This is a genomic window from Labrenzia sp. ATLA3 (assembly GCF_057180185.1).
In genome coordinates this window covers 1-57,671 of sequence record NZ_JBXUKV010000014.1, presented here as the reverse complement: position 1 = coordinate 57,671, position 57,671 = coordinate 1, and the positions used below count along the sequence as shown (strand labels likewise).

Annotated in this window: 47 protein-coding genes and 1 other RNA gene; 35 read left to right on the top strand and 13 right to left on the bottom strand. The window is 60.1% G+C overall.

Annotated features, from left to right (window positions below):
• Nucleotides 1-295 precede the first annotated feature (295 nt).
• From AC2A6O_RS28305 to recN, 19 genes are all read left to right on the top strand, one after another.
• The gene (locus AC2A6O_RS28305; protein ID WP_148586028.1) at nucleotides 296-763 is read left to right on the top strand and encodes a division/cell wall cluster transcriptional repressor MraZ; all 468 of its coding nucleotides are present in this window, start codon (nucleotides 296-298) and stop codon (nucleotides 761-763) included.
• Nucleotides 763-1,800 (top strand): 16S rRNA (cytosine(1402)-N(4))-methyltransferase RsmH, encoded by a 1,038-nt coding sequence (rsmH, locus tag AC2A6O_RS28300; protein ID WP_498932095.1) that lies wholly within the window; start codon nucleotides 763-765, stop codon nucleotides 1,798-1,800. The genes AC2A6O_RS28305 and rsmH overlap by 1 nt, the downstream gene beginning before the upstream one ends.
• Nucleotides 1,801-1,802: 2 nt before the next feature.
• A complete protein-coding gene (ftsL, locus tag AC2A6O_RS28295) occupies nucleotides 1,803-2,156 on the top strand; it encodes a cell division protein FtsL (protein WP_148586030.1) in 354 nt (117 codons plus the stop codon).
• A gap of 10 nt (nucleotides 2,157-2,166) precedes the next feature.
• On the top strand, nucleotides 2,167-3,879 hold the full coding sequence (locus tag AC2A6O_RS28290) for a peptidoglycan D,D-transpeptidase FtsI family protein (protein WP_148586031.1): 1,713 nt from the start codon (nucleotides 2,167-2,169) through the stop codon (nucleotides 3,877-3,879).
• A gap of 101 nt (nucleotides 3,880-3,980) precedes the next feature.
• Nucleotides 3,981-5,450, top strand: coding sequence for a UDP-N-acetylmuramoyl-L-alanyl-D-glutamate--2,6-diaminopimelate ligase (locus AC2A6O_RS28285; protein WP_498932059.1), 1,470 nt, complete (start codon nucleotides 3,981-3,983; stop codon nucleotides 5,448-5,450).
• The gene (locus AC2A6O_RS28280; RefSeq protein WP_498932058.1) at nucleotides 5,447-6,877 is read left to right on the top strand and encodes a UDP-N-acetylmuramoylalanyl-D-glutamyl-2,6-diaminopimelate--D-alanyl-D-alanine ligase; all 1,431 of its coding nucleotides are present in this window, start codon (nucleotides 5,447-5,449) and stop codon (nucleotides 6,875-6,877) included. The genes AC2A6O_RS28285 and AC2A6O_RS28280 overlap by 4 nt, the downstream gene beginning before the upstream one ends.
• A gap of 10 nt (nucleotides 6,878-6,887) precedes the next feature.
• The gene (gene mraY, locus AC2A6O_RS28275; RefSeq protein WP_148586034.1) at nucleotides 6,888-7,973 is read left to right on the top strand and encodes a phospho-N-acetylmuramoyl-pentapeptide-transferase; all 1,086 of its coding nucleotides are present in this window, start codon (nucleotides 6,888-6,890) and stop codon (nucleotides 7,971-7,973) included.
• A gap of 4 nt (nucleotides 7,974-7,977) precedes the next feature.
• Entirely contained in the window at nucleotides 7,978-9,378 is a 1,401-nt protein-coding gene (gene murD, locus AC2A6O_RS28270; RefSeq protein ID WP_498932057.1) for a UDP-N-acetylmuramoyl-L-alanine--D-glutamate ligase, read from the top strand.
• Between the two features lies 1 nt (nucleotide 9,379).
• On the top strand, nucleotides 9,380-10,537 hold the full coding sequence (locus AC2A6O_RS28265; RefSeq protein ID WP_148586036.1) for an FtsW/RodA/SpoVE family cell cycle protein: 1,158 nt from the start codon (nucleotides 9,380-9,382) through the stop codon (nucleotides 10,535-10,537).
• A 17-nt stretch (nucleotides 10,538-10,554) separates the two neighbouring features.
• Nucleotides 10,555-11,661 carry an undecaprenyldiphospho-muramoylpentapeptide beta-N-acetylglucosaminyltransferase gene (murG, locus tag AC2A6O_RS28260; protein ID WP_498932056.1) on the top strand — a complete coding sequence of 369 codons (1,107 nt, stop codon included), beginning with the start codon at nucleotides 10,555-10,557 and terminating at the stop codon, nucleotides 11,659-11,661.
• Nucleotides 11,658-13,058, top strand: coding sequence for a UDP-N-acetylmuramate--L-alanine ligase (gene murC, locus AC2A6O_RS28255; RefSeq protein WP_498932055.1), 1,401 nt, complete (start codon nucleotides 11,658-11,660; stop codon nucleotides 13,056-13,058). Before murG ends, murC begins: the two co-directional genes overlap by 4 nt.
• A 12-nt stretch (nucleotides 13,059-13,070) precedes the next feature.
• Nucleotides 13,071-14,042 carry a UDP-N-acetylmuramate dehydrogenase gene (murB, locus tag AC2A6O_RS28250; RefSeq protein ID WP_498932054.1) on the top strand — a complete coding sequence of 324 codons (972 nt, stop codon included), beginning with the start codon at nucleotides 13,071-13,073 and terminating at the stop codon, nucleotides 14,040-14,042.
• The gene (locus tag AC2A6O_RS28245) at nucleotides 14,042-14,968 is read left to right on the top strand and encodes a D-alanine--D-alanine ligase (protein ID WP_148586040.1); all 927 of its coding nucleotides are present in this window, start codon (nucleotides 14,042-14,044) and stop codon (nucleotides 14,966-14,968) included. Before murB ends, AC2A6O_RS28245 begins: the two co-directional genes overlap by 1 nt.
• Nucleotides 14,956-15,870 carry a cell division protein FtsQ/DivIB gene (locus AC2A6O_RS28240; protein ID WP_205514184.1) on the top strand — a complete coding sequence of 305 codons (915 nt, stop codon included), beginning with the start codon at nucleotides 14,956-14,958 and terminating at the stop codon, nucleotides 15,868-15,870. Before AC2A6O_RS28245 ends, AC2A6O_RS28240 begins: the two co-directional genes overlap by 13 nt.
• Nucleotides 15,867-17,189 carry a cell division protein FtsA gene (gene ftsA / locus AC2A6O_RS28235; RefSeq protein WP_148586041.1) on the top strand — a complete coding sequence of 441 codons (1,323 nt, stop codon included), beginning with the start codon at nucleotides 15,867-15,869 and terminating at the stop codon, nucleotides 17,187-17,189. Before AC2A6O_RS28240 ends, ftsA begins: the two co-directional genes overlap by 4 nt.
• Nucleotides 17,190-17,304: 115 nt before the next feature.
• Nucleotides 17,305-19,104 carry a cell division protein FtsZ gene (gene ftsZ, locus AC2A6O_RS28230; protein ID WP_148587274.1) on the top strand — a complete coding sequence of 600 codons (1,800 nt, stop codon included), beginning with the start codon at nucleotides 17,305-17,307 and terminating at the stop codon, nucleotides 19,102-19,104.
• A gap of 256 nt (nucleotides 19,105-19,360) precedes the next feature.
• Nucleotides 19,361-20,305 (top strand): UDP-3-O-acyl-N-acetylglucosamine deacetylase, encoded by a 945-nt coding sequence (gene lpxC / locus AC2A6O_RS28225; RefSeq protein WP_148586042.1) that lies wholly within the window; start codon nucleotides 19,361-19,363, stop codon nucleotides 20,303-20,305.
• A 264-nt stretch (nucleotides 20,306-20,569) separates the two neighbouring features.
• Nucleotides 20,570-21,382, top strand: a complete 813-nt coding sequence (locus tag AC2A6O_RS28220) for an outer membrane protein assembly factor BamD (RefSeq protein ID WP_148587275.1) — start codon at nucleotides 20,570-20,572, stop codon at nucleotides 21,380-21,382.
• Nucleotides 21,383-21,504: 122 nt separating this feature from the next.
• The gene (gene recN / locus AC2A6O_RS28215; protein WP_498932053.1) at nucleotides 21,505-23,172 is read left to right on the top strand and encodes a DNA repair protein RecN; all 1,668 of its coding nucleotides are present in this window, start codon (nucleotides 21,505-21,507) and stop codon (nucleotides 23,170-23,172) included.
• Nucleotides 23,173-23,262: 90 nt separating this feature from the next.
• On the opposite strand, the gene AC2A6O_RS28210 is transcribed toward recN, so the two are convergent.
• Nucleotides 23,263-23,496, bottom strand: a complete 234-nt coding sequence (locus tag AC2A6O_RS28210; RefSeq protein ID WP_148586044.1) for a hypothetical protein — start codon at nucleotides 23,494-23,496, stop codon at nucleotides 23,263-23,265.
• Nucleotides 23,497-23,644: 148 nt separating this feature from the next.
• Between AC2A6O_RS28210 and ligA the strand changes: the two genes are divergently transcribed.
• Both ligA and AC2A6O_RS28200 read left to right on the top strand, forming a co-directional pair.
• Entirely contained in the window at nucleotides 23,645-25,798 is a 2,154-nt protein-coding gene (gene ligA, locus AC2A6O_RS28205; protein WP_498932052.1) for an NAD-dependent DNA ligase LigA, read from the top strand.
• 422 nt (nucleotides 25,799-26,220) lie between these two features.
• Nucleotides 26,221-28,659 carry an ATP-dependent helicase gene (locus tag AC2A6O_RS28200; RefSeq protein WP_148586047.1) on the top strand — a complete coding sequence of 813 codons (2,439 nt, stop codon included), beginning with the start codon at nucleotides 26,221-26,223 and terminating at the stop codon, nucleotides 28,657-28,659.
• 93 nt (nucleotides 28,660-28,752) lie between these two features.
• Here the strand turns inward: AC2A6O_RS28200 and AC2A6O_RS28195 are convergent, their stop codons facing one another.
• Nucleotides 28,753-29,319, bottom strand: coding sequence for a tetratricopeptide repeat protein (locus tag AC2A6O_RS28195; protein ID WP_498932051.1), 567 nt, complete (start codon nucleotides 29,317-29,319; stop codon nucleotides 28,753-28,755).
• Nucleotides 29,320-29,458: 139 nt separating this feature from the next.
• Here AC2A6O_RS28195 and AC2A6O_RS28190 point away from each other — a divergent pair, with 139 nt between their 5' ends.
• The gene (locus tag AC2A6O_RS28190; RefSeq protein WP_498932050.1) at nucleotides 29,459-30,349 is read left to right on the top strand and encodes a 50S ribosomal protein L11 methyltransferase; all 891 of its coding nucleotides are present in this window, start codon (nucleotides 29,459-29,461) and stop codon (nucleotides 30,347-30,349) included.
• Between the two features lie 196 nt (nucleotides 30,350-30,545).
• On the opposite strand, the gene AC2A6O_RS28185 is transcribed toward AC2A6O_RS28190, so the two are convergent.
• Nucleotides 30,546-30,749: a hypothetical protein gene (locus AC2A6O_RS28185; RefSeq protein WP_286192717.1), complete on the bottom strand. Its 204-nt coding sequence runs from the start codon at nucleotides 30,747-30,749 to the stop codon at nucleotides 30,546-30,548.
• 248 nt (nucleotides 30,750-30,997) lie between these two features.
• Between AC2A6O_RS28185 and AC2A6O_RS28180 the strand changes: the two genes are divergently transcribed.
• The gene (locus AC2A6O_RS28180; RefSeq protein WP_498932049.1) at nucleotides 30,998-32,812 is read left to right on the top strand and encodes an aminopeptidase P family protein; all 1,815 of its coding nucleotides are present in this window, start codon (nucleotides 30,998-31,000) and stop codon (nucleotides 32,810-32,812) included.
• Nucleotides 32,813-32,881: 69 nt separating this feature from the next.
• Nucleotides 32,882-33,916: a phytanoyl-CoA dioxygenase family protein gene (locus AC2A6O_RS28175; RefSeq protein WP_498932048.1), complete on the top strand. Its 1,035-nt coding sequence runs from the start codon at nucleotides 32,882-32,884 to the stop codon at nucleotides 33,914-33,916.
• A gap of 41 nt (nucleotides 33,917-33,957) precedes the next feature.
• Here the strand turns inward: AC2A6O_RS28175 and AC2A6O_RS28170 are convergent, their stop codons facing one another.
• Nucleotides 33,958-35,610, bottom strand: coding sequence for a chloride channel protein (locus AC2A6O_RS28170; RefSeq protein WP_148586053.1), 1,653 nt, complete (start codon nucleotides 35,608-35,610; stop codon nucleotides 33,958-33,960).
• A gap of 260 nt (nucleotides 35,611-35,870) precedes the next feature.
• Between AC2A6O_RS28170 and AC2A6O_RS28165 the strand changes: the two genes are divergently transcribed.
• Entirely contained in the window at nucleotides 35,871-37,685 is a 1,815-nt protein-coding gene (locus AC2A6O_RS28165; RefSeq protein ID WP_498932047.1) for a chloride channel protein, read from the top strand.
• Between the two features lie 73 nt (nucleotides 37,686-37,758).
• On the opposite strand, the gene AC2A6O_RS28160 is transcribed toward AC2A6O_RS28165, so the two are convergent.
• Nucleotides 37,759-38,298, bottom strand: coding sequence for a thioesterase family protein (locus AC2A6O_RS28160; RefSeq protein ID WP_498932046.1), 540 nt, complete (start codon nucleotides 38,296-38,298; stop codon nucleotides 37,759-37,761).
• 82 nt (nucleotides 38,299-38,380) lie between these two features.
• Between AC2A6O_RS28160 and AC2A6O_RS28155 the strand changes: the two genes are divergently transcribed.
• Together AC2A6O_RS28155 and AC2A6O_RS28150 are read left to right on the top strand one after the other, a co-directional pair.
• Nucleotides 38,381-39,805, top strand: a complete 1,425-nt coding sequence (locus AC2A6O_RS28155; protein ID WP_498932045.1) for an FAD-binding oxidoreductase — start codon at nucleotides 38,381-38,383, stop codon at nucleotides 39,803-39,805.
• Nucleotides 39,806-39,986: 181 nt separating this feature from the next.
• Entirely contained in the window at nucleotides 39,987-43,829 is a 3,843-nt protein-coding gene (locus AC2A6O_RS28150) for an AsmA family protein (protein ID WP_498932044.1), read from the top strand.
• A 333-nt stretch (nucleotides 43,830-44,162) separates the two neighbouring features.
• Here AC2A6O_RS28150 and AC2A6O_RS28145 read toward each other — a convergent pair whose 3' ends face one another.
• From AC2A6O_RS28145 to ssrA, 4 genes are all read right to left on the bottom strand, one after another.
• Entirely contained in the window at nucleotides 44,163-44,396 is a 234-nt protein-coding gene (locus tag AC2A6O_RS28145) for a ribbon-helix-helix domain-containing protein (RefSeq protein ID WP_498932043.1), read from the bottom strand.
• Between the two features lie 6 nt (nucleotides 44,397-44,402).
• Nucleotides 44,403-44,666, bottom strand: a complete 264-nt coding sequence (locus AC2A6O_RS28140) for a DUF4169 family protein (RefSeq protein WP_498932042.1) — start codon at nucleotides 44,664-44,666, stop codon at nucleotides 44,403-44,405.
• A 17-nt stretch (nucleotides 44,667-44,683) separates the two neighbouring features.
• Nucleotides 44,684-45,259 carry an SspB family protein gene (locus AC2A6O_RS28135; protein WP_148586060.1) on the bottom strand — a complete coding sequence of 192 codons (576 nt, stop codon included), beginning with the start codon at nucleotides 45,257-45,259 and terminating at the stop codon, nucleotides 44,684-44,686.
• A 174-nt stretch (nucleotides 45,260-45,433) separates the two neighbouring features.
• Nucleotides 45,434-45,803, bottom strand: a transfer-messenger RNA (tmRNA) gene (gene ssrA / locus AC2A6O_RS28130).
• A gap of 155 nt (nucleotides 45,804-45,958) precedes the next feature.
• Between ssrA and AC2A6O_RS28125 the strand changes: the two genes are divergently transcribed.
• On the top strand, nucleotides 45,959-46,753 hold the full coding sequence (locus tag AC2A6O_RS28125) for a thymidylate synthase (protein ID WP_498932041.1): 795 nt from the start codon (nucleotides 45,959-45,961) through the stop codon (nucleotides 46,751-46,753).
• Nucleotides 46,754-46,766: 13 nt separating this feature from the next.
• On the opposite strand, the gene AC2A6O_RS28120 is transcribed toward AC2A6O_RS28125, so the two are convergent.
• Entirely contained in the window at nucleotides 46,767-48,152 is a 1,386-nt protein-coding gene (locus AC2A6O_RS28120; protein ID WP_498932040.1) for a multicopper oxidase family protein, read from the bottom strand.
• 159 nt (nucleotides 48,153-48,311) lie between these two features.
• On the opposite strand from AC2A6O_RS28120, the gene AC2A6O_RS28115 reads away from it, so the two are divergent.
• Nucleotides 48,312-49,382: a serine hydrolase domain-containing protein gene (locus AC2A6O_RS28115; protein WP_498932039.1), complete on the top strand. Its 1,071-nt coding sequence runs from the start codon at nucleotides 48,312-48,314 to the stop codon at nucleotides 49,380-49,382.
• Between the two features lie 221 nt (nucleotides 49,383-49,603).
• Here the strand turns inward: AC2A6O_RS28115 and AC2A6O_RS28110 are convergent, their stop codons facing one another.
• The 3 genes from AC2A6O_RS28110 to AC2A6O_RS28100 all read right to left on the bottom strand — a co-directional run bounded on the left by AC2A6O_RS28110 (nucleotide 49,604) and on the right by AC2A6O_RS28100 (nucleotide 52,119).
• On the bottom strand, nucleotides 49,604-50,956 hold the full coding sequence (locus AC2A6O_RS28110; protein ID WP_498932038.1) for a GH1 family beta-glucosidase: 1,353 nt from the start codon (nucleotides 50,954-50,956) through the stop codon (nucleotides 49,604-49,606).
• A gap of 108 nt (nucleotides 50,957-51,064) precedes the next feature.
• Entirely contained in the window at nucleotides 51,065-51,748 is a 684-nt protein-coding gene (locus AC2A6O_RS28105) for a TIGR02453 family protein (RefSeq protein WP_498932037.1), read from the bottom strand.
• Nucleotides 51,745-52,119 (bottom strand): TfoX/Sxy family protein, encoded by a 375-nt coding sequence (locus tag AC2A6O_RS28100; RefSeq protein WP_498932036.1) that lies wholly within the window; start codon nucleotides 52,117-52,119, stop codon nucleotides 51,745-51,747. The genes AC2A6O_RS28105 and AC2A6O_RS28100 overlap by 4 nt, the downstream gene beginning before the upstream one ends.
• 151 nt (nucleotides 52,120-52,270) lie before the next feature.
• On the opposite strand from AC2A6O_RS28100, the gene AC2A6O_RS28095 reads away from it, so the two are divergent.
• The 6 genes from AC2A6O_RS28095 to AC2A6O_RS28070 all read left to right on the top strand — a co-directional run bounded on the left by AC2A6O_RS28095 (nucleotide 52,271) and on the right by AC2A6O_RS28070 (nucleotide 57,441).
• Entirely contained in the window at nucleotides 52,271-52,789 is a 519-nt protein-coding gene (locus tag AC2A6O_RS28095) for a dihydrofolate reductase (RefSeq protein WP_148587276.1), read from the top strand.
• 20 nt (nucleotides 52,790-52,809) lie between these two features.
• Complete coding sequence (locus AC2A6O_RS28090) at nucleotides 52,810-53,283, top strand: GNAT family N-acetyltransferase (RefSeq protein WP_498932035.1); 474 nt, start codon at nucleotides 52,810-52,812, stop codon at nucleotides 53,281-53,283.
• A 231-nt stretch (nucleotides 53,284-53,514) separates the two neighbouring features.
• Nucleotides 53,515-54,702, top strand: a complete 1,188-nt coding sequence (gene hflK / locus AC2A6O_RS28085; protein ID WP_148586068.1) for an FtsH protease activity modulator HflK — start codon at nucleotides 53,515-53,517, stop codon at nucleotides 54,700-54,702.
• A 2-nt stretch (nucleotides 54,703-54,704) separates the two neighbouring features.
• A complete protein-coding gene (gene hflC, locus AC2A6O_RS28080; protein WP_148586069.1) occupies nucleotides 54,705-55,640 on the top strand; it encodes a protease modulator HflC in 936 nt (311 codons plus the stop codon).
• Nucleotides 55,637-55,822: a DUF2065 domain-containing protein gene (locus AC2A6O_RS28075; protein ID WP_148586070.1), complete on the top strand. Its 186-nt coding sequence runs from the start codon at nucleotides 55,637-55,639 to the stop codon at nucleotides 55,820-55,822. Before hflC ends, AC2A6O_RS28075 begins: the two co-directional genes overlap by 4 nt.
• 131 nt (nucleotides 55,823-55,953) lie before the next feature.
• The gene (locus AC2A6O_RS28070) at nucleotides 55,954-57,441 is read left to right on the top strand and encodes a DegQ family serine endoprotease (RefSeq protein ID WP_209001256.1); all 1,488 of its coding nucleotides are present in this window, start codon (nucleotides 55,954-55,956) and stop codon (nucleotides 57,439-57,441) included.
• The last annotated feature ends 230 nt before the right edge of the window (nucleotides 57,442-57,671 follow it).

The window sequence follows — 57,671 nt, the reverse complement described above, 5'->3', positions numbered from 1 at the left end:
TTGTGTCAAGGCTTCATTAAGCATGTTTGCCTTAAGGTCATTCGACGGGGTCGTGTGCGATCAAATCGAGCCGGAATCCATGAGATTCCATTGACCGCCCATCAAATCCCATGGTATCCCATAGAAACCCAGAATGGGGAGCGCGGGCCCATGTCGCTAGGGTCTTGGACATCGGTTTAACGGCTCGGAAGGTGCTGTTTTGCAAATTGCATGTCCGGGCAGGTTGCCGGCCTTCCTCATAACTCACGGGTGAATTTTGGATTTGAGCGGGTGGGGACCCGTTTCGAGGGGATGAATGGCCGGCTTTGTTTCTCACTTTACCAACCGGCTGGATGCCAAGGGTCGCGTGTCGATCCCGGCGCCCTTCCGTGCGGTATTGGTGAGAGATGGTTTTGAAGGTCTTTATTGCATTGCTTCTTCACATTGCGCGGCTGTTGATGCGGGCGGAAACGAATTGCTCGATCAAATCAACAAGAGCTCGGACGGCTTTGCAAAGCTCTCTCCCGATCACGATGCACTGGCTATTGCCTTGTTCGGCGCCAGTGAAAACCTGCGGATCGACGGGGATGGCCGTATGACCATTTCCGACACAATTCGCGAGCACACCGGAATTACTGATCAGGTCACCTTTGTCGGCATGAACTACAAGTTCCAGATCTGGGAGCCTGAAAAGTTTCGCGAGTTTCGCGCAGAGGCCCAACGGCGTGCGCTCGCGATGCTGTCGGAGCAACGCTCCGCATCCTCTCAGGGAGAGCCGGCATGATGGCGCTTGGCGACAGAGACGTTGCGTCTGACGCTGGCGGACCCGAGCGCCACGTGCCGGTTCTCCTGACAGAGGTTCTGGAGTGGCTCAAGCCGCAGCCGGATGAAGTGATTGTGGATGGCACCTTTGGTGCCGGTGGGTATTCCCGCGCCATCCTGGAGCGTGGTGCCCGTGTGGTCGGTGTTGACCGGGATCCGGACGCGATTGCGGGCGGGCAGGAGCTTGTACGGGCTTCTGAGGGCCGGCTGATGCTTGTGCCGGGCCAGTTCGCCGACCTGGAAACGCATGCGCGCTCTTGCGGGTTCGATGGTGTCGACGGTGTGGTTCTGGACCTCGGCGTTTCCTCCATGCAACTCGATGAGGCCGAGCGCGGATTTTCATTTTTGCGCGACGGGCCGCTGGACATGCGCATGGAGCAGGCCGGGCCATCGGCGGCTGATGTCGTCAACGAGCTGCCGGTGAAGGATCTGATCCGCGTCATCGGTCTGCTGGGCGAGGAAAAGCGGGCAACGACTGTTGCCCATGCCATCGACAAGGCCCGCAAGGAGAAGCCTTTCACCCGGACGCTGGAGCTGGCGAACCTGATTGAAAAGGTGCTCGGCCGGTCGCCGAAGAAGGCGCAGATCCACCCGGCGACGCGAACCTTTCAGGCGCTGCGGATCTATGTGAACGGCGAACTGCATCAGGCTGCCGAAGCGCTGGGCGCGGCTGAGCGGATCCTGAAACCGGGCGGCCGCCTGGTGCTGGTGAGTTTCCATTCTCTGGAGGACCGCATCGTCAAGCGGTTCTTTCAGGATCGGACACGGACCCGAGGTGGCGGGTCACGGCATATGCCGGAAGAGGACGTTCCTCCGGCGACATTCGAATTGTTGACGCGCAAGGCGGTGGAAGCTGCCAGCACGGAAACGGACATTAATCCGCGGGCAAGATCCGCGAAACTTCGGGCCGGGCGGCGGACCGAAGCTGAGGCGCGAGAGCTGGACATCCATCAGGCGGGTGTTCCGCGTCTTGCAGCCTTTCATGGTCTAGGGGGCTGAAAATGGTTCGAACGCTGAACATCGTGTTCATACTGGCGGTCGTGATCGGTGCGGCGACCGTCTATGACATGAAGCTCGCAGCAACGAAGTCTGCGGAGCGGGTTGCCGAGCTCAAGCGGCAAATCGATGAGGAGCGCGACTCCATTCGCCATCTGAAGGCCGAGTGGAGCCTGCTGAACAAGCCGGACCGTCTGCAGTCCCTGGTCGAGCGCTACAATGATTATCTTCTTCTTGAGCCGCTTGATGTGAAGCAGATCGTGACGACGGAAGACCTTCCGGCTCGTCCCGTCATGCTGGAGCCTATCGGTGGCAGTCAGATGGGCGGCTATGCCGGCTCTTCTGCTGTGATCCGTTGAGGGGGCGGTCATGACGATGGTTAGCGAACCGGCAAGCTTCCTTCAGGTGCGGCGGGCTCATCCGCGGGCCGCTCGGGACTCAGTTTCCGCCAGCGCGGTCAAATCCCGTGTCTATGTGGCGATGCTCGCCTTTGCCTGCGTCTATGTTGCGATCGCGGGCCGGCTGGTGATGCTGGCGCAAATGGAAGAAGCGCCCTCACATGCGTGGATCTCAGCGCAGGATTCCGTCTCCGCATCCCGTCCGGATCTGGTCGACAGGAACGGCGAAATCCTGGCGACGGACATCAAGACGGCTTCGCTTTATGCCGAACCGCGCCGCATCATGGATGTGGATGAAGCGGTTGAAGGGCTGACCCGCATCCTGCCCGATCTGAACGAAGGGCTCGTGCGCCGCCGCCTGGAAAGCGGCGCCGGCTTTGTGTGGCTGAAACGGGAAATGACGCCGCAGCAGGCGGAAAGGGTTCATAATCTCGGCTTGCCGGGTATCGGTTTCCTGTCGGAAAACCAGCGCTTCTACCCGGGTGGTCCGACCGCAGGGCATATCGTGGGCTCCGTCAACGTCGACAACCAGGGCCTCGCGGGCATCGAGAAATACATCGATGACTCCTGGCTGCGAGATCTTCAGTCCCTGGGCTTCACATCAGACCGTACGATGGAGCCGGTCAAGCTGTCCGTCGATCTTCGCGTTCAGCATGTCGTGCGTGACGAGCTGGTAAAGGCGATGGAACGCTACAAGGCGATTGCCGCTGCCGGCATCGTGCTGGATGTAAAGACCGGCGAAGTGGTCGCCATGTCCTCCTTGCCCGACTACGACCCGAACGACCGCTCCCAGGCCCTGGAAAAGGATCGCCTCAACCGGGCGACCGGCGGTGTCTTTGAAATGGGGTCGGTGTTCAAGACCTTCACCACCGCAATGGCGCTGGATTCGGGGGCCGTTTCGATCAACGACAGCTTCGATGCGACGCGCCCGATCAGGGCCGGTGGGCGGACGATTTCGGATTTCCACGGGAAACACCGCATCCTGTCGGTGCCGGAAATCTTCATCTATTCGTCCAACATCGGTACTGCCAAAATGATGCTGGCAACCGGCATCGCGCGCCAGCAGGAATTCCTGAAGCGCCTGCACCTGACCGAACGTCTGAAGACGGAGCTGCCCGAAAACGCAGCGCCTCTGCTGCCGCCGAAATGGAACGAGCTGGCAGCGATGACCATTTCCTTCGGTCACGGTATTTCCGTTACGCCGATGCAGACCGCGGTTGCCGCAGCCGCATTGGTCAATGGTGGCACACTGCTGCCGCCAACCTTCCTGCCGCGCAGCCCGGAAGACGTGCAAAAGCTTGGAAAGAAAGTCGTTTCTCCGGAAACAAGCCGGATAATGCGGTATCTCTTCAGGCTGAACGTGCTCTCCGGTTCCGGCCGACGGGCCGATGTCCCGGGGTACACGGTCGGGGGTAAGACCGGCACCGCAGAGAAGATCGAGAACGGCCGGTATGTGAGCAACAAGCGGCGCAATTCTTTCCTGTCGGCCTTCCCGATGGACGACCCACGCTATGTGGTTCTTGTCGTGGTCGACGAACCGAAACCGGAACGCAAAGGCATCGGTGCAACGGCAGGTCTCAATGCCGCGCCGATGGTCGGGGCAATTATTCGCCGCGCCGCTCCGATGCTTGGTGTCATGCCGCGTTTCAGCAAAGGGGATGAACCAATCGAGATTTCCTATTAAGGAGACGAGTCGAACTTTGAAAACCGGCGGGGTCGCAGCCGAAATCCGGTTTTCTGGAAAAGTTCATTGAAGACGACGCACCAACCGGATGATCGGGTGAAATGGATCTTGAGTATTTAGCTGCCGGGCTGACCTTGCCCGAGGCGGCAGGGGCTCGCAAAATTACGGGGCTGACGGCTGATAGCCGCAAAGTTCAGCCGGGCTTTTTGTTCGCCGCCTTCAAAGGGGTTTCCGTCGACGGGACAAAGTTCGCCCCGGACGCAGCAGCGGCCGGGGCAATTGCCATTCTGTGCGCAGAAGAGACGGCCGCAGATGTGCGTGCGCAGGTGCCGGATACGGTCGCTGTTGTCAGCGCTGCTGAACCCCGTCAGGTCTTTGCAAAAATGGCGTCCCGCTTCTACGGAGCGCAGCCTGACACGATCGTTGCTGTCACTGGCACCGCGGGCAAGACCTCCGTCGCCCATTTCGCCCGGCAAATCTTCCAGGCCGCCGGCCACCCGTCTGCAAGCCTCGGCACCTTGGGGGTGATCAAGCCGGACGGTGAAAGCTACGGCGGGCTGACGACACCGGACCCGGTGGTCTTGCACAAAAAGCTGGCCGAACTGGAAGACGAAGGCGTCAATCACGCGGCACTGGAGGCCTCGTCTCACGGTCTCGACCAGTACCGTCTGGATGGTGTGCGTCTGACAGCTGCCGCGTTCACCAATCTCGGCCGCGATCACATGGATTATCACCCCACGATCGAGCACTACCTCAATGCCAAGCTCCGGCTGTTTGCCGAGTTGCTGCCGGCAGGTGGGACCGTGGTTCTCGATCCGGGTGAGAAATATGCGGACCGTGTCATGGCTGTCGCGCAGGAGCGTGGTCTGCCGATCTTTACCGTTGGGGAAACAGGCCGGAACCTGACCCTGACCGGCTTGAGGCCGGTGGGGGCAGGGCAGGAGCTGACAATCCAGAGCGTGCGCGGCGAATACAAGGTGACGCTGCCCCTGATTGGCCGGTTCCAGGTGTCCAACGCTCTCATCGCTGCCGGTCTTGCCATTGCCGCTGGCATCGACACGGGAACTGCCTTGCGGGCACTTGAAAACCTCAAGGGCGCTCCGGGCCGGCTTGAACTTGCCGGCAGAACGCCGGCCGGCGGACTGGTTTTTGTCGACTACGCCCACAAGCCGGATGCTCTCGATAATGCCCTCGCGGCCCTGAAACCCTTCGCAGGTGGCAAGCTGTCCGTGGTGATCGGCGCCGGTGGCGACAGGGATCCCGGAAAGCGCGAATTGATGGGCGAGGTTGCTGCCCGGCGGGCCGATCTGGTCATTGTCACTGACGACAACCCGCGTTCGGAAGATCCGGCCACCATTCGCAAGGCGGTCATGGGCGGCGCCCCCGGGGCCATCGAGATCGGTGACCGATATGAAGCGATCGCTGAAGGGGTTCGCCGCCTAAAGGATGGCGATATCCTGTGTGTGGCCGGAAAAGGTCACGAAACGGGCCAGATTGTTGGCGACACAGTGATTCCCTTTTCCGATCATGAAGCCGTATTGCGCGCTATCAGCCTTGAAGGAAACAAATGAGCGACCCGCTTTGGACCCTCGATGCTTTTGTTGAAGCTGCCGGTGGCCGCCTTCAGGGTGATGCAGGCGCTGAAATTACCGGAATATCCATCGATAGCCGGACACTGGAGCCGGGCGATGCCTTTGTCGCGATCGCGGGCGACCGTCTGGACGGACATGACTATGTCGCCGCTGCACTGGAAGCCGGTACATCGGTGGCCGTGGTCGCCGAGGATCGCCTGTCGAAGCTGCCGGAAGACGGTCGTTATGTCGTGGTGGACGACCCGCTGGAAGCCATGCGAAAGCTTGGTGTTGCCGCACGGGCCCGCAGCAAGGCCCGTATCGTCGCGGTCACCGGTTCGGTCGGTAAGACCGGCACGAAAGAAGCGCTGCGTCTGACGCTCGCAGAGACCGGCAAGGTTCATGCGTCGGTTGCCTCGTTCAACAATCATTGGGGCGTGCCGCTGACATTGGCGCGCATGCCGGCCGATGCGGAGTTCGGTGTCTTCGAGATCGGCATGAACCACGCCGGCGAAATCTCGCCTCTGGTGAAGATGGTTCGTCCACATGTGGCGATCATCACAACGGTTCACCCGGTGCATCTTGAGTTTTTCGACAGCGTCGAACAGATCGCCAAGGCCAAGGCGGAAATTTTCGATGGGCTGGAACCGGATGGTGTTGCCATCCTGAACAAGGACAATCTGCAGTTCGACCTGCTGAAATTCCTGGCGGTCACTGCCGGGGTTTCCAGAATTCAGACCTTCGGTGAAGATCGCTCCGCGGACAGCCATCTTCAGAAAGCCGTCTCTTATCCCGCCGGGTCGAGTGTCGACGCAAGCATTCTCGGGCAGGAAATCACCTACAAGATCGGTGCCTCTGGCAAGCATCACGTCAAGAACAGCCTGGCGGTTCTGACCGCGGTGGTGGATCTGGGAGCGGATCTTGCGAAGGCAGGCCTTGCCCTTGATGCCATGCGCGCGCCAAAGGGGCGCGGTGAGGTGACCCGGCTGCCAATGCAGAAGGGCGAGTTCAATCTCATCGACGAAAGCTACAACGCCAATCCCGCGTCCATGAAGGCTGCGCTTGCGGTTCTGGGCGAAGCGCCGGTAACACGGCCGGGCCGCCGCATCGCCGTGATCGGCGACATGCGCGAACTGGGTAGCGATTCCGATCGTTTGCACGCCGAGCTGCTCCAGCCGATCACGGATGCCGATATCGACGCGGTCTACTGCGCCGGCCCGCACATGCATGAGCTGTGGAAGCTGTTGCCGCACGATCTGCGCGGACATTACTGCGAAGAAGCAAAAGATCTGGAAGATGTGCTTTTGAGCGAAGTCCGGCCGGGTGATGTTGTTATGATCAAGGGATCTCTTGGAACCCGGATGGGCCCGCTTGTCGAGGCTTTGAAAAAAGAATATCCGCCTGCGGACGATACCGCAGCAGCGTAAGGGGCATTGGATGTTTTATTTCTTGGGGCTATTCGCTGATCAGATTTCAGCGCTGAACGTGTTCCGATACATCACTTTCCGGACCGGCGGCGCAATCATGACAGCGCTGTTTTTCGTATTCCTGTTCGGGCCAAAAATCATTTCAAGTCTCAGGATACGTCAAGGCCATGGTCAGCCCATCCGTGCGGATGGCCCCGAAAGCCACCTCCTGAACAAAAAGGGCACGCCCACCATGGGGGGGCTGATGATCCTGTCGGGTGCCTTGGTTGCTGCGCTCCTGTGGTCGGACCTGACCAATCCGTATGTCTGGGTGGTCATCGGCGTGACCCTCGGTTTCGGCAGTATCGGCTTTTACGATGATTATCTGAAGGTCACCAAATCCTCCCACTCGGGATTTGGCGGCAAGGCTCGTCTGGGTCTGGAATTCCTGATTGCGGGAGGCGCGGCCTTTGCTGTCACACTTCTGGATACGTCCGAATATTCTGAAGCGATCACCTTTCCCTTCATCAAGGATCTGACGCTCAATCTCGGGCTTTTCTTCATCCCCTTCGCGGCCTTCGTGATGGTGGGTGCAGGCAATGCGGTCAACCTGACCGACGGCCTCGACGGCCTTGCTATCGTTCCGGTGATGATTGCCTGTGCCTCATTCGGCCTGATTGCCTACCTTTCCGGTAACGCGGTTTTTGCCAGCTATCTGCAGATCCACCATGTTGCCGGTACCGGCGAACTTGCGGTCATTTGCGGCGCCGTGATCGGAGCCGGTCTCGGCTTCCTGTGGTTCAACGCTCCCCCAGCCGCGATCTTCATGGGCGACACCGGTTCGCTGGCGCTCGGCGGCATGATTGGCGCCATCGCTGTTGCCACCAAACACGAGATTGTTCTTGCCATCATCGGCGGCCTGTTCGTGCTGGAGGCGGTGTCCGTTATCGTGCAGGTGTTCTCCTACAAGCTGACCGGCAAGCGGGTTTTCCGCATGGCGCCGATCCATCATCATTTCGAGCTCCAGGGCTGGACGGAAAGCCAGGTTGTGATCCGTTTCTGGATCATCTCCGTCGTGCTTGCCCTCATCGGCCTCGCGACCTTGAAGCTGAGGTGAGCGCATGATCCCCGTCACCACATTCGACGGCAGAAAGGTTGCCCTCTTCGGCCTCGGCGGGTCCGGGATTGCAACGGCGCGCGCGCTGAAGGCGGGGGGCGCCGATGTGGTCAGTTTCGACGACAACGAAGCGCGGGTCGAACAGGCTGCCGCGGAAGGGCTTGCAACGAAGAACCTTCGGGATCTCGACTGGTCGGACGTTGCCGCGCTGGTTCTTGCCCCCGGCGTGCCGTTGACCCACCCGGTGCCGCACTGGTCCGTGGAACTGGCGCGCGATGCGGGTGTCGAGATTATCGGTGATGTCGAACTCTTCTGCCGCGAACGGCGCAAGCAATGCCCGGCAGCACCGTTGATTGCGATCACGGGCACCAACGGCAAGTCGACGACCACAGCGCTGATCGCCCACCTGCTAACGACCCTCGGCCGCGATGTGCAGCTTGGCGGCAATATCGGCACCCCGGTTCTGGAACTGGAGCCTCCGCAGCCAGGCCGCCACTATGTGGTCGAGTGCTCGTCCTACCAGATCGATCTGGCGCCCACCCTGGATGCGACGGTCGGCATTCACATGAACCTGTCTCCGGATCATCTCGACCGGCATGGGTCCATGGAACATTACGCTGCGATCAAGGAACGGCTGGTTGCCGGTGCCAAGGTGGCCGTGGTGGGTGTGGATGACCGCTTGTCCTCTGCAATTGCCGACCGGATGGAGCTTGCGCGCAAGCCGGTTTGCCGCATCGCCGGGGAAAAAGAACTCAGCAATGGCATCTATGCCCGGCACGGGCGCCTGATGGAGGCCCATGACGGCAGTCAGGTCGAAGTGGCGCTGCTCGGCGGGATCGACAGCCTCAGGGGCGACCATAACGGGCAGAATGCGGCGGCTGCATTCGCGGCGTTGCGGGCACTGGAAATTCCTGCGCCGCAGATCGCAGATGCGCTGAAGACATTTCCCGGTCTTCATCACCGGATGGAAGTGGTGTCGAAGAACGGCCGGATTCTGTTCATCAACGATTCCAAGGCCACCAACGCGGATGCGGCGGCAAGGGCACTGGCGAGTTTCGACAGGATCTACTGGATCGCCGGTGGTCGGGCCAAGTCTGGCGGCATCTCCTCGCTGGACGAATATTTTCCGAAGGTCGCCAAAACCTTCCTGATCGGCGAGGCCGCCCAGGACTTTGCCAAAACGCTGGACGGGCGCGTTCCCTTTAAAATCAGCGGAACGCTGAGCCAGGCTGTGCAGGATGCGGCTGCCGAGGCGGCGGAAGATGGCGCAGAGGAAATCGCCATACTTTTGTCGCCAGCATGTGCAAGTTTTGATCAATTCCCGAATTTTGAATTGCGGGGCGCTGCTTTTGTAGATGCGGTGCGTGCCTTGCCAAATTCCGGCAACACCCAGGAGGTCGCCTGATATGGTTTCGCGCGCTGATCGCAGCCGATTTGCGGAATGGCTCTGGACAGTGGATCACTATCTGTTAGCCGCCTTCAGCTTGCTGATGGTTGGCGGAGTGGTCCTGTCTTTTGCCGCCAGTCCTCCGGTTGCCGAGCGCATCGGTGTCGAAACCTTCTATTTCGTCAAACGTCAGGCCATGTTCCTGATCCCGGCCTTTATGATCATGCTTGCGGGGTCGCTGATGACGCCGCGCATGGTGCGGCGGGCAGCGCTCATCCTCTTCATCGTTTCGCTGGCGATGATGGTCGCCACCCTGTTCCTGGGGTTCGAAGCCAAGGGGGCACGGCGCTGGATCTATATTGCCGGTTTTTCGATACAGCCGTCTGAATTCCTGAAGCCGGCCTTCGTTGTCCTGATTGCCTTCCTGCTGTCGGAAAGCGGCCGTCGGCGCGAGGTGCCGGGGGTGCTCTTCGCCTTTGTGCTGTTTGCTGTTTGCGCCGCTCTCCTGATCGCCCAACCAGATTTCGGGCAGACCATGCTGCTCGGTCTTGTGTGGGCCGGGCTGTTCTTTCTGAACGGAATTTCCTGGCTCATCATCATGGCACTCGGCGCCATAGGGGTCGCAGGCCTTTTGGCGGCCTATGCCTTCCTGCCGCACGTGACCAACCGTGTCGACCGGTTCCTGGACCCAAGCTCCGGTGACACCTTCCAGGTGGACACGGCCAAGGATTCCTTCCTCGCCGGTGGCTGGCTCGGCCGGGGGCCGGGCGAGGGGACCGTGAAGCGGATCCTGCCCGACAGCCATACCGACTTCATCTTCGCGGTGGTCGGCGAGGAATTCGGTGTCATCGCCTGTCTGCTGCTGGTGTCCGTCTTTGCCTTCATCGTGCTGCGGGGCTTGCGCCATGCCAGCCGCGACCAGGATGCCTTCAGCCGTCTTGCAACGGCGGGCCTTACGGTGCTGTTCGGCTTGCAGGCCACGATCAATCTGGCCGTGAACCTCCATCTTATTCCGTCGAAGGGGATGACCCTGCCATTTGTTTCCTACGGCGGCTCGTCGCTGCTGTCGTCCGCCATGACAGCCGGTGCCATTCTGGCGCTCACGCGCAGGCGGCCGCAGCCGTCGCGCGGTGACGTCGTCACGGTAAGCCGGCTTTCTCCGTCATCCCTGATGTAAGGCCAAAAGCCGAACTTATGAGCAAAACTGTTTTACTGACGGCCGGCGGAACAGGCGGCCACCTCTTTCCCGCACAGGCGCTTGCCAGCGAGCTGATCCGGCGCGGCTGGACGGTGGAGCTTGCAACGGACGAACGGGCCGACAAATACGGCACGGCCTTTCCGGCTCGCAACGTTCACATCATCGCCTCTGAGACCATTCGTGGTCGCAATCCCTTTTTGCTGGCCAAGACCGGGGTGAAACTTTTTCTGGGTACGCTGCAGGCGCGCAAGGTGATCAAGGCCTTGAAGCCGGATGTCGTGGCCGGTTTTGGCGGCTATCCGACGTTCCCTCCAATGTTTGCTGCCCGGCTCACCGGTACACCTTCCGTTCTGCATGAAGCGAATGGCGTCATGGGGCGCGCCAACCGCCTGTTGGCGAAGGGCGTTACCGCGATTGCCACGAGCGTCCCGATTGAAGACCTCCCGGTGGACTTCAAGGCCAAGCTGACTGAAACGGGCAACCCCGTGCGAGACGCGGTGCTGGATGCAGCGGAACTGCCCTATACGGCGCCGCTTGCAGGCGGTGAATTCAAGTTGCTGGTTTTCGGTGGCTCCCAGGGCGCCCGCTTCTTTTCCGATCTTCTGCCGCCGGCGGTGGAACACCTGCCTGCGGACATGCGCGCGCGTTTGCGTATCGTGCAGCAATGCCGTCCGGAAGATATGGAACGTGTGCAGGCCGTTTACGACAGCCTGGGCGTTCAAACCGAGTGCGCGCCTTTCTTCCAGGACATGCCCCAGCGGATTGCCCAGGCGCATCTGGTGATTTGCCGCTCTGGTGCATCCTCTGTCAGTGAGCTCAGCGTGCTTGGCCGCCCATCCATTCTGGTGCCGTTGCCCGGTGCGATCGACCAGGACCAGGCTGCCAATGCCAAGGTGCTTGAAAAAGCAGGTGGCGCCTGGCCGATCCGTCAGGTCGACCTGGTACCGGAGCGGCTGGCCCAGGAACTCATCCGTTTCATGAAAGCACCCGAAATGCTGGGCGACGCGGCGCAAAAGGCGCGCAGTGTTGCCAGGCCAGACGCGGTGAAAAGACTTGCCGACCTTGTCGAGCAAGTTGCAGCGAACCAAGGAGAACGGCCATGAAGATGCCGCAGGACATCGGACCGGTTCATTTTGTCGGTATCGGCGGTATCGGCATGAGCGGCATTGCCGAAGTGCTGAAAACCGTCGGCTACACCGTGCAGGGCTCGGACATGGCGGAAAACGCCAATGTTCAGCGCCTGCGTGACAACGGCATCAAGGTAACCGTTGGCCATGCCGCAGAAAACCTGGGCGATGCCGAGGTTCTGGTCGTGTCTTCTGCCATCAAGAAGGACAACCCGGAACTGATGGCGGCGCGTGAAAAGCTGATCCCGGTTGTGCGGCGGGCGGAAATGCTGGCCGAGTTGATGCGCTTCAAGCAGGCGATTGCCGTTGGCGGCACGCACGGCAAGACCACGACCACATCGATGGTCGCTGCCCTGCTGGATGCCGGCGGGGTGGACCCGACCGTCATCAATGGCGGCATCATCAACGCCTATGGCACCAATGCCCGCATGGGCGAGGGTGACTGGATGGTGGTTGAAGCGGACGAAAGCGACGGCACCTTTGTCAAGCTGCCTGCGGACGTCGCCATCGTCACCAACATAGACCCCGAGCACCTGGACCATTACGGCGATTTTGCCGGGGTGCGCGCCGCCTTCCGGCAATTCGTTGAAAATGTGCCGTTCTATGGCTTTGCGGTCATGTGTCTCGATCATCCCGAAGTCCAGACGATGATCGGGACCATTGAGGACCGCCGGGTTGTGACCTATGGCGCCAATCCGCAGGCCGACGTTCGCTACACGGATGTCTCGATGGATGGCGGCAAGTCGATCTTTTCCGTCACGCTTCGCGACCGCCGAAGCGGGGAGGTGATCGAGTTGAAGGATCTGGTGCTGCCGATGCCTGGACTTCACAACGTCTCGAATGCAACGGCCGCCATCGCGGTTGCCTCGCAACTGGGCGTTGGCGCGGAAGATCTCAGGAAAGGGATCGCATCCTTTGGCGGTGTTAAGCGGCGCTTCACGCACACCGGCACGGTCGATGGTGTTCAGATATTCGATGATTACGGCCACCATCCGGTTGAAATCAAGGCGGTGCTCCATGCCGCACGAGAGTCGACCAACGGCAAGGTGATCGCGGTCATGCAGCCGCACCGTTACTCACGCCTGCACAGCCTGTTCGATGATTTTTCCAACTGCTTCAACGATGCCGATGCGGTGATCATCGCTCCGGTCTATGCGGCTGGCGAACAACCGATCAAGGGTGCCGCGCATACGGATCTCGTCTCGGGCATGAAAACCCGCGGCCACAGAAACGTTCGGGCAATCGAAGGGCCGGAAGAACTGCCGGCCTTGATCAAGGAACTGGCCGAACCCGGGGACTTCGTGGTCTGCCTTGGCGCCGGCAATATCACCCAGTGGGCCTACGCGCTGCCGAAGCAGTTGGAAGAGCTTTAAGGAGGTCGTCTCATGGCGTTTCCCGATCTGCTGGAGCAGCATCCGGAGCTTGCAGAAGGTATCCGGGGCAAGCTGACAGCCAATCAGGCACTGTCCGCAGTCACGTGGTTCCGCACTGGCGGCCCGGCGCAGTTGATGTTCCAGCCAGCGGATGAAGACGACCTTGCCGCGTTCCTCAAGAAGCTGCCCAGGGATATTCCGGTGCTGCCGGTGGGGCTCGGGTCCAATCTTCTGATCCGTGATGGCGGGCTTGGGGGTGTTGTCATCCGCTTGAGCGCAAAGGGTTTCGGGAGCGTTGAGGATATCGGCGGCAACAGACTGAAGGCAGGGGCCGCTGTTCCGGACAAGCGTCTGGCAGAAGCCGCGGCCAAAGCCGGTCTTGGCGGCTTTTCCTTCTATACCGGCATTCCGGGCGGCCTTGGGGGCGCGCTGCGCATGAATGCGGGCGCTCATGGCACGGAAACCCGCGAGCGCATGGTCGAGCTGACGGCCATTGACCGGGACGGAAATCGCCACGTTCTGACCAATGCGGACATGGGCTATGCCTATCGCCATTCGGATGCCTCGAAGGACCTGATTTTCACCTCCGCCGTGTTTGAGGGCGTGCCACAGGACGAGGCCTCGATCCGGCAGGAAATGGCCGACGTTGTCGCTCATCGCGAACGGGCGCAGCCAATCCGTGAAAAGACCGGAGGATCCACCTTCAAGAACCCGCCGGGGACTTCCGCTTGGAAGGAGGTGGATGCGGCCGGGTGCCGTGGCTTGACCGTCGGCGGGGCGCAAATGTCCGAAATGCATTGCAACTTCATGATCAACACAGGCACGGCCAGCGGACACGATCTTGAGCTTCTGGGCGAAACCGTTCGCTCTCGCGTCCTGGCGCACAGCGGCATCCGGCTGGAATGGGAAATCAAACGCCTGGGAGAGTTCGGTGCCGAAGGGGCTGTTGAACCGTTTCTGGGTCAGGAAGGGGAGGCCGCCTGATGGCCAGCAAACACGTTGCCGTTCTGATGGGGGGCTGGGTTAACGAACGGCCTGTCAGCCTCGCAAGCGGCACGGGCTGTGCGGACGCGCTGGAGGAAGCTGGCTATCGGGTGACCCGGGTCGATGTCGACCGCAACATCTCCGCTGTTCTCTCAAATCTGAAGCCTGATGTGGCCTTCAACGCTCTGCATGGACCCTTCGGGGAGGATGGTTGCGTTCAGGGAATTTTAGAAGTTCTTAACATCCCGTACACACATTCCGGTGTGCTCGCTTCCAGCCTCGCAATGAACAAGGTGACGGCAAAAGCGGTGATGAATGCAGCCGGAATTCCGGTCACCGAGCACCTTGTCGTGAACCGCCGGGAGATCACTCGGGAGCACCCGATGAAGCCGCCCTACGTGTTGAAACCCATCAACGAGGGATCGAGCTTCGGAGTGCTGATTGTCAAGGAAGATCAAGAGTTTCCACCCCAGGAACTGGGTCGTGAAGACTGGCCCTACCCCGATGTGCTGATGTGCGAAAAGTTCATTGGGGGACGGGAGCTGACCTGTGCTGTCATGGACGACACGGCTCTGGGCGTCATCGACATAGTGCCGTTAGGTCACGGTTTCTACGATTACGACGCAAAATATGCACAAGGTGGTTCAAAACACATTCTTCCTGCAAAAATTTCACCGATTGTTTACCAAACCATAGAGACACTAGCAGTTAAGGCACATCAGGCTTTGGGTTGTCGCGGTGTTTCCCGCGCCGACTTCCGATTCGATGAAAAGGAAGACGGGTCCGGAGAGCTGATTTGCCTGGAAGTAAACACGCAGCCAGGCATGACGCCGACTTCTCTTGTGCCCGAAATGGCGGCCCACAAGGGGATGAGTTTCAAGGACCTGGTCAGTTGGATGGTTGAGGACGCAAGTTGCTGTCGATAAGGCGCAAACATTACCGGGACACGATGACCCCGCTGGAAGCCGAGCTGGCTCCGCGTGGGCGCGGTGTGTCGCGTTTGCACCGTCAGCCGGTGTGGCGTTCGGCCGGGCGCCTTGCGGATCTGCCGCGTTGGACCGGTTCTGCTGCTGCACTGACTTTCTTAACCTTAACAATTGGTTATGGAATAGTCATAGGGGGACACGGCCGGCTTGTTTCCGACAGTCTCCTGTCCGCTGCGGGTTTCGGGATCGAAGCCGTCAAGCTGTCCGGTCAGCGCGAAATCAACGAGTTCCAGATCCTGGAAGCCCTGGAAATTCACGAGGGCTCTTCGCTTGCCCTGTTCGACGCCAACGGCGCCCGCGAACGTCTCAACGAAATGCCCTGGGTGAAGAGCGCTTCGGTGATGAAGCTCTACCCGAGCACGCTGCAGATCAACATCGAGGAGCGGGTGCCCTATGCGCTGTGGCAGCGCGGCGACCTTGTCTCCATCGTAAACGAATCAGGTGACGTGATTACTGACGATGTGGATGGGCGCTATGCCAATCTGCTGCTCGTCGTGAATCACGGCGCTCAGCGCCGGGCGTCCGAGATCAACAAGGCGCTGGAAAAGGTTCCGTCCCTGCGCCCACGCGTGCGCGCGGCCTTCCTGATCAGTGATCGCCGCTGGGATTTGCAGCTTGAGAACGGGATTTCGATCCGCTTGCCCCAAGACAATATCGACGCCGCATTGGCAGATCTGGTGAAAATGGATGAAGAAAGCGGGCTTTTGTCCCGGGATGTCGTTGCAATCGACATGCGTCTTGCTGACCGCGTGACCGTGCGCCTGTCCGACGAGGCTGCAGAGCAGCGCAAGGTCATGACTGGCGGCAAGGGCCGTTCAGGCAAGAAGGAGCGTGACACATGAGCCGCTCCAGCAACAATCTCTACCTGCCGAAGATGCGTCCGCTGCCAACCCGCCGCGCTGTTATCATGTCGGTTCTCGACGTAGGCTCCACGAAGATTTGCTGCCTGATCGCCAAACTGGTGCCGCAGGAAGAAAAAGCGATCCTGTCCAGCCGCTCCCACAAGGTGGAAGTGCTGGGCTATGGCTACCAGCGTTCGCGCGGTATCAAGTCCGGCGTTGTCGTCGACATGGATGCGGCCGAACAGGCCATCCGCCTGGCCGTCGACAGTGCCGAACGCATGGCCGGGGTGACGGTGGAGTCGCTGATCTCCAACATCAGCTGCGGCCGCCTGCAGAGCGAGATCTACAGCGCCAACGTTCCGCTGGCCGGTGACAGCGTGTCGGAAGCCGACATCCAGCGGGTGCTTTCCGCCGGGTCGAGCCATTCCGTCACCGACGGCCGGGCCGTGACCCACGCGCTCCCGATTTCCTATTCGCTGGACGGCAGCCGCGGTATCCGCGATCCGCGCGGCATGATGGGCCACAAGCTGGGCGTCGACATGCAGGTGGTAACGGCGGAAGTCCCGCCGGTGCGCAATCTGGAACTGTGTATCAACCGCGGCCACCTTCATGTGGAAACCATGGTTGCGACGCCGTTTGCCAGTGGTCTGTCCACCATCGTCGATGATGAAGCCGAGCTTGGCGTCGCCTGCATCGATATGGGCGGCGGCACGACCACTCTGTCGGTCTTTGTCGACGGTCACATGGTGCACCTCGATGCGATTGCCGTTGGCGGCAATCACGTGACCACCGATATCGCGCGCGCCTTCGCAACCCGTCTGCAGGATGCGGAGCGCCTGAAAACCCTTTATGGCTCGCCGCTGGCGTCCAGTTCGGATGACCGTGATCTGCTCACGGTGCCGCCGCTGGAAAGCGACAGCGACCTGCCCAACCAGATCCCACGCTCGGCGTTGACCCGGGTTATCCGGCCGCGCGTGGAAGAAATCCTTGAACTCGTGAGAGATCGGCTGACGGCGTCCGGCTTTGCCGGGCGTGTCGGTAAGCAGATCGTTCTGACCGGGGGCGCAAGTCAGCTCACGGGTCTTGGAGAAGTTGCGCGTCACATCCTGGGGCGCAACGTCCGTCTTGGCCGGCCTCTAGGCGTCGCCGGTCTTCCCGAGGCTGCCAAAGGTCCGGCATTTGCCGCCGCTGTTGGCCTCTTGATTTATCCGCAGGTCGCTCAGATCGAACAGTTCGAACACAAGAACAGACGATCAGGGTGGGGCGGGCAATCTGGTTACCTGGCCCGTGTGGGCCAATGGATCAGGGAAAGCTTCTGACGACATGAGCCAAGAAGACGACATCCAGGAATTTGAGCTGCCAGCAATGGCAGAGGAGATTAGGGAAGAAGAGGCTACTCCCGTACCGGGGGCGCCAGTGGGTCGCGAGGATAATATGACCATCAACCTGAAGATGCCCGACATTCAGGAGCTGAAGCCGCGTATTACGGTCTTCGGCGTAGGCGGCGCGGGCGGAAACGCCGTCAATAACATGATCACTGCAGGCCTCCAGGGTTGCGACTTCGTCGTTGCCAACACGGATGCCCAGGCACTGGCCATGAACCATTCAGACAGGCTCGTCCAGATGGGCGTGGCCGTGACTGAAGGTCTTGGTGCAGGCTCCCAGCCGGAAGTCGGCTGCGCGGCTGCCGAGGAAGTGATCGACGAAATCAACGATCACCTGTCCGGATCGCACATGGTGTTCATCACCGCCGGCATGGGCGGCGGAACCGGCACCGGCGCTGCACCCGTTATTGCACGGGCGGCACGCGAGCAGGGTATACTGACGGTAGGTGTGGTGACCAAACCGTTCCAGTTCGAAGGCGCACGCCGTATGCGGATCGCCGATTCCGGTATCGAGGAACTGCAGCGGAGCGTCGATACACTGATCGTCATTCCGAACCAGAACCTGTTCCGGATTGCCAACGCCCAGACCACTTTCGCCGACGCATTCGCGATGGCCGACCAGGTGCTCTATTCGGGTGTTGCCTGCATCACCGACCTGATGGTGAAGGAAGGTCTCATCAACCTCGACTTCGCCGACGTTCGTTCCGTGATGCGCGGCATGGGCAAGGCGATGATGGGTACAGGCGAAGCCAGCGGCGAAAAGCGCGCGCAGCAGGCGGCTGAAGCTGCCATTGCCAACCCGCTCCTCGACGAGTCTTCGATGAAAGGCGCCAGAGGCCTGCTCATCTCCATCACCGGCGGCAATGACCTGACGCTGTTCGAGGTGGATGAAGCAGCTACACGTATCCGTGAGGAAGTCGACGCCGACGCCAACATCATCCTGGGCGCGACCTTTGACGAAACGCTGGATGGTCTCATCCGCGTGTCTGTCGTTGCAACCGGCATTGACAAGGAGGAAGGCCTTGCGGCTAACACGTTTCCCGGAACAGCAGCTCAGCCAGTAAAGGCAGAAGCTCCGGCAATGAGCCGGACGCCGGAAATCAACACCGCACGCCAGGCCGCAGCCGCTGAAAAGGCTCACGCCGAAGATGCTGCTGCCAAGGCCGTTGCCAACCTGGAACGCGAGCTGGCCATTCCGGACCCGCAGCCTGTTTCCGTTGCCAGCGACCCGGCAGTGGAAATCAAGAAGGTGCAGCCTACGGCTGGATCGCTTGCGGCCAAGCCGCAGATGCTCGACATTGAAGAAGAAACCCGGGCACCTGTTGCAGAAGACACGCCGGTCAGCCAGCCTTACATTCCGCCGGTTGCCGCCGAGCACAATCCGACTCCGCGTATGCCGCGGGTCGAGGATTTCCCGCCGATCGCTCAGCGTGAAATCCAGGCAAGGCAGCAGACGGCACAAGTAGCTCAGCCTCAGCAGCCGGCCGCACAGCAGCAGCAGCCTGCAGCTCAGCAGCGCCCGCAGCAGCCTGCTCCGGCACCGAGCTATGAAGAACATGGCGAAGACGACCGCCGCCCGATGGGGCTGCTGCGCCGTCTCGCAAGCGGCCTTGGCCGTCATCACGAAGAAGATCAGGAGCATGACATGGCCGCCGCACCGGCCCCACGTCCGGCTCCGCAGATGCAGCCGGCCCAGCAGGCCGCTCCGCGTGCACCGCAGCAACGTCCCGCAGCCCATGGCGCTGCAGGCCAGCTCGACAACACCGGACGGGCTACGCCGAAGCCGGTGAGCGCGACTGAAGACGAGCAGTTGGAAATTCCGGCGTTTCTCCGCCGCCAGGCCAACTGATTCGACACTCGATCATCTTCCCTGATCGTTACAGCCCGGAGTTCACACTCCGGGCTGTTTCCGTTACGGAACAAATTTCCTTTTTAATTCAGTGCGTTGCTGGCCTGTGAATCGTTACAAACCGTAATAAAGCTTTATTTCGCCCAAATGGGGTTCGGGACTATGTTCCCAGCCAACGCGGGATCGTTAAAAGTCCGTGACTCGCCATGAGTAAACGAAGGGCTTGTTTCCGCTGCAAACCGGAAGGGCTGGGTTTATGACCGCATATGTTGACCGACAGACGACGCTAGACGATCAGGTGACCCTGACCGGAATCGGCGTTCATTCGGGCAAACCAGCGTCGATCACTCTTGTCCCCGCCGAAGCTGGCGTGGGGATTGTGTTCACCCGCACCGACCAGGAAAATTCAGTCGAAGTTCCGGCTCTCTGGAACAAGGTGTCCGCAACGGCGCTTTGCACCGTCCTTGGCGATCCGTCCACTGAAGGTGTGGCAACCGTCGAACATCTGATGGCTGCGTTGGTCGGCATGGGCGTCGACAACCTGATCGTGGAGATCGACGGACCGGAAATGCCTGTCATGGATGGCAGCAGCGTTGCATTTGTCGAGGCTATCGAGCAGATCGGCCTCAAGCGCCTGGATCGGGGGCGCCGGTACCTCAAGGTGAAGAAGACCGTTCGTGTCAACAATGGCACGGCATGGTGTGAGCTTCATCCTTACAACGGCACCAAATTCGACATCACCATCGACTTCGATACGCCGCTGATCGGCCGTCAGCAGTTTGAATCCGAAATCACGCCGGATGTGTTCCGTGACGAACTGTGCCGGGCGCGTACTTTCGGTTACGTGAAGGATGTGGAGCAGCTTTGGAAGATGGGCTTTGCCCTCGGCTCGTCACTGGAAAATTCCGTGGCCATTTCCGAGGACAAGGTGCTCAATCCGGAGGGCACCCGCTGGCCGGACGAGTTTGCGCGTCACAAGGCACTCGACGCTGTTGGCGATCTGGCTCTGGCCGGTCTGCCGATCCTGGGCCTGTACCGCTCCTACAAGGGCGGTCACAAGATGAACCACGCGATCCTGGTCAAGCTTTTCGAAGATCCGAGCTCCTTCGAAATCGTCGAGTCACCTGCGTTCCGCAAGGTCGGTCAGGTCGACAAGGGCGGCATCGCAGCTGCGGCGGCTTTCGGCCCGGACGTTTCCTGACGCACTTTTGATCGGCCGCTTCCTGGGAGCGGCCGTTTTTATTTCGGCGGAATTCGGAAGCTAATTGCACCGGTTGCCATAAAATTGCTCAAAAAAACCGTCAGATGGCCGATGAGGACGTGACGGGGACCGGTGATTTCCGCTAAACACTCCTGTCGATAAATTTGCAAGGCTCTACGACATGGGCCTTAGGGGCTTTAAAGGCCCGGGAGTATAGGCGTGAACGGAATGGACACTGGTTCTGAAGTGAGCAGAGCCAAACACATGAAGACCTTCCTGAGACTGGCCGTTCTGGCTGTGCCGCTTGCGCTTGCCGCTTGCGGTGGCAAGGACGATCTCGATGAGCTTGCACTCAACGATACGCCGCCGGAAGTTCTGTTCAACGAAGGCCTGTCCCTGCGCGCGCAAGGCAAACTGCGCGATTCGACCCAGAAGTTCGAAGAGCTCGACAAGCTTTATCCCTACTCGGAATATTCCAAGAAATCGCTGGTGAACCTGGCGTTCCTGAACTATTCGCGCGGCAAATACACGGAAACCGTGACTGCGGCGAAGCGGTTCGTGACGCTTTACCCGGGCGATGAGGATTCAGCCTACATGCTGTATCTGGCCGGTCAGGCCTATTTCCGCCAGATGCCCGATATTACCCGCGACCAGGCCGTGACCCGCAAGGCCGCCGGTGCCTTCAACGAGCTTATCCAGCGTTTCCCGGATTCGGAATATGTGCCGGATGCCGAGAGCAAACTGCGGATCGTGCACGACCAGCTTGGCGGCAAGGAAATGCAGATTGGCCGCTTCTATCTGAAGAAGCGCAACTACATTGCGGCCATCAACCGCTTCAAGACGGTGGTGGTCGATTATCAGACGACGCGCCACGTGGAAGAAGCACTGTTCCGCCTGACCGAAGCCTACTACGCGCTCGGTGTTGTCAACGAAGCGCAGACGGCTGCCGCCGTGCTTGGGCACAACTATCCTGACAGTCAGTGGTACAAGGATGCCTATTCGCTGTTGAACAAGGGCGGATATGAGCCTTCGGAAGACAGTGGTAGCTGGATCAGCCGCGCCTTCAAGAGCGTCTGACGCCCAGATCAATCCCAAATTGGCTTCAGCCTCGCAAATGAGGTTGAAAAGGCCCAAACAGGCTCTTTCAAGACGCTTCGGTCCTCCTATATGGTGGGCCGAACTTTAAGGAGCACCCCTGCATGCTGGTCGCGCTGTCTATCCGTGACATCGTTCTGATCGACCGTCTTGACCTTGAATTTGCCACTGGAATGTCGGTTCTCACCGGCGAGACCGGTGCCGGCAAATCCATCCTCCTCGATTCCCTGTCGCTGGCACTCGGCGCACGCGGCGATGCCGATCTTGTGCGCCACGGTGAGGCGCAGGGGCAGGTGACGGCCGTTTTCGATGTTGCGGCGGACCATCCCGTGCGAACTTTCCTGCGGGAAAATGACGTCGATGACGACGGTGACATCATCCTGCGCCGCATTCAGACATCAGACGGGCGCACAAGGGCTTTCGTCAACGATCAGCCGGTCAGTGCCGGGTTGTTGCGGCAGGCGGGCGCGCTGCTGGTGGAAATTCACGGGCAGCATGACGACCGTGCCCTGGTCGACCCTGAAAGTCACCGTGCCCTCATTGATGTCTTTGGCGGTCTGACCGCAGAGGCCGAAGCCGTTGCACAGGCCTTTGCGACCTATCGCGCCGCTGACAAGGCGGTGAGTGATCATGAGAAACGGATTGAAGCCGCGCGGAACGAAGCCGACTTCCTGCGCGCTGCCGTCGACGAACTGTCGGCCCTCAAGCCGGAAGCCGGCGAAGAGGACCAACTGGCTGCGCGGCGCACAGACATGATGGCGGTCGAGAAGATCGCGGGCGATCTCAACGAGGCATTCGAAACCCTGAACGGCACGGCGTCACCGATCCCGGAACTTGCCAGCCTGCTGAGGCGGCTGGAACGCAAGGCCGATCAGGTGCCCAATCTGCTCGGGCTGCCTGTCCGCACGCTTTCCGAAGCCCTGGATCTTCTGGAAGAAACGCGCGGCGGGCTGGAAACCGCGCTTCGCGAGACGGAATTCGACCCCCGCGAGCTGGAAGCGGTTGAAGAACGTCTGTTTGCGCTTCGCGCCGCCTCGCGCAAGTACTCCGTGCCGGTTGATGAGCTGTCCGGTCTGTGTGCCCGGATGAGTGGGGATCTGGCGGATCTCGATGCCGGTGAGGACAAGCTGGCAGCGCTGGTGAGTGCTGCGGTCAAGGCCCGGACGGAATACGACAAGAAAGCCGCAAACCTTTCGGAAAAGCGCCGCAAGTCGGCCAAGGCATTGGAAAAGGCGGTTGAGACCGAGCTGCCCGACCTGAAGCTGGAACGGGCAAAATTCATTGTAGAACTGGAAAGCAATCCGGAAAGCCGCAGTCGTTCGGGCATCGATCAACTGGAATTTCATGTTCAGACCAACCCGGGCACCAAGCCGGGGCCGATGATGAAGGTGGCGTCAGGCGGGGAACTTTCCCGCTTCCTGCTGGCGCTCAAGGTCTCGCTGGCCGACAAGGGCTCGGCCCCGACGCTGGTATTCGATGAAATCGACACAGGGGTTGGAGGAGCGGTTGCGGAGGCCATCGGCCTGCGGCTTGCGCGCCTTGCCGGCAGTGTTCAGGTTCTCACTGTCACGCATGCGCCGCAGGTGGCAGCCCGTGCCGCAGGGCATTTCCTGATCGCCAAGGAAGCGACCAGGAAGGATCGGGTCGCAACGCGCGTCCAGCGGATCGATGAAGATCACCGCAGCGAGGAAATCGCGCGCATGCTGGCCGGTAGCGTCATCACCGAAGAAGCGCGGGCGGCGGCACGCCGCCTTCTAGCCGCCGCCGAATAAGCGCATCGGATCGGGGGGCTGCCGACCAAAAAAGAGGGCAGGAGCTTTCGCTCCCACCCAGTGGTGCTTTTGAGCTGATAAGTGCCGGTCTTACGGCTCTTTCACCAGCGGTGCTTGTTTCATGTCCGGCAGCTTGATCTCGCTTTTGCCAATGTTCGGCACATTCAACTCGATGCTCAGTTCATCGTCGTTCGTGAAAAAGCCATTGGCGTAAAGCAGGCCGGCGGCAATCAGTGCAACAACAAGAGCTCCGGCCATGAACCATCCTGCGCTGTTGCGCGTCGATTTCTCGACATAATGCGTTTCACGGTCCTGATAAGCCATTTGTGTCTCCTCATTCCAACAGTCACCAGCGTCAAGATTTGCCGGTTCGATGTGCTATCAACGCTTGAGCCGGTCATTCGGTTCCGCTATCCGGTTTAATCGGGCAATCAACCCGTCCTCTCCCGCTGAAACATTTCGTGAAGACAACATGACCGATACCTCCTTCGCCCAAACCGACATCGAAGCCCTGACGCAGGAGGAAGCGCAGGTTGAGCTGAAGCGGCTGGCGGACGAAATCGCCGAACACGACCGGCGTTATCACCAGGAAGATGCCCCGGTCATCTCGGACGCGGATTATGATGCCCTGCGCCGGCGCAATGCCTCAATTGAAGCCCGGTTTCCAAATCTGATTCTTGCAGATGGTCCGTCGGCACAGGTTGGGGCGGCACCGGCCTCCGGGTTCGGCAAGATCACCCACCGGGTGCCGATGCTGTCGCTGGACAATGCTTTCAATGACGACGACGTCCGGGATTTCGTCGGCCGCGTGCGCCGGTTTCTGAAATACGATCCGCTGATGGGCGCATTGGCGGTTACCGCAGAGCCGAAGATCGACGGTCTGTCTCTGTCTCTTCGGTATGAAAACGGCACGCTGGTTTATGCGGCAACGCGCGGTGACGGCACGACGGGTGAAAATGTCACCGAGAATGCGAAGACCATAAAGGACATTCCCGAAAAACTATCCGGCACGGTGCCGGACGTGGTGGAGGTGCGCGGCGAAGTCTATATGGCGCACAAGGATTTTCAGGCGCTGAACGATCGTATGGCAGCCAATGGCGGCAAGGTTTTTGCCAACCCGCGCAACGCTGCGGCAGGCTCTCTGCGCCAGTTGAAGTCCGAAATCACGGCCTCCCGCCCGCTGCGCTACTTTGCCTACGCCTGGGGCGAAATGAGCGCGCTGCCGGAAGACACCCAGTTCGGCATGGTCAAGCAACTGGAAGCCTGGGGCTTTCAGATCAATCCGCTGATGAAGCGCTGTGAAACCGTCGAGGAGTTACTTGAGGTCTATCACGGCATCGAGGAAAGCCGAGCCCAACTCGATTACGATATCGATGGCGTGGTCTACAAGGTCGACCGTCTGGACCTGCAGGAGCGCCTCGGATTTGTCTCGCGGTCTCCCCGTTGGGCGATTGCACACAAGTTTCCGGCCGAACAGGCCTTCACCATCCTCAACGACATCGAGATCCAGGTTGGCCGCACGGGCGCCTTGACGCCGGTTGCCAAGCTGGAGCCGATCACGGTGGGCGGTGTCGTCGTTTCAAACGCAACCTTGCACAACGAAGACTATATCAAGGGGATCGGCCAGGATGGTGAGCCGATCCGCGGTGGCAAGGACCTGCGCATCGGCGATACGGTCAAGATCCAGCGCGCCGGCGATGTCATTCCGCAGATTGTCGATATCGACCTGGACAAGCGCCCCAAAGGGGCGGAAGCCTTCGAGTTTCCGACAATCTGCCCGGCCTGTGGCAGCCACGCGGTGCGCGAGGAAAAGGAAAACACCGGCCGCCGCGATGCCGTGCGCCGCTGCACCGGCGGCTTGATCTGCCCGGCGCAGGCAACGGAAAAGCTGAAGCATTTCGTGTCGCGCAATGCCTTCGACATTGAAGGCTTAGGCGACAAGCAGGTCGATGCCTTCTACAAGGAAGGCCTGGTGATGGCTCCGGCAGATATCTTCACGCTGGAGGAACGGGACAAACGCTCTCTCACCAAGCTGCGCAACCGGGAAGGCTGGGGCGCCGTTTCGGCAAAGAACCTGTTCGAGGCAATCAATGCCCGGCGCGAGATCGATCTCCACCGCTTCATTTTCGCCCTCGGCATTCGCCACGTCGGGGAGGGGAATGCCAAGCTGCTGGCGCGTGCCTACGGCTCCTGGGCAACGTTCTACGCCGCCATGAAGGCCGTGCACGATATGGAGGGGGAGCCCTGGGCCGAACTCAACGATATCGACGGCATCGGACATATCGTTGCCGAGGCGCTGGCGGAATTCTTCGCCGAACAGCACAATCTCGACCAGCTTGATGCGCTTCTGGGTGAGGTGTCGCCGAAGGATGCGGAAAAGGTCGATGCCTCGGGCTCGCCGGTCGCCGGCAAGACGGTGGTCTTCACCGGCTCGCTGGAGCGCATGACACGCGACGAAGCCAAGGCCATGGCCGAACGCTTCGGTGCCAAGACCGCGGGTTCCGTGTCTAAAAAGACCGACCTTGTGGTGGCTGGCCCCGGCGCCGGCTCCAAGCTGAAAAAGGCGCAGGAGCTGGAGATCGAGGTGATTTCCGAAGATGACTGGTTCGACCTGGTAGGGGCCTGAAGGCTCCTTCCAACAAGTTTTCGCGGTTTTGAAGAAAAGACAGGATTTCGCCGGCTGTGAAATGACCTGAACTTCGGGCACCTGCGTTTACTGGATCCCCGCCTTCGCGGGGATGACCAAATAGCGGGCAGGGGCTTTGTTTTCATTTCGCAGGGCGCCACGCCATCCGTTGTCATCCCGGTTTGACGCGAAGCGGCAAGACCGGGATCCAGTACCCACCTGTGTTGGCCGCAGCCGCGAGCCTTCGGGTTTCCTGAACTCTGTCGCCGCTGTGTCAAACCGTGGTTGCTTTACGCAGTTGCCGGAGCAAATCAGGAAAGCCCGGCTCTTGTCCCCACCAAATCGGACATTCGCGCCTCGCCAGCGCAGGTATGTTGCTATATTGTTCTCAAAACAAGCGCTTGAAACCGGACCAGTAAACCATGACCGACCCGGACGGGTACGACGATTCCTTTGACGATCCTTTCCAGCCTATCGGCACGCGGGCAGAGCCCGCGCCTGCACCGGTGCGGCCGCAAGGCGGGATCGCGGCCCGGGCGATGGCGGCACGGCGGGCGCCGGATTATCTGACCGGGCTGAACCCGGAACAGCAGCTGGCGGTGGAAACCACCGAAGGGCCGGTTCTGGTGCTGGCGGGTGCAGGAACCGGGAAAACCCGTGTGTTGACGACCCGCATCGCCCACATTCTGGCGTCTGGCCTTGCACGTCCTTCCGAAATTCTGGCCGTCACCTTTACCAACAAGGCCTCGCGCGAGATGAAAGAGCGCATCGCCGGTTTTGTCGGCGGCAATGTGGAAGGCATGGCCTGGCTCGGCACGTTTCACTCCATCTGCGTGAAAATCCTGCGCAAGCATGCCGAACTGGTCGGTTTGAAATCGTCATTCTCGATCCTCGACACCGACGACCAGATCCGCCTGATCAAGCAGATCATCCAGGCCGAGGGGCTGGACGACAAGCGCTGGACGGCCAAGACCTTCGCTGGAATTCTGGATAGCTGGAAAAACCGGGCGCTGGGGCCAAAGGATGTCCCGGAAGGGGAGGCGCGGGCGTTTGCCAACGGTAAGGGCCGCAAGCTTTACGAGGAATATCAGGAACGCCTGTCGATCCTGAACGCGGCCGATTTCGGCGACCTGCTGCTGCATGTCATCACGCTGTTCAAGACCCAGCCCGATGTTCTGAAGGAATATCAGCGCCGGTTCCGCTACATGCTGGTGGATGAATATCAGGACACCAACATAGCCCAGTATCTGTGGCTGCGGCTGCTGGCGCAGGGCAATCCGAATGTCTGCTGCGTCGGTGACGATGATCAGTCGATCTATGGCTGGCGCGGGGCGGAAGTGGACAACATCCTGCGCTTCGAACACGACTTCAAAGGCGCGGTAGTCATTCGCCTTGAGCGTAATTACCGCTCGACCAGCCACATACTGGCGGCAGCGTCTCACCTGATTGCCTTCAACGAAGGCCGGCTCGGCAAAACGCTGTTCACCGATTTCGAAGAGCCGGACCACGATCTGGTGTCGGTGGCCTCCGTCTGGGACGGCGAGGAAGAAGCCCGCACCATTGGCGACGAAATCGAGTCCCTTCAGGCCAAGGGTCATTCGCTCAATGAAATGGCGGTTCTGGTGCGCGCGTCCTTTCAGATGCGCGAGTTCGAAGACCGTTTCGTTACGTTGGGGCTGAACTACCGGGTCATCGGCGGTCCGCGCTTTTATGAGCGTATGGAAATCCGCGATGCCATGGCCTATTTCCGCTGTGTCGTGCAACCCGCGGACGATCTGGCGTTCGAGCGTATCGTCAACACGCCGAAGCGTGGCCTTGGCGATGCGACGCTCAAGCTGGTGCATGGTGTCGCCCGGGCGGAACGAATCCCGCTGATGCAGGCTGCGAGTCAGTTGATCGACACCGAGGAACTGAAGCCTAAGCCGCGTAACGGACTGAAATCCGTGCTCGACAACTTCGAGCGTTGGCGGCGCCAACTCGACCAGATGAAACACACCGAACTGGCGGAAATCATCCTGGACGAAAGCGGTTATACGGAGATGTGGCGGCAGGACCGCTCGGCGGAAGCGCCGGGGCGGCTCGACAACCTGAAGGAACTGATCCGGTCGATGGACGATTTTGAATCCATGGCCGGGTTCCTGGAACATATCTCTCTCGTCATGGACCGGGACAGCGCGGATGTGACCGACGCCGTGTCCATCATGACGCTGCACTCGGCAAAGGGGCTGGAGTTCGACACCGTGTTCCTGCCCGGCTGGGAAGAAGGTCTGTTCCCGCATCAGCGCGCGCTGGACGAATCCGGCCGCGCTGGTCTGGAGGAAGAACGCCGGCTGGCCTATGTCGGTATCACTCGGGCGAAAAAACGTGCGAAGCTCTACTTCGCATCCAACCGACGCATTCACGGCCTTTGGCAGTCAACCGTCCCCTCAAGGTTTCTGGATGAACTGCCGCCGGACCATGTGGAGATCGCGGAAGCCTCGTCCAACTATGGTGGCTATGGCGGCGGCGGGTATGGCGCGTCGCGGTTCGACAGCCACGATCCGTTCGACAAGGGCAGCTATTCCACGCCGGGCTGGCAACGAGCACAACGTGCCAAGAAGTCCTCCAGCGGGTTTTCCGATGGTGGCGGGCGCGGCTACCAGTCCGCACGGCAGAAGCGACAGGGACCGTTGACCATCGAAGGGGAACTGGTCGCGAAATCCGTCAGCGACACGCCGTCGGAATTCTCTGTTGGCGAACGCGTGTTTCACATCAAGTTCGGCTATGGAGCGATCAAGTCGATCGAAGGCAACAAGCTGACCATCGATTTTGAAAAGGCCGGGGTGAAGAAGGTCATCGACAGTTTCGTCGAACGGCACTGACCGGCGCGTTGCCAGAACGTTGACCGGAATGCTCCCGCACGCTGTTTCTCTTGGATAGGAACGGCAAAGCGGGGGCTGCTCGCTCCTAATGCGTTAAAGGTCAACGCCCTGTGGTTTGATCAGCATGTCGCGCTCCTTCAGGAACGGGTGAATACCAACCGCTTCCCGCAGAACTTCCTGTCCTGCATCCACCCGGCCAAGCGTCATCAGGATGATTGCCTTTCCGGACAGGGCTCCAAAGTGGCGGGGTTCCAGCTCCAGGGCGCGTTCGATATCGTCCAGACTGGCTTCATAGTTGCCTTGCAGGAACAGGATGAAGGCGCGCTGGTTCCAGCCTTCCGAATAGTCCGGAGCCTCTGCCACGACCTGGTCGAGCAACTCCTTTGCTCCCTGAAAGTCGTAACCGTCGCGCCGTCGCATCGCCTCATCCACTTTTTTCCGGATATCCGGGCTTGGGGCAGCATCCAGCCAACTATTCCAGATGTCGTCTTCTATCCGGCTGGCTTCTTCCTCTGTCGGCGCATTTTTCAAGGCCTTGAACAGGGCGTCCTGTTCTGCCGTCGCACCGGCTGGCAGCACGAGCAGGGTGAGGCAGATGGCTGCGGCGAGCAGCACCACACCTGCGGAGTGCCAAAACGCTTGCGAAAAAAGGCGTGTCATGGGTGTTTCCTCGCATTTCCTATGCAAATGGGGCGTAGGCCCGGTTTGCCCAGTCCACCCGCCGTTTCAAGCTGGCATCGGCTGCCGCTTCCCGCTATACCGCACGCCTTGACCCCAACAACAACAGGCGCGAGCGGCAATGAAAACCATCCGGGTGCGGATCACGGCTGAAGAACTGGAAGCCAAGCGGATCTCCGAAATCCTTGAAAGGGCCTTCGAGGACGACGGCAATCCGGTGACGATCTATGAAGCAACGCCGGATGGGCGCCTCTGGGCGGCTGAAATCCTTCTGTTCGACATGGAGCCGGATGATGCGGCTGCGACCGTTCGTGACCGTGTCGGCGCGGATGCCTTCGCCGCGCCGCTGGAAGCGGAAGAACTGCCGGACATCAACTGGGTGGAAAAGTCTCTGGAAGGGCTGAAGCCGGTGAAGGCCGGACGGTTTGTCGTTCACGGTGGTCACGACCGGGACAAGGTTCCAGGCGGGGCCATCGGCATCGAGATCGAAGCCGCGCTTGCTTTCGGAACCGGCCACCACGGCACGACCGCCGGCTGTCTTGAGGAAATCGACCGGCTGCTGTCGATGCGCGAGTACGACAGCATTCTCGATCTGGGCACAGGCACCGGCGTGCTGGCAATTGCCGCCGCGCTTCAATCCCGCCAACCTGTGCTGGCAACCGACATCGACGCGGTCGCGACGAAAACGGCTTTGGAAAATGCGCGTCTCAACGGTGCTGGACATTTGGTGAAGGGCTTCACGGCCAACGGTATCGATGACCGCCGGTTCCGCCACTACGGTCCGTTCGACCTGGTGATCGCCAACATCCTGGCGCGGCCGCTGATGAAAATGGCCAAATCCATCGGCGAACGCATGACCCCGACCGCAACCCTTGTGCTCTCCGGCCTCAGGGTCGAAGACGGGCCGCGAATCCTGTTCGCTTACGGGTGCCAAGGGTTCATTCTGGACCGGCGCGGCGAAAAGGACGGCTGGCTGACACTGACGCTCGTGCGGGGCAGGAAACACGCCTGATACCAGTTTCCCGTTTGCCGAGGGTCTGCTTGATCACGTCCTCAGCCCGCGAAGCGCGCTTGCGCGCGTCTTAAAGGATCGGCCAAACGCCTCGCGTGGTTCGCCCGTTCCTGTTTCCAAATACAAAAAGACCCGCCGGAAATACCGGCGGGTCTTTTTTTGCACAGTGGTCTTTAACTAAACCGTCCTGAGCCCCTTAGAACGCAGAGGTTGAAGTGCCTTCGCGCTCCAGCTGCTCGCGGTCATAGCCGTGGGAGGCCAAGGTCGCGTCGTCCAGCGAAAGCAGGTAGCCGTTGACATAGCGGCGTGCCTGAAGGGAGCGGGCTTCAATCATGCGGTCGAATGCGCGGCGCATGAAGCTGCCGCCAGCGCGGGTCGAAGTGGTTGTTTTCATGGTCATAGTGATCAATCCCATTTGAAGGTCAAGAGCTTCCCTAGGGAGAAACGTCTTTTTTGTTTTGTGGCCTCTATATGCGCTATTGCCGGAGCCGTAGGTAGGCCTTGTAACGCATGCCAGCCTTGCGCTGTTCGCATATGCGAAATATTTTGCTGCAATGCAGCATATGAGGAAGATAATGCTGCTAAAACAATTTAGGCGGAAAAAATATCCAGCTTGATCCGATTGGGCCGCGAAATTATCTTGCCGACATGTTCCAAACTTTTGATGATCTCAGTGATCCTTCCTGTGGTGCGCCGCATGTGGCGCTTCTCAGAGCCGAACTTTCCCGCCGTGGTCTCGACGGCTTTCTCGTGCCGCGAGCCGATGCGCATCAGGGTGAATATGTGCCGCCGCACGATTGCCGGCTGCAATGGCTGACCGGGTTTACCGGGTCTGCCGGCATGGCTGCTGTTCTTGGAGAGGATGCGGCGATTTTCGTCGATGGCCGCTACACCATCCAGGTGAGGGACCAGGTCGACATGGCGGTGTTTCCGGCACGCCACCTGATCAATGAACCTGTGACCGATTGGCTTGCCGAGCGGCTGCAGCCGGGGCAAAAACTTGGCATTGATGCCATGCTGCATACAGTGCGTGAGGTTCGCCGCCTGGAGGACATCTGCGAGGCGGCCGGTGCCACGCTGGTGAAGTTGCACAACAACCCCATCGATACTGTCTGGAAGGACCGACCGGAACCTCCGCTCGGTCAGGTCTCGCTCTATCCGGTGGAGCTTGCAGGACGCGCATCGAAGGACAAGATTGCTGAAATCCAGTCCGCTCTTGGCGAGAAGAAGGCGGATGCCTGTGTGCTGACACAGCCGGATTCGATCGCATGGCTTTTCAACATCCGTGGCTCGGACGTCACGCATACGCCGCTGCCGCTGTCTTTTGCCACTGTTCCGGCGAATGGCAAACCGTCTCTCTTTATTGATGGTCGCAAGCTGTCCAATTCCGTCCGCGACGCCCTTTCCAACCTGACGGAACTCAACGAGCCGAGCGAGTTCAAGCCGGGGCTGGAGGCGCTCGGCAAGGCAAGTGCCCGGGTGATGATCGATCCGGGCCTTGCCGGGATCGGCATCGCCGATGCCATTACGGAGGCTGGCGGAACACTGCTGGAAGCGCAGGATCCGATCCTGTTGCCGAAGGCGATCAAGAATGAAACGGAACTCAAAGGTGCGCGCACCGCGCATATCCGCGACGCCGCGGCTTTCGTGAATTTCCTGTGCTGGTTCGATGAAGTTGCCCCGCAGGGTGATCTCGATGAAATCAGCGCCGCCGAGAAGCTTGAACAGTTCCGGCAGGAAACCGGGGTCCTGAAGGATATTTCCTTCGATACGATTTCCGGCGCAGGCCAGAACGGGGCGATCTGCCACTACAGGGTCAGCCGGTCCAGCAATCTGAAGATCCCGGTCGGCAAACCGTTCCTGATCGATTCGGGGGCCCAATACGAAGATGGCACCACCGACATCACCCGCACGCTTGCGGTCGGTGAGGTGAGTGCGGAGATGAAGAAGCACTATACGCTGGTGCTGAAAGGGCATATCGCCATCTCCACGGCAAAATTCCCGGAAGGCACCACCGGTGCCCAGCTCGATACGCTTGCCCGCATCGATCTCTGGAAGGCGGGTCTTGATTTCGACCACGGCACCGGTCATGGCGTGGGGGCTTACCTGAGCGTTCACGAGGGACCGCAGCGCATTTCGAAAACCGGCTCTGTGCCTCTGAAAACAGGCATGATCCTGTCGAATGAGCCAGGCTACTATCCGGCCGGCGAATACGGCATCCGGATTGAAAATCTGGAAGTCGTTACTCCGGCACGGGATCTGCCGGGCGGCGAACGGCCGATGCTCGGGTTCGAAACCATCACCCTGGTACCGATGGATTTGCGGCTGATCGAGCCCGGGCTGCTGACGGCCGCCGAACGGGACTGGCTGAACCGCTATCATGAAAAGGTTCGCAACGAGATCGGCCCGCTGGTGGCGGCAAAGGAGCGGATCTGGCTGGAACAGGCGACAAAAGCGATCTAAAAGACCCTGGAGGCGGTTTGGACCGGCCTCTCTGTTTTGAATTGCTGTTTATCGAGCTGAGGTTTTTCAATGCGCGCCGCGGATGTTCTCAAGATGCCGCTCTATGCTGCCGAACTGGCAACCGGGGCCAAGTCGTTTCGGGACAACCCGCTGATCGGCAGCCGCCGGCTGAACGAGGCGGGGTTGCACGCCAAGCGCATCAAGCTTGCGGAGAAAATGGCCGACGCGCGCCGCCGCAGGCTGGAGCATCTCCTTCCGGAAGCTGATCGCGATGCTTATGCAAGGGACGGCTTCATCGCCACCCGGGATGTGTTGCCGGACGCCGAACTCGCCGCTCTGCGCAAGGAAGTTGAAACAACCCGGTTCGACGCCTGGGACATGCGCCAAGGCAATGCGGTCACGCGCTTCATTCCCCTGCCGCCAAGTGTGCTGGCGGATCTGCCTCACTTGAAAGCATTCGTCTGGAGCAAGCCGTTTCAGAACGGTCTGCGGTACGTCGGGTCCACCAACGGCGATCCTCTGGTCTATCTGCACATCGTCATGACAAATCCGGACACCAAGCGCAGAGCGGACCCGCAAACCGCCTTCCATTCCGATACGTTCCATCAGACGGCGAAATCGTGGTTTTTTCTCTATGACATCGATGATGCCGAGGGACCCTTCACCTATATTCCCGGATCGCACCGCCTGACGCCGGAACGGCTGGAATGGGAGCGCGAACAGAGCCTGTCGGCCTGCGGCGACAAGAACACGCTGCATGCCCGAGGCTCCTTCCGCCTTGCGCCTGAGGAGCTGGAACGGCTGAGATATCCTGAGCCTGTGCGGTTTGCGGTTCCCGGCAACACGCTTGTCGTTGCCGACACACATGGTTTCCACGCCCGCGCCACGAGCAAACGGCCGTCGGTCCGCGTCGGTATCTACGGGTCGTTGCGACGGAACCCGTTCCTGCCATGGGCAGGGCTCGATCCGTTTGATCTGCCGGGGGTAAGAGGGCGCCAGGCGCGGTTCTATATGGCGCAGAAGGATCTGCAATTCCGCCTGAAGGGCAAAACATCCCACCGGTACGCCGGCAAGATCCTGGCAACCGAACCGTCGAAATTCTGATCGGCCGGAATGTCCGGCAGAGGGGTGTCTGCCACCCGTCTTTAGTGGTGCTCTTCTTCGTTGGCCTTGATCAGGGCAGCATTGAAGTGATTGAGCGCCCGCACGTGGCGCGCCACTCCGATGATCCGTGTCGCATCCTTGCTGCTGACGACAGGAAGCTGCGCCTCGCCGCTGGAATCGAAGCTTTTCAACGCGCTTTCAAGTGAATCGGTGTCGTGCAGATAGGCGCCGTCCTCGCCCGGCCGGAACACCCGGTCCTGTTCGTTGGCAGGGGGAGGGCCCATGAAGTCCTTCACCTTCACCGTTTCGCTAAGAAAGCGGTGAATGCCATCGTTCACGAAGTACCCGCGCAGTCCGAGCAGCCAATGGAAATAGGATTTCCCGTGGACCGCCTGGGTCAGGCCAGTTGCGATCGAAACAGTCAGTAGCAGGGCGATGGACAGCGTGTAGCCACCGGTCAACTCGAACACGATCATGGTTGTTGAAAAGGGCGCCCCGAGAACGGCGGCGGCAACGGCTCCCATGCCCAGAATGGCGTAAAGGCCTTCACTTGAAGCCAGTTCGGGAAAGACAGAGGCGGCAATCAGTCCGAAGGCCCCTCCGGTCATCGCCCCGATATAGAGCGAAGGCGAAAAGATGCCGCCGCCAAAGCGGGACGCGAGCGTTATCGCGGTGGCCGCTGTTTTGGCAACGAGCAACACCAGTAGCATCGCCAGCGGGATCTGATCCTTCAGCGCAGCATCCGTGGTTTCATAGCCAACGCCGAGAACATCGGGAAAGACCAGTGCAATCAACCCGACCACGAAGCCCCCGATAACAGGTCTCAGCCAGACGGGTATCGAGATGTTCCGCGCGAACCAGTCCGTTCCGATTAATGCGAACTGGAACAGGATCGCCACCAGGGCAGAGACAAGGCCGAGCAGGGCGAACGCCGGAAATTCCCAATAGGAGGTGATCTGGTGTCCTGGGATCACGAAAGCGGCGACATCACCGAACCAGAGCCGCGAAAACACGGTGCCTGTGACGGCCGCAATCGCGATAGGCGAAATCGCCGACATTGCATAGTGGCCGAGAATGACCTCATGGGCGAACAGAACCCCTGCGATGGGCGCGTTGAAGGATGCCGAGACCGCACTGGCAACACCGCAAGCCAGCAGAATGCGGTGCGCGGATTCGGGAAGCTGAAACAGGCGGCCGACCGACGCCCCGATGGTCGCGCCCAGATGGACGACGGGGCCTTCGCGCCCGGCACTGGCACCGAAGCCGAGCGACAACGCGGTGATCAGGGCAGATGAAATGCCTGGCCAGAACGGCAGTCCGCGCCCCCCCTTCACCCGGGCCTCGATCACATCCGAGACACTGAAAGTTCTCTGCATCGGCTGCATGTACTGAAGCAGCAGACCGACCAGCAGTCCGCCGATGGTGGGGCCGGCGACAATCACGTACCAAGGCAGGGTTGCGGCAGCGCTGACGACATGTTCCGTCGCGGTGCCGAGCCAGGGTACCTGCACGAGACTGATGATCTCGCGAAAGATAATGGCCGCCCAGGAAACGAAGGTGCCAATCAGAAGGGCCAGTAGCCAGACGATATGGCTTTTCTGACGCAGAAATTCTCTGATGTTGAGCCAGATGCCTGCGAAAAGCCTGACGATGCCGGAACGAATGGCAGGAACGAGCCTAAAGAAAAAGTTCAATCGATCTGGCATTTGGTCGGCGGCACTCACCTGGAAACAAGAGCCAATCTGGCACACGCGCCCATATTAAGGACGAACAGCTTTACTTCATCGACAAAATCAAAAAAAAAGCGCTTGTCCCTTGATTTTCATGTGTTCAGGTTTAAGGAGGGGAAGTCGAAGCCTTGAGCCAAGTTGCCGTTGCGGTCGCCGAGACCGGTTGTCAGGGGCTTCGGCAATCGCCATAGTTTGCCCTTTCAGCCAAAAAGTGTTGGCCTGCCATGTCCGTTGTTGAACCGTCCGATACCCAGTCACTGCCCGGTGATGGGGCTCCCGACGAGATAAAAGAACGCGTTTTTTCTGTTCCGTTGCTGTGTCTTGTTGCGTTCTTCATAGGGATCGTTGCAGCCGCCGGAGCGGTGTTCTTCCGATATCTTATCTCGATCGTTCACAACCTTTTCTATTACGGAAAATTTTCGACCGTTTACGACGCAAACCAGTTCGCGGAAGCCAGCCCGCTTGGTGCCCTGGTCATTCTTGTGCCTGTCATCGGCGGCCTGATCGTGGTTTTTCTGGTGAGGACCTTTGCGCCCGAAGCCAAGGGCCATGGTGTGCCGGAGGTCATGTTCGCGATCTACCACAAGAAGGGCGACGTGCGCGGCGTTGTGGCACTGGTCAAGTCCTTCGCGTCGGCGATTTCCATTGGCACCGGCGCCTCTGTCGGCCGTGAGGGCCCCATCATCCAGATCGGCGCTTCTTTCGGCTCGACAATCGCCAGGGCCCTGCATCTGCCCCGATGGCAGAAAATCACGCTGCTGTCGGCGGGCGCCGGGGCAGGGATTGCGGCCACTTTCAACACGCCGCTGGGCGGCGTGCTGTTTGCGGTCGAGATGCTCTTGCCTGAGGTCAGCAACCGGACGTTCCTGCCGGTGGTTGTTGCCACCGCAACGGCGACCTATGCTGGCCGCATTGCCTTTGGTCTCGACCCTGCCTTTATCGTTCCGATCTCGGCGGAAAAGGCGATCGAGGCCATCGACCCCATTCAGCTTGGCGCCTATGCGCTGCTTGGCGTGCTGGCGGGCATCGCCTCCTGGGCTTTCATCCGCACGCTTGCCTGGTGCGAGGATGTGTTCCCTCAGCTTCCGGGCAATGATTACACCCAGAACATCATCGGCATGCTGATGATCGGCACGCTGAGCTATGCTCTGATGCTGACCACCGGTCATTACCACACGGCCGGTGTCGGCTACGCCACGATCCAGGATATCCTCAACTCGACGCCGTATACGCTTGTTCTGCTGGCTGTTCTGTTCATCGCGAAGATCATCGCGACATCGATCAGCCTTGGCGCAGGGGCGTCGGGCGGTGTGTTCTCGCCCTCGCTGTTCATCGGCGCGACGCTGGGCGGCATGGTCGGTGTCCTGTGTTCTCACCTCTTCCCGGACAGCGGGTTCACACCTGTGGAATTTGCCCTTGTGGGCATGGGGGCTCTTGTGGGCGGCGCGACCGGTGCGTCGATGACCGCCATCGTGATGATCTTCGAGATGACCCGCGACTATAACGTCATCGTGCCGCTGGTTCTGGCAGTCGCGATTGCGGTTGGTATGCGGCGCTGGCTCATCACGGACAACATCTACACCGTCAAACTGCGGCATCGTGGCAAACCGATCCCACAGAACCGGCACACCAACATGTATCTGGTGCAGCCGATCAAGGAAGTGATGGCGAAGAACTTCGTGATCCTGCCGCTCGATACGCCGATCCAGGAAGCCATTTCCGCGGTGAGCGCCGATGGAGCGTCCCACATCATCGCGTCCGATGGGGCCCGCATCGCCGGTTTCGTGCGCCTCGGCACAATCCCGTATCAGGCCGACCGTTTTGCAGGGCAGACACTGCGTGCGGTCCTCTCCAGCGACTTCGTGGTTGCTCCGGCAACAAATATCATGAACTCGGTGATTACCCGCATGAACAACCGCAATCGCAGCTGCGCGATCATCGTCTCCGGTGACGGCCGCATTCCGCGCCCGGACGATGTGGTCGGTGTTGTCGATTCCAAGGAAATTGCCGGCGTGGTTGTCTCCAACCACTACGGCTGAGGCAGTCGGTCAAGACGTCAGCCCGTGGAGCGGTGTTCCGTTCCACGGGCTTTTTTGTTTGCGGATCAATGGCTCAAGGCTTTTTGCGGATCTCGATGTGGCGCCCGGCGCGTTCTGGGCGCGGCAATGAACGATGAGCTTCAGACAAGGCCGTCAAATTGGCCGTAATATCCTCCGGCCAGGGGGCAACCTTGCGGGCGTTCATGTCGACATGAAGACTGAGCTGCTCGGAGGTCGCCGACAGCCAGCCTTCTTCCGCATGGCGCAGTTCCTGGTAGAAGTGGGCGCGCTTGGCGTCGAAGTCGACAAGCTGAAGTGTCGCGATCACCGGCATGCCGGCGCTGAGTTCGCGCACATAGCAGACGTGCACTTCCGCGGTGAAATACGACGCGTCGCGGGTCTTCACATAGTCGGGACCAAGGCCGAGGCGTAGAAAGACCTCGTCGACGGCAGTATCGAAGAGAACGTTGTAATAGGCCATGTTCAGGTGGCCGTTGTAATCGATCCAGTCCTCCTTGACCGTCATGATTTCGCTTTCCACCGGCTTTGCGTCCCAAGTCACCTTTCCAATCCTCCTTGCGCCATTGTGTCCAACCCTGCGAGAAATGCCCATTAGGCTTTGACCTTTCGGGCCGGGGCTAACATATTCGGTTTTTTACCGCGCAGACAAAAGCGCGGCCCCAGGAGGAAAGAAAATGCCGGAACTGGCAAATGCGACCAATGAAGCGCAAGCTCTTGAAAAGAATAGCGGGATTGGCGCTGCCATCGAGAAGCTGACGGAGCTGTTCAAGGACCGTTGTTCCACATCCAGGGCCTTGCGGGAGCAGCATGCCCACACCACCACCTGGCTGAAGAATCAGCCGCCAGACGCAGTCGTTTTCGTGGAGACGACCGAAGAAGTCGCCGAAGCGGTAAAGATCTGCGCTGCCTACAAGGTGCCGATGATCGCCTTCGGGACAGGATCATCGCTTGAAGGTCACGTGAATGCGCCGTTTGGTGGCATTTCAATCGATCTGTCACGCATGAACAACGTTCTGGAAGTCAACGCGCAGGATCTTGACTGCCGTGTCGAGGCCGGGGTGACGCGCAAACAGCTCAACAGTTTCATTCGCGACACCGGCCTGTTCTTCCCGATTGATCCGGGGGCGGATGCAAGCATTGGCGGCATGGCGGCCACGCGTGCTTCGGGCACCAATGCGGTTCGCTACGGCACGATGAAGGACGCCGTTCTCGGCCTTACCGTTGTGACGGCGGACGGACGCATCATCAAGACGGGCGGCAGAGCGAAAAAGTCTTCGGCCGGCTATGATCTGACCCGGCTGTTTGTCGGCTCGGAAGGCACGCTTGGCATCATCACGGAGCTGACCCTGCGCCTTAATGGACAGCCGGAGGCCATTTCCGGCGGTGTCTGCCCGTTCCCGGATGTCGCGTCGGCCTGTAACGCGGTGATCATGACCATCCAGATGGGGCTGCCTGTTGCCCGTATCGAACTTCTGGACGAAGTTCAGGTGCGTGGCTGCAACACCTATTCCAAGCTGGATCTGCCTGAAACGCCGACGCTTTTCCTGGAGTTTCATGGGTCTGAGGCCGGCGTTCAGGAGCAGTCCGAGACCTTTTCCGCCATCGCCGAAGAATTTGGCGGCGGGCCGTTCAAATGGGCGACGGGTGCCGAGGAACGGACGAAACTGTGGGCCGCACGCCATGACGCCTATTGGGCCGGCAAGTCGCTGAAGCCCGACGCCAGCATCATGGTAACGGACGTCTGCGTGCCGATTTCGCGCCTTGCCGACTGCGTCGCGGCCACGGCCGAGGACATCCGCAACGAAGGCTTGCTGGCGCCAATCGTCGGCCATGTCGGCGACGGCAACTTCCACGTCCAGATCCTTGTCGATCTGGAGGACCCGGACGAAAAGCAGCGGACAGAGGACTTTGTCGCACGGCTTTCACTGAGGGCGATCGACATGGGCGGCACCTGCACCGGCGAACATGGGGTCGGCCAGGGCAAGCAGAAATACATGGCCAGGGAACATGGCGAAGCGCTTGAGGTTATGCGCTCTGTCAAACAGGCGCTCGATCCTAACAATTTGATGAATCCCGGCAAGATCCTGCCGCAGTCATGATATTGTATCGAATCAGTTCAATAGGTTCGTTTTGCTCCGCCGGACGACGCGCTGCTGCGGTCCGGCTGGCGCCGGCAATCCTGTGTTTGCACTGCAGCAGGGATCGGCTACATCTATCCGGTACGATATCCGGTGACTTTGGAGAACAAGGAGACAAGGCCTGAACTCCGTCTACATCACGTTGGGTGTAACAGTCATTCTGGTGCTGGTGGCAGCGCTGGTCGGGCCGTTCTTTATCGACTGGACCGTTTACCGCTCGACTTTCGAAAGCTATGCGGAACGCGCGCTCGGGCACAAGGTGACTGTGCTGGGCGAGGCGGATCTGCGGCTTCTGCCTGCTCCGTCCATCAGTTTCTCCGACGTTCGCGTCGGCGGTGCGGAAGACCCGCTGCTGGTTGTGTCGCGGTTCGATATGCGTATCGAACTTCCGTCGCTTCTGAAGGGTGAGATTCGCGTTCTGGATATGGAACTCGACCGCCCGCATCTGGCGCTTTCGCTGGATGAGCAGGGCCGTCTGGACTGGCTGACCGCCATGACCTCAAACGGGGCCATCTCCAAACTGGCACCGGACGACCTGTCTTTCGAAAATGTCACGATCCGAGACGGCGCATTGACGATTGTCGATGCGCGGTCCGGGGAGATCAACAGGATCGATAACGGCAACCTTGTCGTATCCGCACGGTCGCTTGCCGGTCCGTTCCGGGGCGCTGGAAGCCTCACGCTGAACGGAACGCCCTATACGGTCAGTCTGGCGACAGGCCGCGCTCAGGAAGATGCCGGACTGCGCGTGAAAGGCGACGTGACGCCAACCGACCGGCCTGTCAGTTTCTCCTTCGATGGCCACCTTCAGGTGGCCGATGCAGCCCCGGTCTTCGATGGCCGGTTCAACATCGCCTCGGTCGCGCTGGAAGAAAACGATCCGAACACGTGGCAGGCGGAAGGGCAGTTCACTGCCGATATCGCCGAGGTCGCCGTTCCTGAATTCGAATTCCGCTACGGACCTGAAGACCGGCGTTTGAGCATGACCGGCAATGCGGATCTGCTTTACGCAGGCGACAAACGGTTCGAGATCCGCGCAAAGTCGAAGCAGGTTGATCTGGACAGGCTGCTTGGTGGCGGGCCTCAGTCGCCAGTCGATATCAACGAGGCGGCAAAACGGTTGGTCGCGGCCCTTCGCGTCGTGCCCTTGCCGTCCATCGATGGCGCCATTTCCATGGACGTTCCGGCGCTGGTGGCCGGTGGCGGCATCATTCAGAATGTTCGCCTGGATCTTGAAACCACTCTGGGCGGCTGGCGCGTTGCGCGCCTTGCCGGACGCCTGCCGGGCCGCACGATGGTAGCAACCCAGGGCGATCTCGGTCTGGAGCCGTCTCTGACCTATCGCGGTGCGGTGTCGATCAACTCCGAGCAGCCAGGATCGCTGCTGAGTTGGTGGCGCAAGAAGGACAGCGGTACCGGCACAATCGAGCCGGTGACCCTGGAAGGCCGCCTGAACCTAGTGCAAGACGGAGCGGCTCTGGACAATCTGCGGCTGACCATTGCCGGGTCCGAAGCCCGTGGCGGTCTGGCTTACCGTATTCCCCGCAGCGGCAACTCGGAATTCTCTCTGTCTCTGGAGGCTGACCGGCTCGATCTGGACCAGATCGAAAACATGGCTGCGCTGCTTCACCCCCAGGCGGGGGCGGCGGGTGACCCGCAAGATCCCAAGGGTCTCGACGTTTCCCTGCGTCTGCGTGCCAAACAGGTGGTGGCGCGCGGTGTCGAAGGCAAAGGCCTGGCGCTGGAAGCGGAATATTCGGACGGCGGCGTCCGGATCGACAGGCTGTTTGCGGACGATCTGGCAGGCGCCCGGCTCGACGTTTCCGGCGATATCCGCAATCTCTTTTCTGCCCCTGAGGGGGCAGTCTCGGGAACGCTCGATGCCCGCGATCTGAGCGGCCTTGTGGCGCTGGCGGGGGGACTGTTTCCGGAAACCGTGTTCGCAGAGCGGCTGGAGCGTGCAGCCGCAAGTCTGGTGCCTGCCAAGTTCGATGCGGAGTTGAAGGCTGCCGCGGCGGGCGAGACAACAGACATGACGCTGCGCCTCGATGGCAGCGCGGGCGGGGCGGACACTGAAATCAGTGCGGAACTCAAGGGGCGTGTCGATCAGTGGCACGATGCGGAAATTGCTGTCGGCGTGGAGTTGAACGGTCCGGACGGCGGCAGACTTCTGCAGCAGCTTGGTTTCGACGTCATTCCGCTGGAAGCTGCCGGCAGTGGCCATCTGGCGCTGAATGTTGCCGGCATTCCGGCCAAGGGCCTGACGACGCATCTTGCCACCGAAGTCGGCGCATCAAAGGTCGACGCCATGGGCACCGTAACCCTGAAAAAGGATGAGGCGCCGGAATACCTGATGTCCGTGAATGCGGAGACCGCCGACCTTGGGCCGCTGGCCTTGATGGCCGGGCGGGTTCTGCCGATCATGAGCGGCACGATCCCGGCTGCGCTTTCGGTGGATCTGGAAGGCGTTGGCAGCTCATTGGCTATCAGCAGGGCCGAAGGGGCGCTCGGGTCCACGTCCTTCGAGGGACGTCTTGAAGGCGACCTTGAACCGGCTCAGGGAGAACGCAACAGACGTTTTTCCGGCGAGATGACGGTGTCCGAGGCCGATCTGCGCACCATGACGGAACTCGTGCTTGGCCCGGACCAGTGGTTCTCGGCCGGCGATGGTTCCAGTATGTGGCCGACGACCCCGTTTGGCTCGCCGCTTCTGGATGGTCTCGACCTGACAGTGCAGCTCAAGGCAGACAGACTGCTGCTGGACGAGGAAACGGCAATCACCAGTCCCAGTGCCGAGCTTCGGCTGTCGCCGAGCCTGTTCCGTCTGGACGGGCTGCACGGAGCCTTTGTCGGTGGCCAGCTTGACGGCAGTCTCTCGATCCGCCGAACGGAAGCTGAGGCAGCGGCCTCCGGCCGGGTCAAACTCGACAATGCCGACCTGAGGCAGGTGTCCTGGCGGCCGGACAACAGGGCGGTCGCCTCCGGAACGCTCGACCTTTTCCTGGAGTTCGAAGGGGCTGGGCGGTCGATTTCGGCAATCGTGAGCGGCCTCACCGGCGGTGGCACGTTCTCGATGGAGAACGGCGACTTCCGGGGCCTCAATCCGCAGGCCTTTCCGCTGGTGACCCGCGCTGTGGACGCGGGACTGGACCTTCAGGATGACAAGATTCGAGACGTTTTTGTCAGCCACATGGCTGCGGGCAGCCTGCCGTTCAAGCGCGTTGACGGCACGTTGACAATGGTCGGCGGCCGGCTGAGTGCGCGCAATGTGGTGGTCGATGCAGAAAAGGCCGAGATCTTCGGCAGTGCAGAAATGGACCTTGCCAACTACGACCTTGATGCGGATTTCTCCTTGAAGGTCGATCCGGGCGAGGATGCGGTGACGGGTGCTGAGCCGCAAGTCGGGCTGCTGTTCGAAGGGCCTGTGGAAGCACCGGAGCGCCGTATCGATATCGCACCTTTCACCGCCTATCTGACGTTGCGCGCCTTTGAGCGGGAAGTTGAGCGCGTTGAGAAACTTCAGGCGGAAATCCTGGAGCGCGACCGTCTTGTGAGGGAGCTGAAAAATCAGCGGGAAGGCGAGGCCCGCCGGCAGCGTGAAGCGACACGTGCTGCAGAGGAAGAGCAGCTTCAACTGGAGCAGGGGCAGTCCGGAGACGGCAGCGAGCCTCAGGCAGATCCGGATAAGCAGGAAAATTCGGCCCTGCCACAGCAAACCGACTCAACGCCGCGCCGGGAAACCCGCGCCGCGCCCCCGCCAGCTCCAACTCCGGCACCGGCTCCAGCCGTTGCCGCAGCCCCCTTTGCCGATCGCATCCGTACCCTTCTGGAATCCCCGGACCTGGACGACCTGACAGCGCCGCCAAGTGATGTTCCGGCCGAAAAACCATCAAACGGCCTGCCGCCTCTGGACCCGCCCGTCTCGATTGAGGACCTCCTGACCCGCGACGTCGGCTCGCCGCTGGTCCTGCCCGGCGCGCAGTGATAGGCCTGTGCGACGAGCCTTCGCTCGTCGGTATTGGTAAGGTGTTGCCTGAAGCCCTTGAACGGTCGTCAGAAAAGAAGCTGCCCTACCAACTCCAGTTTTCCAACAGTCTCCCCTCATCCTGAGGAAGCGCGAAGCGCTGTCTCGAAGGATGGGCTGCTTGCTCGAGAATGTGTCGCCATCCTTTGAGATGCACGCAAGCGCGCTCCTCAGGATGAGCGAGATGTGTGTTGCTGAGGCGGCGAGAGGGGAGGCGGTCCGGGCACTTCCAAAAGCGCTGTGTGCAGGCGAAAAGCAGAAGACCGGCAATCTGATTGCCAGATTGCCAGCCGCTCATCCCTCCGAAAGCTGCTCAGCTTCCTTTTGCACGCGTTTCAAGGCCCAGACCCTGACAGCCGAAGACAGCGGATCTTCCGGATCGCGGTTGTCGTCGATCTCGGCGATCAGTCCTGCGAGGGACTTGTTTTCGGCATGGGCATGGGCATCGACCACGTCCCAGAATTCGGTTTCCAGCGCCAGGCTGGTGCGGTGGCCGTGAAGGGAGAGGGAACGTTTGAGCAAAGCCATTGGTGGTCAGTCGCCGTCGCCGGACAGGTCCAGGCGAGACTTTTCTGCATTGGACTTTGAAGGGGCGGATGTTTCTGCTTCCGGGCCATGCGGCCCTTCCAGCAGATGCCCGTCGACATGAGTTTCCAGTGTCTCCCGGCGCTTGCGGGCAGCGTCGCGTTCAGCTTTGGACCGGCCATACTTTCGCCGATTGTCTTCGGCGGACTTGTCCTTGTCCTCACGCTTCTTTTGTTTGCGCGCCATGCGCAGATTGATGATCTCCGCGCTCATGGGAAAGGCTCCCGATTTCAGGTCTTCTTGCGGAAGGCGTCCAGGGAAACGACTTCGCCGCCACCGTCACTGTTTTCCGTGGCCTGAGCGGCAGGTTTGGATTTCTGTTCGCCGGAGGCTGCTTCCTGGTTGCCGGTGCCATCGTCCTGTTTGGCGTCGCTGCCTTCAAGCTCCTGCTCGGCCTTGGCAAGTTCTTCCACGGCTTCCAGCAGTTCTTCCGGCAATTCTTCCGCCGTCTTGCCTGGATCGAACTCCAGAGCGAACTGCACGGATGGATCAAAAAAGCCCTTGATGGCGGAGAAAGGCACCAGCAGCTTTTCCGGCACGCCGCCGAAGGACAGGCCAACTTCGAACGCATGTTCGCCGATGGCGAGATCCCAGAACTGATGCTGCAGTACGATGGTCATTTCCTGCGGGTAGCGTTCCTTGAGCCGCTGGGAAATGCGCACGCCCGGGGCATTGGTGTCGAACGCGATGTAGAAGTGGTGGTCTCCGGGCAGGCCGGTTCGACCGACTTCGGCAAGTATTTTCTTCACCGCTCCACGCAGCGCGTCCTGGATCAGAATATCGTATCGCAGAAGGTCTTCAGACATCAGGTTTCGTCGAATCTCGCTGGAAAAGTCCACTATCAGGAGCACATTGACGGTCCGAGATCAAAAAGAAAAGGCTCTTTTCCGAGTGAACCCAGATTAATGTGTGCAACCGGGCAATCACCGCCCGCAACTCCCGCAACCTATTTAGGACGTTTCAAATACATGGGAAGATCAAGTGGAGGCTTCTGTTGCCAGGTGCCTCCGAACCCCGCCCGTGAGTGCTACCTCAAAGGACTTAGTGGACTACCGGCGCAGCGTTACGCTGCGACAGCGTTGTCCATAGCATAGTTGTCATTTGCAACTATTAAGAAAGCCCGATAACGGTGGTACAATGCCGAGCAAAAGCACAGTCTTTACGCCCTCGTCGATCCTATTTCGCCCCCGCCGAAACCCATGAAGTTTCTGAAGCTTAGCCTCATGGGCTTGGGTGGAGGCGCCGGGTACCGCCCCCGGGTCCGATAGGTTTATTTCACTGACCATTTATTGCCATAGCTGGCGAACCAGCAGCCTTGATATAAGGGCTTCGGTCTTGAATTGAAAGAGGCTTCTGGCAATCCGCGTCGTTTGCCGGCTTGGTTCGCGGCCGGTCTTCCACAGTAGGTCCAAGTTGGGGAAAGTGCAGGAGAGGGGCTGTCTTTTCGGGAAAATCTGCCAAGTTACCCTCAAACACCAGATCTCCCGACCGCGAAGGCTTCCGCCGTGCAGCAATATCTCGATCTCTTGTCAAAAATCCTGGACGAAGGCGTTGACCGGGGCGACAGGACCGGAACGGGCACGCGCTCGATCTTCGGCCACCAGATGCGCTTCGATCTCTCAAAAGGCTTTCCCTGCACAACGACCAAGAAGCTGCACCTGAAGTCGATCATTCACGAGCTTTTGTGGTTCCTGGCAGGTGATACCAACATCCGGTATCTGAAAGAAAACGGCGTGAAGATCTGGGACGACTGGGCGGACGAGAACGGCGAGCTCGGGCCGGTCTACGGTTACCAGTGGCGGTCCTGGCCTGCGCCGGACGGACGGTCCATCGACCAGATCGCCAATCTCCTCAAGATGATCCGGACAAACCCGGAAAGCCGGCGGCTGATCGTGTCGGCCTGGAACCCGGCGCTGGTCGACGAGATGGCCCTGCCTCCGTGCCATTCGCTGTTCCAGTTCTATGTGGCCGAGGGCAAGCTCTCCTGCCAGCTCTACCAGCGGTCGGCGGACGTCTTCCTGGGCGTGCCTTTCAACATCGCCTCCTATGCGCTTTTGACCATGATGGTGGCGCAGGTGACCGGCCTGAAACCCGGTGACTTCGTGCACACGTTCGGCGATGCGCATCTTTATTCAAATCACTTCGACCAGGCCCGCGAACAGCTCAAGCGCTCGCCCCGGACCTTGCCGGAAATGAAGATCAATCCGGATGTCACGGATCTCTTTGCGTTCAAGTTCGAGGACTTCGAACTGACCGGCTACGATCCGCTTCCGCATATCGCGGCGCCGATCGCGGTCTGATCGATAGAACCGGTCAGGCGACCTCGAACCAGGTCATCATGCCGGAGGCCGCATGGCCGAGCATGTGGCAATGGATCAGCCATTTTCCCGGATTGTCTGCAACAAAGGCGATCTTGACCGTCTCGCGCGGTTGGCTGGTAAAGGTGTCACGCCAGTCAGCGTGTTCCAGTGTCGTGCCATTGCGCTCAATCACCCGGAAATGGTGACCATGCAGGTGGACTGCATGGGGGAAGGCCGTGTCGTTCCGGCTTTCCAGAAGGATCGTGTCGCCACGCTTTGCGGAAAACATCGGATCGCCTTCCATCCCCGCGACGCCATTGAAGGCCCAGAAGAGACCTTCGGACATCATCTGGCGCATGTCCATCTGGACGCCGTTTTTCATCATTGACTGCATGCCGCCCATGGCGCCACCCGCCATCACCAGTGGCAGTTTCCGCGGGGAACCCATATCGGGTTCCGGCAGCCGGTTGGGTGGTGGCAGCACCAGCGGCAGATCTTTGCTTTCGGTTTCCGAAACCACGAAATTGGCGAAGGTGAAGGGTTTGCCGGTCATCATCTCGAACGGCAGCTTGCCGGTTTCCTGAGGACGCAGCACCAGATCCATGCGCTGCGCCGGGGCCAGTTGCACAGTTTCCTCGACATCCCGCACTGTCTCAAAGTTTTGTCCGTCCAGCCCGATAAGCCTGGCGCCGAACCGTGCCGGGGCAAGATCGAGGATGCGTGCGCTTGAGGCATTGATCAGCCGCAGCCGGTGCCAACGATCTTTTTTCAAGGCAATGTCCGGCATCGAAACGCCGTTGATGGTCAGCCAGTTGCCCAGCCGTCCGGCATGGGCGAAATCGTGCATGGCACCAAAGCTGGCGGTATCCAGAACGCCGTTTTCGTCCAGACGCCAGTCGTTGAGGATCAGCGTGATGTCGCAGTCCGGATCAAAGGAGGACGCTTCGTCCTCGACGATCAGGGCGCCAGAGAGGCCGCGGGGCACCTGGTTCCAGCTCATGTTGTGGGCGTGGTACCAGAAGGTGCCTGCGTCCGGCACAACAAAGTCGTAGTCGAAGCTTTCTCCGGGGGCGACAGGGGGCTGGGTCAACCCGGCAACACCGTCCATGGCATTGTCGATGCGGATACCGTGCCAGTGGACCGAGGTCGGTTCGTCCAGGTTGTTTGTGAAGCGCACTCTGACACGTTCGCCGCGTTTGACCCGGATCTGCGGTCCGGGCAGGCGATCATTGTAGAGCCAAAGGTCCGAGAGACCGCCGTCCTTGCCATAGAGACGGGCCTGTCCCTTGGCTGCGGTGAGGTCGAAAAGACCCTCTTCGGTTTTTGCCAGAGCGAAGACAGGCGACACGGCAGCCATGCATCCGGCCGCGGAGGCTTTCAAGAACGAACGGCGATCCATCGGCCACCTTCCTTCAGCTGATTTTCTTCATTGGGATATGGTGGTTCCAGTTGGGGGAAGGTCAAGCACCGTTCCAAGAAGAAAACACGTCAAATAGTGCTCGCATTTGTTGAAGAAACTACCGACACTTCCTTCCGGTTTTGCAAAAGAGGTCCGCTCATGAATTCCAGCGTAGGTCTGTCGCTTTCACCCCACGCAGTAACAGCTGAACGCCGTGGGTTCGACACTGCAATAGGCCGCAAGCTTTGTGCCGGTGTGGAGGCGGGCTTGCTGCCGCATCTTCATGCCGTGCTTGCGGAACGTGGAGGCGAAACCGTTCTGGAAAGCTATGGCACGGGGCAGGACGAAAACTGGGGCCGCCCGATCGGTGAAGTGACCTTCGGCGCCGAAACCCTTCACGACCTGCGCTCCGTCACCAAGTCCATCGTCAGCCTGCTTTATGGCATCGCTCTGGAGCGGGGGGAGGTGCCGACACTGGATACGCCGATCCTGGAGCTCTTTCCTGAATATGCCGATCTTGCCGGAGACCCGATACGCAGGGAGCGGACCATAGAGCACGCCTTGACCATGTCGCTTGGCATGGAGTGGGACGAGACTCGGCCCTACACCGATCCGGAAAACAGCGAGGTCGCCATGGAAATGGCCCCGGACAGATATCGCTACATTCTGGAGCGGCCGTTGGTGGAGGACCCGGGCCGGCGCTGGATCTACAGCGGCGGGGCGACCGCCCTTGTGGGCGAGATCCTGCAACGGGGCACGCGGCAGAAGCTTGCCGACTATGCGAGGGGCCGTTTGTTCGCTCCGCTCGGGATAACGCAGTTCGATTGGGCTGTCGGCCGGGACGGAACCCATTCGCCGGCGTCCGGGCTGAGGCTCAGCGCACCAGACCTGCTCAAGATCGGACGTCTGGTCCTCAACGATGGCATCTGGGAAGGCAAGCGGATCATTCCCGAGGCCTGGCTGCGGGCATCGCTGCAGCCGATCATCGAAACAAGCGAGGGGCCGGGATACGGCTATTTCTGGTTCTGCGGTCAGGCACCGGTACCGGCACTCGGTGGGCCGACGCCCTGGTTCGCTGGCTTCGGCAATGGCGGTCAGCGGCTCTGGCTGTGCCCCAAGGCCGATGTGGCAGCCGTCATCTACTCCGGAAACTATAATACCTGGACCGCCTGGATCCCGCCGACCCGAGTTTGGAGCGAGATCATTCTGGCCAATTTGCGGGAAGCTTAGCCTTTCCTGATAAGCTCGAAACCAAGATGACCTCATCCTGAGGAGCGAGCCTGCTCGCGTCTCGATGGATGGGCCCCAGGCGCAGAATATGCCGCCCATCCTTCGAGACAGCGCTGCGCGCTTCCTCAGGATGAGGGGGGGAAGGAGGTGAGGTTTAATTAGGCGTGGGTGCTGGTTGCACTCATCCTCCATCTGGGCGAGAGCTCGAAGGGGTTTCGCCCCTACCTGTGCGCCTCGATCAAATCCCGGTACCACAGTGCGCTGTTCTTGAGCGTGCGAACCTGGGTGTCGTAATCCACGTGGACGACGCCGAAACGCATTCTGTAGCCTTCGGCCCACTCGAAATTGTCCATCAGGCTCCAGAGGAAATACCCTTTCACCGGCACCCCGGCCTCGCGCGCATCGGCGATGGCTCCGAAGTGTTTTTCCAGGTAGTCGATCCGGCGCTGGTCATTGATGACACCGTCCTGCGGCTCGTCATTGTAGCAGGCGCCATTTTCGGTGATGTAGCAGTCCGGCAGGGAATAGCGGTTGTTCACATCCTTCAGGAGATCCGACAGGCCCTTTTCATGGACTTCCCAGCCAATATCGGTCAGTTCCGGGCCGGGAACCGGCGGCACCGTCTCGGTCATCGGATAAACAGCGCCAGCATTGGTGTCTGCTTTCACCCGCAGGGGGGTGTAGTAGTTCAGTCCCCACCAGTCGAGAGGCTGATGAATGGTCTTCAGGTCACCGTCGCGAATGTCCATGTGTTGGCCGAAGGCGTCGAGCACTTCCGCCGGATAGCTTCCCTGGAACATCGGTTCATAGAAAATGCCGTTGTTGAACTGGAAGGCCCGTTCTGCTGCTTCCCTGTCTTGCGGGGCGTCGCTGGCCGGATAGACGGAATGCGCGTTGATGACGATGCCCATCGGCAGATCCGGTTTCACCGAGCGGGCAGCCTGCACACCAAGGCCATGCGCCAGGTTTAGCGTGTGCACGCTGGCCGCGAAGGCTTCGACGCTTTTTTCGCCGGGGGCATGAATGCCGTAAAGGTGGCTGAGATGGCAGATGCACCACGGCTCGTTGATCGTTGCCAGGGCGTCCATACGGTCGCCAAGCCGTCTGACGACAACTTCAACATAGTCCGCAAAGGCTTCTGCCGTGCTGCGGGCCGTCCAGCCGCCGTCGCCGGCCAGGGTCAGCGGCAGGTCCCAGTGGTAAAGGGTCGGATAGACCTTCAGGCCGCGTGCGACCATGCCGTCGATCAGCCGGTCATAGAAGTCGAGCCCCTTTTCGTTCACCGGGCCACAGCCATCCGGAAGTATGCGCGGCCAGGCGATGGAAAAGCGGTAGGCGTCGACACCTAGTGACTTGATCAGATCGAGATCGCTTTCCCAAAGATGATAGTGGTCGCAGGCCGTATCGCCCGAATGCTGCTGGTAAACGCGCCCCGGCATCTTGGAAAAGGCATCCCAGATGCAGGGCTTGCGGCCGTCTTCGCGGGTTGCACCTTCGATCTGATAGGCGGCGGTTGCAACGCCGAACAGGAAATCACCGGGAAAGCGGAGTGCGAGATCTTTGGGAGCTGCCATGGAAATTCATCTTGAGTGAGAACGCGACTAGGACGGTCATAGGTCTCAAAGCGCTTTGGATCAAGTAATTTCATCATCCGCTGCTGATCTTGCCTTCCGTCCTGTCCGTCAGCCTGGAGGCGCGTGAAGGCTCATCAGCCAGCGCCAGCACGGCAGGGCCGGCTCGATCGCCTCTGCTATCGCCTCATGGCCGACCGACCCCTGCACTGAGCCGATGTCCCGCAGATCGCGCCAGACGGCGAGGCCTTTGTGACGGGCGAGATCCTTGAGCGGATGATCGGCCGGGAAACCGCGTGCAGGTTTGGCAAGGTCAGGCTCGGACAGGTCAAAGCCGGTGTCCGTCAACTGGGCGATCAGGCGATGGATGTCCTCGCCCTCCTGCGTCTCGAGCCTCTGGAGGTAGGCCCCGAGCATCGGTTTTGAAAACTGCATGCAGCCTGTGCCGGTTCGCACGTGATCGCTTTCCACGGAAAGGAAGAAGCCCGGCGGTTGTGCGTCCTTGCCCTGGAAGGCTGCTCCCTTCGGCCAGAAGGCCATGCGGATATGGGTGTTGTAGGGCGTCTTGTCCTTGGAAAAACGCAGATCCCGGTTCATGCGGAACTGCTTTGAGGTGAGGTCATGTTTGCTGAGCCGGGAGAGGCTTTCGGCCAGCCTGCCGCGAACCGTGTCGGCGGGCTCCTTGATGAAGCGCTGATAGTCGGCCTTGTGAGCCTCGAACCAGTCCCTTGTGTTGTTGGCGGCGAGCTCTTCCAGGAAGCGGAAGGTTTCGGGCCGGAAGCCGGAGGCGCTCATTCTGCTGCCTTTCGGGTTCTTGGTTTTTGGGGCTTTGCGACCTTGGGCGGCAGACTGCCGGCATAGGATCTTGCCATGTCGATCCAGGTTTTCAGATCGTCGTCGCTTTCGATCCCTTCCGCGGCCACCCGGATGAAGCCGGGCATGAGCCGGTCACCTATCTGGCAGACGGAAGCAAAAGGCTTTGCAAGCGCGTCGGCCTGTTGCCCGGTGCCGACACGTGCCATCAGCCCGCGTCTGGAGACACATACCGTCATGTTGCCGTTGATCATGAAGCAGGTGGAGCCGAACATGCGTTTCTGTTCGACTTTGTCGTCCGGGATCAACGCTCGGGTGCGTTCGATCAGGACGGTTTCCATCAGGTCGGACATTGCCAGGGTCTCCTGGTTGCGTTGGTACAGTCTCCAGGACGTGTCAACGGGCCTTCATCCGACAGCCTGGACAGAAAAAATGTCTGGGGTTTTTCATGGCTCCCGTTTCCATGCTAGGAGGCCTTGATTGAATTGGAAATCGGATTCGGAGATGGCCTTGCCGGAACTTGTCATGATTGCCGCCGTTGCGCGAAACGGGATCATCGGGGCCGACAATGACATGCCCTGGCGGTTGTCGTCGGATCTGAAGAATTTCAAGCGCATCACACTCGGGAAACCGGTGTTCATGGGCCGCAAGACATTTCTGTCCTTTGGCGGAAAGCCCTTGCCGGGGCGTCCGAATGTGGTCGTTTCCAGAGATCCGGATTATGCCCCGGAAGGGGCGGAGGCGGTGACGTCCTTCGAAGGTGCGCTGAAGCGTGCGCAGGAACTGGCGAAAGATCTTGGTGTCGACCAGGTGGTGTGCATCGGCGGGGGGCAGCTCTATGCGCAGGCAATCGGCCGCGCCGACCGCCTGGAGATCACGGAGGTAGATGCCGATCCGGCAGGCGATACCCGTTTTCCGGACATCGACCCGGCCGTCTGGCAGGAAGTTCGGCGGGAGCCGGGCGTGCGCACCGAACGCGACAGCACCGATTTCACCTTCGTTACCTATTGCCGCAAGGCGTAAGACACACCGGACGAAATGACATGGGCTTACCCGCCACCCAGACGGCCAGATGGGCCGCTTTTCATGAACTCAGCCTCGACGAGCTTTATGAACTGCTCAGACTGCGCCAGAACGTCTTCATTCTGGAACAGGCGTCCTTTTATGCGGACATCGACGGCAAGGACCAGGCAGCTCTGCATTATCTGATGCGGGAGGGGGAGACCGGCCCGCTTCTGGGTGCAATTCGTCTTTTTGCTGAGCCGGAAAACCTAAGCGCCCGTATCGGCAGGGTGGTGATCGCGAAAGAGGGGAGAGGCTCCGGTCTTGGCCGTCTCATGATGCAGGCCGGTATCGACAAGGCTGAAGCCATGGTTCCGGGCTGTACAATTCATCTCTCTGCACAGTCCTATCTGGAGGCCTTTTACCAGTCTCTGGGGTTTGAGTCCGTGTCCGAGGAATATATCGAGGACGGTATTCCTCATGTCGATATGATCCGTTCTGCCAAGCCGATCTGACGGTGCCGTCAGGGTGTAAAGTCACGTTAGGTGCGGCCAATTGGTGCGCCAATCTTGACAGACCACCCTGCTGCCACCACCTGCGGCACGGGAACACGCAGGTTCCGGGAGGTTTAAGGCCGGTCTTTCCGTTGAAAGCGCATGGTAACCTCCCTATAACCAACGGTGAGTCAGAACGGGTGAAAATCCCTGTCCGGTACAACCTGCCGGACGACAAAGAAGGAAGTTTTGATGCCTTGGAGCAATCAGTCAGGTGGCGGTGGCCCCTGGAAAGGTGGCGGAAACAATGGCGGCCCTTGGGGTAGCGGCGGTGGCGGCAACAACAATGGCCCATGGGGCGGAGGCCCCAACCGCGGCGGAAGTAATCCGCCGGATCTTGAAGAGCTTCTGAAACGTACCCAGGACCGCATGCGCAACGTCCTTCCGGGCGGCGGCGGCGGTGGGCTTGGTTTCATCGGCGGCGGGATCGTGGTCGGTGTGGCCCTCATCGTATGGCTGGCCTTCGGCTTTTATGTTGTTGACGAAGGCGAGGTCGGTGTCGAGCTGGTGTTCGGCAAGGTCGAGGATCAGACACCTCCGGGCCTGAACTACAACTGGCCCTATCCGGTTGGTGAGGTTTACACGCCCAAGGTCGAACTGCAGCGCGAAACGACAGTCGGCACCGAAGAAAGCGTCAGCAGCTCCGGCGTCGTGCGGGCGCGCGATGTTCAGGAAGAAAGCCTGATGCTGACCGGTGACGAAAACATCGTCGACGTTGGCTTCAAGGTGCTGTGGCGTATCCGGAACACCAATGAAGGTATTTCCGACTACCTTTTCAATATCCAGGATCCGCAAGCAACCGTGAAGGCCGTGGCCGAAAGCGCTATGCGTGAGGTTGTCGGCGGCTCTAAGATCGATTCCATCCTGACGGAAAATCGCGTTTCCATCCAGAATGACGTTGCCAGCCTGATGCAGAAGACGCTCGACAGCTATCAGTCGGGCATCGAGATCGGCGAAGTGCAGATGCAGCGGGTTGACCCGCCTGCGCAGGTCATTGACGCCTTCCGCGATGTGCAGGCTGCGCGCGCCGACGAAGAGCGCATCAGCAACGAGGCCAAAGCCTACGCCAACCGCGTGGTGCCGGAAGCCCGTGGTGAAGCTGCACGTGTGCAGGAAGCGGCAAACGCCTACAAGGACCAGACCATTGCCGAGGCAACCGGTCAGTCCCAGCGTTTCACGAAGATCTATGAACAGTACAAGAAGGCTCCGGGCGTAACCCGCGAGCGTCTGTATCTCGAAACCCTGGAAAAAGTTTTGGGCTCGAACAACAAGATCATCATCGACAACGATACGACAGGCTCCGGCGTATTGCCGTACCTGCCGCTGAATGACCTGAACGGGCGTCAGACCGCCCCTGCACAGCGCGCGGGAGGCAACTGATCATGCGTAGTGGTATTTTTGCAATCGTCCTGCTGATCGCAGCAGTCGTCGGGTATCTCTCGGTCTTCATCGTCAATCCGACCCAGCAGGCGCTTGTCCTGCGGTTCGGCAAGATCGTCGAAGAGCCGAAGAAGGACCCGGGCATTTACTTCAAGGTCCCGTTCCTGGAGAACGTCGTCTATTTCGACAAGCGTATCCTGAACCTGAACATGCCGCCGCTTGAGCCGATCACTTCGGACAAGAAGCGTCTGATCGTGGATGCGTTCGCGCGTTACGAGATTTCCAATCCGGTGCTCTTCTATCAGCGTGTGCAGAACATCCAGACCGCCAACCGGCGCCTGTCGACGTTCCTGCAATCCTCGCTGAGGTCCGAAGTTGGCCGCACCAGCTTCGTTGCGCTTGTGCGCGACGACCGTACCGGTGTCATGGAAAACATCCGCCGCGATATCGATGCCAATGCCGAACAGCTCGGCATCAAGGTGATCGACGTCAAGATCCGCCGTGCGGATCTGCCGGATGCCAACTCGCAAGCGATTTACGCCCGCATGCAGACGGAACGTCAGCAGGAAGCAACGGAAATCCGCGCACAGGGTGAAGAAGCTGCCCGCAGGATTCGGTCCCGTGCCGATCGTGACGCAACCGTTCTGGTTGCTGAAGCGCGACGGGATGCGGAAATCGAACGTGGTACGGGCGATGCTGAACGAAACAGGATTTTTGCCGAAGCATTCGGTGCGGATCCGGAGTTCTTCGCCTTCTACCGGTCCATGCAGGCGTACGAAGCCGGATTGCGCTCCGGTGACACCAGCCTGGTCCTGTCGCCTGATTCAAGCTTCTTCCGCTTCTTCAAGGACCCGTCCGGTATCTTGCCGGCTCCGGGCTCCAACGGGAACGGTAGCCAGGGCGTATCCGACCGGAACCCGTCGCTCGCCGCACAATGAGCGATCTGGGAACGGCGCTTGCCCTGGTGCTGGTGCTTGAAGGTATTCTCTACGCGCTTGTGCCCGGTGGCATGAAGTCCATGATGCGCAGCGCGCTGGAGACACCGGACCAGACCTTGCGGGTCACGGGCCTTATCGTGGCGATTATCGGCGTATTTCTTGTGTGGATCATTCGCGGATAACGAAAAGTTTTCGGGCGGGAGGCGCAAAATCTTCCCGCCCGTTCTATATTCTGAACCATGGACTTGAATAAACCCGTCGACTGTCAGCGCTCTGACTGCAGTCCAAACGTCCGGGATGAGGAGAAAGCCCTATGGCTCCACAAAGTATTCGCCGTCGGATGACCAGGATTGCCGCTGCTGCGGCTGGTATCTTTATCGGCGGAATGGCAGCTTTTCAGCCTATCGAGGCAGCATACGCGCAAGGACCTGTGTCCGTTGCGGATCTGGCGGAAGGCCTTGGGGATGCAGTGGTGAATATTTCCACCGCTCAAACCGTTCAGGGTCACCGCTCCGTACCGATGCCGCAGGTTCCGGAAGGTTCGCCCTTCCAGGAGTTTTTTGAAGAATTCTTCAACCGACAGAACCGGGACGACGACCAGCCACGACGTGTTCAGTCGCTCGGCTCGGGTTTTGTTATCGACGGTAAAGACGGCATCATCATCACCAACAATCACGTGATCGAGGGTGCGGACGAAATCACCGCCAACTTCAATGATGGCACCAAGCTGAAGGCGACGCTGCTCGGCACCGACGAGAAAACCGACCTCGCAGTGCTGAAGGTGGAGCCGACCAAACCGCTCAAGGATGTCAAATTCGGTGATAGTGAAGCCATTCGCGTGGGCGACTGGGTGATGGCAATCGGCAACCCGTTCGGGCTTGGCGGCACAGTGACCGTCGGTATCGTCTCGGCGCGGAACCGCGACATCAACTCCGGTCCCTATGACAACTTCATTCAGACCGATGCCTCGATCAACCGGGGGAACTCGGGCGGACCGTTGTTTGATATGGAAGGCAACGTGATTGGCATCAACACCGCCATCATCTCACCGTCCGGCGGTTCCATCGGTATCGGCTTTGCGATCCCGGCCAACACTGCCATGAACGTGATCGATCAGCTGCGCAAGTTCGGCGAAACCCGCCGCGGCTGGCTGGGCGTGCGTATTCAGGAAGTCACGGACGAGATTGCCGACAGCCTGGCGATGGACAAGGCCATGGGCGCGCTGGTTGCCGGTGTGACCGATGACGGTCCGGCCGCCAAGGCGAAGATCGAGCCGGGTGACGTGATTATCAAGTTCGACGGCGAGGAAGTCGACACAATGCGCGAACTGCCGCGCATGGTGGCAGAGACCGAAATCGGCAAGGAAGTTGACGTTACCGTGCTGCGCAAGGGTGAGGAAGTCACCATCAGCGTGATCCTCGAGCAGCTTGTCGAGACCGAGGTCGCCGAAGCCAGCGCAACCGAGGAAGAACAGCCTGCCGAAGAGCCGGTCGAAAAGAGCGAAGTGCTCGGCATGTCGCTGGCTGTTCTGGACGACGCGCTGCGCAAGCAGTTCTCCATCGACGGAGACGTCAGCGGTGTTGTGGTCACGGAAGTCAAGCCGGGCTCGTCTGCCGAAGAAAAGCGGGTGATGGCCGGCGACGTTATCAAGGAAGTCGCTCAGGAAACGGTTGAGACGCCGGAAGACGTCATGGCCGAGGTCGACAAACTGAAAAAGGACAGCCGCCGCTCGGCCCTGCTTCTGCTGGCCAACCCGACAGGCGATGTCCGCTTCGTTCCGGTGCGGATCGAGGATAACTGATCCTGCCGAACGCTGGAACGTGAATAAAAAGGGCGCCGCGTGGCGCCCTTTTTTTGTCCGTGTGCGGACTTGCACGCTCTTCCTTATGACGGACGGAGGACTGTATCGAACGGGCGAGAAGGGGGTGTCGGAGCAAGGGGCCCATCCTTCGAGACAGCGCTCCGCGCTTCCTCAGGATGAGGTTTGTGGACTTGGGTTGTTCCCGGAGAGGAAGCAAGTCACTCCGAAGC

Coding starts and splice junctions, on each gene's coding strand:
- ftsZ (WP_148587274.1), top strand. CDS start 17,305: ATGACCATCAACCTGAAGATGCCCGACATTCAGGAGCTGAAGCCGCGT.
- AC2A6O_RS28175 (WP_498932048.1), top strand. CDS start 32,882: ATGCGCGCCGCGGATGTTCTCAAGATGCCGCTCTATGCTGCCGAACTG.
- ftsA (WP_148586041.1), top strand. CDS start 15,867: ATGAGCCGCTCCAGCAACAATCTCTACCTGCCGAAGATGCGTCCGCTG.
- AC2A6O_RS28090 (WP_498932035.1), top strand. CDS start 52,810: ATGGGCTTACCCGCCACCCAGACGGCCAGATGGGCCGCTTTTCATGAA.
- AC2A6O_RS28140 (WP_498932042.1), bottom strand. CDS start 44,666: ATGAGCGCGGAGATCATCAATCTGCGCATGGCGCGCAAACAAAAGAAG.
- AC2A6O_RS28220 (WP_148587275.1), top strand. CDS start 20,570: ATGAAGACCTTCCTGAGACTGGCCGTTCTGGCTGTGCCGCTTGCGCTT.
- ftsL (WP_148586030.1), top strand. CDS start 1,803: ATGGTTCGAACGCTGAACATCGTGTTCATACTGGCGGTCGTGATCGGT.
- mraY (WP_148586034.1), top strand. CDS start 6,888: ATGTTTTATTTCTTGGGGCTATTCGCTGATCAGATTTCAGCGCTGAAC.
- AC2A6O_RS28180 (WP_498932049.1), top strand. CDS start 30,998: ATGTTCCAAACTTTTGATGATCTCAGTGATCCTTCCTGTGGTGCGCCG.
- AC2A6O_RS28210 (WP_148586044.1), bottom strand. CDS start 23,496: ATGGCTTATCAGGACCGTGAAACGCATTATGTCGAGAAATCGACGCGC.
- AC2A6O_RS28135 (WP_148586060.1), bottom strand. CDS start 45,259: ATGTCTGAAGACCTTCTGCGATACGATATTCTGATCCAGGACGCGCTG.
- AC2A6O_RS28075 (WP_148586070.1), top strand. CDS start 55,637: ATGAGCGATCTGGGAACGGCGCTTGCCCTGGTGCTGGTGCTTGAAGGT.
- AC2A6O_RS28070 (WP_209001256.1), top strand. CDS start 55,954: ATGGCTCCACAAAGTATTCGCCGTCGGATGACCAGGATTGCCGCTGCT.
- lpxC (WP_148586042.1), top strand. CDS start 19,361: ATGACCGCATATGTTGACCGACAGACGACGCTAGACGATCAGGTGACC.
- AC2A6O_RS28120 (WP_498932040.1), bottom strand. CDS start 48,152: ATGGATCGCCGTTCGTTCTTGAAAGCCTCCGCGGCCGGATGCATGGCT.
- rsmH (WP_498932095.1), top strand. CDS start 763: ATGGCGCTTGGCGACAGAGACGTTGCGTCTGACGCTGGCGGACCCGAG.
- AC2A6O_RS28145 (WP_498932043.1), bottom strand. CDS start 44,396: ATGGCTTTGCTCAAACGTTCCCTCTCCCTTCACGGCCACCGCACCAGC.
- AC2A6O_RS28290 (WP_148586031.1), top strand. CDS start 2,167: ATGACGATGGTTAGCGAACCGGCAAGCTTCCTTCAGGTGCGGCGGGCT.
- AC2A6O_RS28115 (WP_498932039.1), top strand. CDS start 48,312: ATGAATTCCAGCGTAGGTCTGTCGCTTTCACCCCACGCAGTAACAGCT.
- AC2A6O_RS28285 (WP_498932059.1), top strand. CDS start 3,981: ATGGATCTTGAGTATTTAGCTGCCGGGCTGACCTTGCCCGAGGCGGCA.
- AC2A6O_RS28105 (WP_498932037.1), bottom strand. CDS start 51,748: ATGAGCGCCTCCGGCTTCCGGCCCGAAACCTTCCGCTTCCTGGAAGAG.
- AC2A6O_RS28155 (WP_498932045.1), top strand. CDS start 38,381: ATGCCGGAACTGGCAAATGCGACCAATGAAGCGCAAGCTCTTGAAAAG.
- AC2A6O_RS28245 (WP_148586040.1), top strand. CDS start 14,042: ATGGCCAGCAAACACGTTGCCGTTCTGATGGGGGGCTGGGTTAACGAA.
- AC2A6O_RS28160 (WP_498932046.1), bottom strand. CDS start 38,298: ATGGGCATTTCTCGCAGGGTTGGACACAATGGCGCAAGGAGGATTGGA.
- murG (WP_498932056.1), top strand. CDS start 10,555: ATGAGCAAAACTGTTTTACTGACGGCCGGCGGAACAGGCGGCCACCTC.
- hflC (WP_148586069.1), top strand. CDS start 54,705: ATGCGTAGTGGTATTTTTGCAATCGTCCTGCTGATCGCAGCAGTCGTC.
- murB (WP_498932054.1), top strand. CDS start 13,071: ATGGCGTTTCCCGATCTGCTGGAGCAGCATCCGGAGCTTGCAGAAGGT.
- hflK (WP_148586068.1), top strand. CDS start 53,515: ATGCCTTGGAGCAATCAGTCAGGTGGCGGTGGCCCCTGGAAAGGTGGC.
- AC2A6O_RS28100 (WP_498932036.1), bottom strand. CDS start 52,119: ATGTCCGACCTGATGGAAACCGTCCTGATCGAACGCACCCGAGCGTTG.
- AC2A6O_RS28165 (WP_498932047.1), top strand. CDS start 35,871: ATGTCCGTTGTTGAACCGTCCGATACCCAGTCACTGCCCGGTGATGGG.
- AC2A6O_RS28305 (WP_148586028.1), top strand. CDS start 296: ATGGCCGGCTTTGTTTCTCACTTTACCAACCGGCTGGATGCCAAGGGT.
- AC2A6O_RS28200 (WP_148586047.1), top strand. CDS start 26,221: ATGACCGACCCGGACGGGTACGACGATTCCTTTGACGATCCTTTCCAG.
- AC2A6O_RS28195 (WP_498932051.1), bottom strand. CDS start 29,319: ATGACACGCCTTTTTTCGCAAGCGTTTTGGCACTCCGCAGGTGTGGTG.
- AC2A6O_RS28190 (WP_498932050.1), top strand. CDS start 29,459: ATGAAAACCATCCGGGTGCGGATCACGGCTGAAGAACTGGAAGCCAAG.
- AC2A6O_RS28280 (WP_498932058.1), top strand. CDS start 5,447: ATGAGCGACCCGCTTTGGACCCTCGATGCTTTTGTTGAAGCTGCCGGT.
- ligA (WP_498932052.1), top strand. CDS start 23,645: ATGACCGATACCTCCTTCGCCCAAACCGACATCGAAGCCCTGACGCAG.
- AC2A6O_RS28265 (WP_148586036.1), top strand. CDS start 9,380: ATGGTTTCGCGCGCTGATCGCAGCCGATTTGCGGAATGGCTCTGGACA.
- AC2A6O_RS28185 (WP_286192717.1), bottom strand. CDS start 30,749: ATGACCATGAAAACAACCACTTCGACCCGCGCTGGCGGCAGCTTCATG.
- murC (WP_498932055.1), top strand. CDS start 11,658: ATGAAGATGCCGCAGGACATCGGACCGGTTCATTTTGTCGGTATCGGC.
- AC2A6O_RS28095 (WP_148587276.1), top strand. CDS start 52,271: ATGGCCTTGCCGGAACTTGTCATGATTGCCGCCGTTGCGCGAAACGGG.
- murD (WP_498932057.1), top strand. CDS start 7,978: ATGATCCCCGTCACCACATTCGACGGCAGAAAGGTTGCCCTCTTCGGC.
- recN (WP_498932053.1), top strand. CDS start 21,505: ATGCTGGTCGCGCTGTCTATCCGTGACATCGTTCTGATCGACCGTCTT.
- AC2A6O_RS28110 (WP_498932038.1), bottom strand. CDS start 50,956: ATGGCAGCTCCCAAAGATCTCGCACTCCGCTTTCCCGGTGATTTCCTG.